Genomic DNA, 56,142 nt, shown 5'->3' with positions numbered 1-56,142 from the left:
CACCCTGCCCAGTTCGTCCGCCTCGTTCAGCCGCAGCAGCGACCGTGAGCGCAACACCGCCGTGTCGTTCCCGCACGGCATGTCGATCACCAACCGGCCGCCGGAGCCGGAGCCGGGGTTCACGCAGCCACGCCGTCCGCTCAGGTGGTAGCGGCGTTCCAGGAACGTGTCGTCGAAGTCGTCCAGTTCGCCGCCGACCGCCTGCCGCCACGTGTCGTCACCGGGGCGTTCCTCGGCGCGGACGGGGATCGAGCGCTGGCCGAACGCGTCCACGGCCCGCACGTCGGCCCGTCCGGAGCCCGTGATCTCGGGCGAACCGACGAGCCGGCCGAACACCTCGTAGCCGGCGACGCCGTCCACGGCAGCCCATTGGACTCTGCCGTCGCTGCTCCATACGGAGGACGGCGGGGCAGGCGCGGCCGGTTGAGACGGCAACGTGACGAACTCCGCCGCGTACCGGGTCAGCCGAACTGGCTCTGAGCTGGGCTTCTTACCACGGTCGTCGGACTCCCGCAGCACGAGGATCGCCGCGATGAGAACGGCGGCGGCACCTGACGCGGCGATCACTCGACGACGCGGAGTCATACGTCCACGCTATGACAGCCGTCCAAAGAGTGAACGAAGGTTACAGTCTGTGAAATTGCTTAAGTGAAACATAACGCCGCGTTGCGTTATGGTCACGAGCCCATTGGCATTGATGACTGCGGTCACAGTCATCGCCTAGGTTCCCGGCCATCCCTCAGCAGAGGGTGATGGAGCGGTGCGCGGAGAACTCGCGTCGCCGGGAGCAGGGAACTAGGAGGGACATCACGTGCGTAAGCACTCTGTGAAGTCCGCAGCGATCGTGGGCGCAACGCTGCTCGTTCTTGCAGCCTGCAGCTCGAACAAGACCGAAGGCGGCGGCAACAACGGGGGCAGCTGCGACACGTCGAAGGGCACTCTGACCGTCGGTGTTGTCGCCCCGCTGTCCGGGAACCTGTCCGCTCTCGGCATCGGCATCAAGCAGTCCGCCGAGCTCGCCGTGGACGAGGCGAACAAGAAGTGCACGGTCAAGGGTTACAAGCTCGCCGTGTCCGCGCAGGACGACGAGGCCAACCCCGCCAAGGGTGCCCAGGCCGCCACGAAGCTGTCGACCGACCCGACCGTCGTCGGTGTCGTCGGCACGCTGAACTCGTCGGTCGCCCAGACGGTGCAGCCGATCCTGAAGGAAAAGAAGATTCCTCAGGTGTCGCCCGCCAACACGAACCCGACGCTGACCAGGGGCAACGACTTCCTCAACGCCCCGAAGCGCGCGTTCGAGAACTACTTCCGAGTCTGCACGACCGACGACCTGCAGGGCCCGTACGCGGCCAACTACCTCGTCGAGAAGGCCGGCAAGAAGAAGATCGCCATCATCACCGACGGCAAGACCTACGGTGAGGGCCTCGCGGCCGAGCTGTCGAAGCAGGTCACCAAGAAGGGTGGCACGATCGTCGGCTCCGAGAAGGTCGGCGAGAAGGACACCGACTTCTCCGGCGTGATCGCCAAGATCAAGGCCACCAACCCGGAGGCCGTCTACTACGGCGGTGAGTACCCGGTCGCGGGTCCGCTGTCGAAGCAGATGAAGGACGCCGGCCTGAACGTCCCGCTCATGGGTGGCGACGGCATCTTCGACGGCAAGTTCATCGAGCTGGGCGGTAAGGAAGGCGACCTCGCCACCTCCGTCGGCGCCCCGACCGAGTCCCTGGCCACGGCCAAGGCCTTCGTCGACGCGTACAAGGCGAAGTTCGGCAAGGAGGACTACGCCGCCTACGGTGCGTTCTCCTACGACGCAGCCAACGCCCTGATCGGCGCGCTGGCCAAGACCGTCGACGGCGCTGCCTGGGACGACTCGAAGCGTGACGCGATGCTGACCAACGTCGGCTCGTACAGCGGCTCCGGCGCCACCGGTGAGGTCAAGTTCGACCAGTACGGCGACAGCACCAACAAGGTCCTGACCGTCTACTCGGTGACCTCCGGCAAGTGGAAGGACGTCGAGACCGGGACCTTCACCGGCTGACGACTACCCATTACTGATTGAAGCCACGGCGGGGGCGGGCGTTGTTTGCTCGCCCCCGCTGTTTACGGAGGTAGTCGTGTCAGTCCTGCTTCAGCAGCTGGTGAACGGGGTGATGCAGGGCGCGTTGATCGCCCTGATCGCCCTGGGGTACACGATGGTGTACGGCATCATCCAGCTGATCAACTTCGCCCACGGCGAGGTGTTCATGGTGGCCTCGTACGGAGGCCTCGCCACCTACACGTGGCTCCTTCCTGAAGACCTCAAGAAGGTTCCGTACGTGGCTCTGCCGCTGATGTTCGTCGGCGGCATCATCGTCGCCGTCGTCGTCGCGGTGATCATGGAGCGGTTCGCGTACCGGCCGTTGCGCAACGCGCCTCGGCTCGCACCGCTCATCACGGCACTCGGTGTGTCCGTGTTCCTGCAGGAGTTCGTGCGCAACGTCTACCCGAACGCGACGTCGAACCTGCCCTACCCCAAGGTCTTCCCCGAGGGTGCTCTGCAGCTCGGTGACGTCAACATCTCGTGGACGGGCCTGCTGCTGGTCCTGCTCTCGGTCGGTCTCGCCGTCATTTTGCAGACCTACATCAACCGGTCGCGGATGGGCCGGGCGATGCGCGCGACCGCGCAGGACCCCGACACCGCGAAGCTGATGGGCGTCAACCCCGACCGCGTGATCGTGCTGACGTTCGTCTTCGGCGCCGTGCTCGCGGGCGTCGCGGGCATCCTCTACGGCGGATACCTGAGCAACATCAACATCGACATGGGCTTCCAGACCGGCATCTTCGCCTTCACGGCGGCCGTGCTGGGTGGTGTCGGCAGCATCCGCGGCGCGGTCATCGGCGCGTTCATCATCGGTCTGATCAAGACCTTGGCCGGCCAGTACATGCCGGGTGGCACCCAGTACGACTACGTGTGGATCTTCGTCGTGCTGATCCTCGTGCTCGTCTTCCGCCCGCAGGGTCTGTTCGGCGAGCCGGAAAGGGTGCGCGCATGAGCGTCAACGGCACTTCTTCTCCAGAGCGTTCCGCACTCGCTCCGCTCGGCAAGCCGTTCGCGGTCGCCGGTGGCGTTCTCGCCATCGTCGCGGCCCTGCTGCCGTGGGTCACGTTCAGCCTCAACGACGGCAACTGGCCGGACAAGTCGACGCTGCAGTTCTTCGACGCGCCCTTCGAGCTCACCGGCTTCCGCTGGCACATGCTGCTGCTCGGTGTGCTCGTCCTCGTCGCGACGTTCGCGCCGATCCCGTCCAGCGGCCGCGTCATCCGGGCTCTGGGCTGGGGCATCGCGCTCGTCTCGTTCGTCAACGGTGCGTACATCACGGTCAAGGGTGGTGGCCTCGCCGCCATCACCGCGCTCGACGGCGCCGTCGCGTTCGGCAGCATCGCCGGCCTCGTCGGCGGTGTGTTGACGATCCTCGCGGCTTACGGCATCGGCTTCGAGCCGGTGGGCCAGTGGAAGGTCAAGCTCTCGACCCCGCTGGCGTACCTCGTGCTGCTGGCGTCGTTCGCGGCGGTGCTGTACGCCGTCGCCGCGCTGCTGACCACCGGTGGCGTCGGCGCCGCGAACCCGTACGCGGGTGCGATCTTCCTGTCGTTCCTCGGGTTCGCCGCCGGCGTGCTCGGTGCGTTGAGCGGTGTCGGGTTCATCAAGTGGCTGTCGGCGCTGTCCGAGCAGCACCGCGTGTTCAGCGTGATCGTGCTGGCGGCGTGCGCGCTGCTGCTGCCGTTCACCGACGCGGGCAACGAGTACTGGATGACGGTCGCGGCGAACATCGGCATCTACGCCGCCACCGCGATCGGCCTGAACATCGTCGTCGGTCTCGCGGGTCTGCTCGACCTCGGGTACGTGGCGTTCATGGGCATCGGTGCCCTGGTGGCGGCCAACTTCTCCGGTGCGGCCACCGCGCACTTCGGCATCACGCTGCCGTTCCCGGTCGCCGCGGTCATCTCCGCGATCGTGGCCGGCATCTTCGGTGCCATCGTCGGTTCGCCGACGTTGCGGGTCCGCGGTGACTACCTGGCGATCGTGACGCTCGCGTTCGGTGAGATCTTCACCCGCTCCGCGCAGAACAACATCGGCGGCATCACCAACGGCTCCAACGCGATTCCCGGCATCCCGCCGCTGTCGCTGTTCGGGGCGGAGTTCAACAAGTCGCTCACGATCGGCGCGGTGAAGCTGCCCGCCGGTGTCCTCTACTACGTCCTCATCGTGCTGCTCGTCGCGGCGACGATGGCGGTGTTCGCGAACCTCAAGTTCAGCCGCATCGGTCGCGCTTGGATCGCGATCCGCGAGGACGAGGACGCGGCCCGCGCCATGGGCATCCGCACCGGCAAGATGAAGATCCTCGCGTTCCTCATCGGCGCCACGCTCGCGGGTCTCGCGGGTGCGGTGTTCGCGCACAAGAACGGCACCGTGTCCTACGAGTCGTTCAAGTTCCTCGAGTCGGTCACGCTCCTCGCGGCGGTCATCCTCGGCGGCATGGGCTCCATCCCGGGCGCCGTGCTCGGTGCGGCCCTGCTGTTCGTGCTGCCCGAGAAGCTGCGCGACTTCGCGGACTACCGCCTCATGATCTTCGGCCTCGCGCTGATCCTGATCATGCGGTTCCGGCCGGTCGGCCTGATCCCCGATGCGCACAGGCGCGCCGAGATGATCGAGCGCGCCGACGAGAACGCCGAAGAGGCGCACCTGGAGGCGAAGAAGGCATGAGCACGCCTGTATTGGAAGCGCGTGACGTCTCCATGGTCTTCGGTGGCCTCAAGGCGTTGAAGGGCGTCACCCTGACGCTCGAGGAAGGCAAGATCGTCGGCCTGATCGGCCCGAACGGCGCGGGGAAGACCACGTTCTTCAACTGCCTCACGGGTCTCTACACGCCGACGACGGGTCAGGTGCTGCTCAAGGGCAACGTCCTGCCCGGCGACCCGGCCCAGGTGACGGACGCGGGCGTGGCCCGCACGTTCCAGAACATCCGCCTGTTCCCCAGCATGACCGTGCTGGAGAACGTCATGGTGGGCCGTCACGTCCGGATGAAGCAGGGCCCGCTGGCCTCGCTGTTCCACGGCCCCGCCTACCACCGCGGGGAGAACGCTGCCCGCGAACGGTCGCGGGAGCTGCTCGCGTTCGTCGGCCTGAACAACCTGGACGACGAGCTCTCGCGCAACCTCCCGTACGGCGACCAGCGCCGTCTGGAGATCGCGCGCGCGTTGGCGACGGACCCGGCGGTGCTGCTGCTGGACGAGCCCACGGCGGGAATGAACCCGCAGGAGACGGAAGCGACGCAGCAGCTGATCTTCCGCATCCGCGAGACGGGCGTGTCCGTCGTCGTCATCGAGCACGACATCAAGTTCATCTTCGGGCTGTGCGACTCGGTTTCCGTGCTCGTGCAGGGCGAGCTGCTCGTCGAGGGCAGCCCCGAGGTCGTTCGGGCGGACCCGCGGGTCGTCGAGGCCTACCTCGGCAAGCCGCCGGAGGAAGTCCAGCACGACATCGAGGCAGCGAAGGGGGAGCAGGCATGACCGCGCTGCTCGAAGTCCGCAACCTCTCGGTCGCCTACGGCGCGATCGAGGCCGTCCGCGACATCTCGTTCACCGTCGAGGCCGGCCACATCGTGTCGCTCATCGGCGCGAACGGTGCGGGCAAGACCACGACCCTGCGCACCATCTCGGGTCTGCTGCGTCCGGCGTCCGGCGAGATCCTGTTCCAGGGCAAGCCGATCCACGCCGACCCGGCGCACGCGATCCTCGGCGAGGGCATCGCCCACTGCCCCGAGGGCCGGCGGCTCTTCCCGCGGATGACCGTGGAGGAGAACCTGCAGCTCGGCGCCTACGTCCGCAAGGACGACGGCGTGCAGGCCGACATGGAGCGGGTCTACGAGCTGTTCCCCGTGCTGGGAGAGCGGCGGCACAACAAGGCCGGGCTGTTCTCCGGTGGTGAGCAGCAGATGCTGGCCATCGGGCGCGCGATGATGTCCAAGCCCCGCCTGCTGATGCTCGACGAGCCCTCGATGGGGCTGTCGCCGATCATGACGCAGCGGATCTTCGACACGATTCGCGAGCTGCAGTCGTTGGGCACCACCATTCTGCTGGTGGAGCAGAACGCGCTGGCGGCGCTGGCGTTGTCGGATCACGGGTACGTCATCGACCTCGGTCGTACCACTTTGGACGGTCCGGGTCACGACCTGCTGGCGGACCAGCGGGTTCGGGACGCGTACCTGGGCGAGGCGCACTGAGGTTTCGCTTGTGGGGGCGGGGCGGAGGGCTTTCCTTCGCCCCGCTTTCGTTTGCGTGGGGGCGGGGATGCTGGGTGTTCGGTGTGTTCGCGGATCTGGTGGGTGCTCGCGGACGAGCACTGCTACGGCCGCGACTTCGGGCATGCGGTGCGCGTTGGCGGGCTGGTGCTGCTGCGCCAAGCCCACGAGGGCGGGGCTCTCCGGCGTGGCGCGTGACTGTTCAAGCCGTCGCGCCAGATTGACGAGTCGATCGACCAGGCCGTCAGAAGCGAGCTCGACGTCGAACGCACACCGGCCAAGGTGTTGGGGGCGGGGCGGAGGGCTTTCCTCCGCCCCGCTTTCGTTTCAGCCCCGGTCGAAGTCGGCCAGGATGCGAGGCAGGGCGATCTTGGCCGCCTTGCCGTGGTTCACGTCCGCTCCCAGGTCGATGAGCGTGGACTTGGCGTGGTGCCCCTTGAGCTGCCGGTCGCAGTAGGCGGAGGTTTCCAGGAGCGTGTCCCGGTCGCCTGCCGACGAGTAGATCTTCACCGGAACTCGCGGGCGCCAGTCGCAGTAGCCGTCCGCTTCACGCAGCCTGGCGCGGAGGATCCCGGTGGGGTTGCGGAGGCGTTCGAAGTAGGTGTCGGTCAGCAGCTCGTGCATGGTGGCGGGCAGGTGCGGGAAGATGTCCTCGTTGCGGTGGTCGCCGTCGAACAGGGCTTCCACCGACGGGTCCTTGAAGACCTCGGCCGGGGTGTCGTAGAGGTGGAAGAGGCGGTTCCAGGCCACCGTCCAGTACGCCATGTACGCGACGCCGTTGGAGATCTCGCCGTTCAGGGCCTTGCCGACGATCAGGCTCGGTTTGAAGGGGCCGCCGATCGGGGCCAGCGCGCCCACCTCGAACTGGCGGTCGTGCTGCAGGGCCTCGCCCATGGCCATGGCCGCGTGGCCGCCCTGCGAGTGGCCGGTGATCATGATGCGCCGGTCGGGTTCGAGGCCTTTGCGCCTGGCGAACTGGCCGGTTGCCCTCAACGCGTCCACCGAGGCCGTGACGGTGGACGGGGCGTCCACATAGGGGTGGAATCCCGGGCCGGTGCCCAGGCCCAGGTAGTCGGGTGCGGTGGTGAGGTAGCCGGCGGAGGCGAACAGCAGGGCCGCCGCGCGGTCGTTGCCGTCCGCCACCGAGGCCGTGGAGCCCCGGTAGCCGGTCGTGCCGTGCAGCCAGGTGACCTGACGTGGCGCTCTGTTGCCGTTGCGCGGCAGGACGATCAGCGCACTGGCCGTGGTGGGTTTTCCGGTCGGGTCGATGGTGCGGTACGTGATGCGCTTCGCGTCCACACCGAATCGGACGCGCGAGGCGTCCAAGGCGTAGTCCCCCAGATATTTGACCAGCTGGTTGGTGTCCATCGTGGACACCGGGACGACGTCGAGGAGCTCGCCGCGGCCCGTGTGCGCCGACGCGGTGGCCGGGACAAGCGATAGCGCCACCACGCCGCACAGGACTGCTGCAGTCGATCGAGTCGAGAAGGTCATGGCACCACGATGTCGTGGTGATCTCGGGGTGTCAGTGGTGCAGACCGCAGAGTTGGGGTGGGGTAAACCTCACCAGCACTTGGCGGTTTCACGCACCCGGCGGCTTGGGACGCAGGAGGCACGTGAGGCGGGCGGTGCAGGTGCGCTTGCCGTCCTCGTCCGTCACGACGATCTCGTACGTCGTGGTGCTGCGGCCGAGGTGGATGGGGCGGGCCACGCCCGTCACGATGCCGTCCCGCGCCGCTCGGTGATGGGTGCAGGACAGTTCGAGTCCCACCGCGATGAGGCCGTGCTGTGCCGCGTGCATCGCGGACGCCACCGACCCCAGCTGCTCGGCGAGCACGGCGTTCGCGCCGCCGTGGAGCAGGCCGAACGGCTGGCGGTTGCCCTTCACCGGCATGGTGCCGATCATCTCTTGGACATCCCATTGGGTGAATTCGATGCCCATGCGGACGTGCAGCTGCTCGTCGGCGAACTCCACCGGCAGGTCGAAGGTCACGCGGGCTCCCAGGGCTCAAGCGAAACTGTCAGACCCCCACCCTAGACTCGGGCTCGTGACTCACTCAGACGTGAAGCGGCTCCTGCTCATCGACGGTCACTCGATGGCCTACCGAGCGTTCTACGCCCTGCCCGCCGAGAACTTCGTGACGAAGACGGGCCAGGTCACGAACGCCGTGTACGGGTTCACGTCCATGTTGATCAACATCCTGCGGGACGAGAAGCCCACGCACGTGGCGGTGGCCTTCGACGTGTCGCGCAAGACCTTCCGCTCCGAGCAGTACCCCGAGTACAAGGCGGGTCGCTCGAAGACGCCGGACGAGTTCCGCAGCCAGGTCTCCCTGATCCAGGACGTGCTCGCGACGCTGCGGATCGCCACGATGGAGAAGGAGAACTACGAGGCGGACGACATCATCGCGACCCTGACCACGCAGGCCGTGGCCCAGGGCTTCGAGGTGGAGATCGTCACCGGCGACCGCGACGCGTTCCAGCTGGTCAACGACCAGGTCACGGTGCTGTACCCGGTCAAGGGCGTCTCGGAGATGGGCCGGTTCAACCCCGCGTACGTCGAGGAGAAGCACGGCGTGCGGCCCGACCAGTACGCGGACTACGCGGCGGTGCGCGGCGACTCGTCGGACAACCTGCCGAACACGCCGGGCGTCGGGCCGAAGACGATCATCAAGCTGCTCAACCAGTTCGGCGGCCTGAACGAGCTCGTCGACCACATCGACGAGGTGCCGGGCAAGGTCGGCGAGGCGCTGCGCGGCAACCTGGCGAACATCATCATGAACCGCCAGCTCACGGAGCTCATCAAGGACGTCGAGCTGCCGTACACGATCGACGGTCTCGAGGCCCAGCAGTGGGACCGCGACGCCGTGCACCGGCTGTTCGACGAGCTGGAGTTCCGCGTCCTGCGCGACCGTCTCTTCCAGACGCTCACGACCGCCGAGCCCGAGGCCGAGGAGGGCTTCGAGGTCTCCGGCGGTGTGATCCCCGCGGGCACGCTGGCGAAGTGGCTGGACCAGAACGCGCGCAAGTCGCGGGTCGGCGTCGCGTTGCGCATCACGGCCAACGACCTCGAGGGCGTCGCGCTGTGCACGACGTCCGGTGAGGGCGGCTACGTCGCGGTCTCCGAGCTGAACGAGGCGGACGAGAACGCGCTCGCCGCGTGGCTGGCCGACGAGAAGGTGGCCAAGGCGGGCCACGACCTGAAGCTGCCGTTGCGGCAGGTGCGGGCGCGCGGGTGGAAGCTGCGCGGGCTGACGTCGGACACGGCGCTGGCCGCGTACCTGGTGCGTCCGGGCCAGCGCTCGTTCGCTCTGGACGACCTGGCGCTGCGGTACCTGAAGCGCGAGCTGCGCGCGGAGGAGTCGGGCGACGGCCAGCTGTCGTTGCTGTCGGACGAGTCCGAGGAGGAGCAGAAGGTCGCGACCAGCACGATCCTGCGCGCGCGTGCCGTCGCCGAGCTCGCGGACCGGCTGGACGAGGAGCTCGTGACGATCGGCGGCGCCGACCTGCTGGCGAACCTCGAGCTGCCGCTGATGAACGTCCTCGACGACGTGGAGGCCGTCGGCATCGCGATCGACGTCGAGCACCTGTCGTCGCTGGAGGCGCACTTCGCCGCGGGGGTGAAGGACGCGGCGCAGGAGGCCTACGCGGTCATCGGCAAGGAGATCAACCTCGGCAGCCCGAAGCAGCTGCAGACGGTCCTCTTCGACGAGCTGAAGATGCCGAAGACGAAGAAGACCAAGACCGGCTACACGACCGACGCCGACGCGTTGCAGAACCTGTTCGAGCAGACCGAGCACCCGTTCCTGCAGCACCTGCTCGCGCACCGCGACGTCACGCGCCTGAAGTCCACTGTGGACGGCCTGCTCAAGTCCGTCGCCGACGACGGCCGCATCCACACGACGTTCCACCAGACCATCGCCGCCACGGGCCGTCTGTCGTCGACCGACCCGAACCTGCAGAACATCCCGATCCGCACCGACGAGGGCCGCCGCATCCGCCAGGCCTTCGTCGTCGGCGACGGCTACGCGGAGCTGATGACCGCGGACTACAGCCAGATCGAGATGCGCATCATGGCCACGCTGTCCGGCGACGAGGGCCTGATCGCGGCGTTCAACAGCGGCGAGGACCTCCACACCTACGTGGCGTCGCAGGCGTTCTCGATCCCCACCTCCGAGGTGACGGGCGAGATGCGCCGCCGCATCAAAGCCATGTCCTACGGCCTCGCGTACGGCCTGTCGGTCTTCGGTCTGTCGCAGCAGCTGCGCATCCCGACCGAAGAGGCCCGCGAGCAGATGGAGGCCTACTTCTCCCGTTTCGGCGGCGTGCGCGACTACCTCAACGAGATCGTGAAGAAGGCCGGCAAGGACGGCTACACCGAGACCGTCCTGGGCCGCCGCCGCTACCTGCCGGACCTCACCTCCGACAACCGCCAGCGCCGCGAGATGGCCGAACGCATGGCCCTCAACGCGCCGATCCAGGGCAGCGCCGCCGACATCATCAAGGTGGCCATGCTGGGCGTCTACCGCGCCCTGGAGTCCTCGGGTCTGCGCTCGCGCATGCTCCTGCAGGTCCACGACGAACTGGTCCTGGAGATCGCGGACGGCGAGCGCGAGGCCGTGGAGGCCCTGGTCCGCGACCAGATGGGCAACGCCTACCCGCTCCGGGTGCCGCTGGAGGTCTCGGTGGGCGTGGGCCGCTCGTGGGACGACGCCGCGCACTAGTCGCTTGTCTGCCGCAGCCCGCCGCTCGAGCTCCGGCTCGGACGGCGGGCTGTTGTCGTCGTGGCCCTGGCGTCGCCGATGATCCCGGGCATTTCAGGGGGATTGGGGAGGGGCACGATTCTTCCTCCCACTGAAACTTATAACCCACAGGGGGACTTGCCGCAAGACCCGGGGCCACCCTCACAATTCGTGGCCTGAACAGGGGATTGAGGGGATTCGCCATGCGATTTCTGGTGTCCACGATCGGGTCACGGGGAGAGGCGCAGCCGGTCACCGCGCTGGCCGTGCAGCTGAAAGAGCTGGGCAACGACGTGAAGGTCGTCGCGCCTCCGGACTTCGAGGAGCTCGTGACCGGCAACGGGATCGACTTCACGCCGGTCGGCCAGAGCCTGCGCACGTTCTCGCCCGGCAAGCTGAAGCCCGAGGACCTGCCCAGGCTGGCCGAGGAGTCGGTGCGGGAGCAGTTCCGCGTCGTCGGCCAGGCGGCACAGGGGGCGGATGTCCTGGTGGCGGGCGGTGCACTGCAGCACGCCACGCGTTCGGTGGCAGAAAGCGTCAACGCGCATTACGTGTACGCGAGCTTCTGCGCGAACACATTGCCGTCACCGCATCACGCGCCGCCCGCGATGTTGGGCCGTGTTCCGGTGAACGGAACGCCCGAGGAAAACCTCGCGCAATGGGAGCAGCAGCGCATGCTGTTCGGCCACGCCCGCGAGAGCCTCAACGCCGAACGCGCCGAGCTCGGCCTGGACCCGGTCGGCGACATCCGCGACCACATCTTCAGCGACGCGCCGTGGCTCGCCGCGGACCCGTTGCTCGGGCCGTGGCCTGGTCCGGGAGAGCTCGTCACGACCGGCGCGTGGCTGACCGACGACCAACGTCCGCTGGCCGAAGACCTCGAAGCGTTCCTGGCCGGCGGCGAGCCACCGGTCTACTTCGGCCTGGGCAGCATGCACGGCGCCCAGGACACCGCGCACCAGGCCGTAGAGGCCGCCCACAAGCTGGGCAAACGTGTTGTGCTGCAACAAGGCTGGGCTGACCTGCAGCTAGCCGACGACGCACCGGACTGCATCGCGATCGGCGAGGTGAACCAGCAGGCGCTGTTCCGGCGCGTCGCCGTGGTCGTGCACCACGGCGGTGCGGGCACCACCACGACGGCCGCGGCGGCCTGCACGCCGCAGATCGTGCTGCCCCACATGTACGACCAGTACTACTGGGGCAGCCAGGTCGAGCGGCTCGACATCGGCCGATCCGCGAAGGCCGTGACCGCCGAGACGCTCGCCGAGGCGCTCGAACTGGCCGATGAAGCCGCCAAGGTGGGCGCACAGGTCCGCACGGACGGTGCGAGGGTCGCCGCCCAACGCCTGATGCGTGTGGGGCGCTGACCTCCTGAAAGAAACGAAGAAGCCTTGGACGCGGTGATGCCGTGGCTGTGCATCTGAGGTCGAGTGAACCGGCCCAAGTGAGACGTACGTGTGATGGGTGTCCGCATAAGGGGTGACCCACTCATGTCGTACCAGGTTGGGCTCGATCTCGGATCCGCAGGTACCACCGTCGCGACCGAACGGGGTGTCACGACCACCAGCCACGGCAGGCGCCGCCGGTGCGTGCCTGCCAGGGAGATCGCACAGATCCTCGACGACCTCGCGGCCAGGCACGGGGAAGCGCCGAGCCGCGTCGCCATGACGCACTCGCTGAGCTGGCCGCACGACTACCTCGAACAGCTGAGGCAGGACCTCATCGACCTGGGGCGCGCGGACGTCTTGTTCGTGCCTGCCCCACACGCCGCCGCGATAGCGTTCGACGACAACGTGCAGATGACCGAGCACAGCACGGTGGCGGTGTTCGACTTCGGTGCCACGGCGGCCGACATCACGTTGCTGCGCAAACAAGGCGTGTTCCTGCTGGCCGGACGGCCCGAGCGGGTCGAGATCGGCGGGTTCGACCTCGACGACCTGGTGGTGGAGCACGTCGTCGCCAAGATCGGGACGCACAGCCCGGAGCTGGTCCAGAGCTGCGTCGAGGCCAAGGAGCTCCTCGGCAGCTATCCCGAGGTCCGGATCCCGGTGATGGACAACGACGAGGTCCGCGAGATCCGGCTCAGCAGGCTGGAGTTCGAGGCGATCATCCGGCCGTCCGTCGAGCTGACCGTCGCGGCACTCGAACGCGTCGTCAGAACCGCCGGGCTGTGCGAGCCCGACGTGATCCTGCTCGTCGGCGGATCGGCGAGAATCCCCTTGGTGGCCAAGGAGGTCGCCGAACGGCTGCATATCCCGATCATGCGCGCCCCGGACGGTGCGGCGGCGATGGGCGCGTTCCTCGAAGCCAGGCAGCTGGAACCCGAACCGGTGGAAGTGCCGACCATGTGGGTGCCGGCGCCACGTGAGGAGACCAAGACCAAGCGGCACATCCCGACCACGCCGTTCATCGCGGCGGGGCTCCTCGCGCTCGTCCTCGGAGGCGGATGGGCCGCGCACGAGGCCATGAACCGCCCGAAGCCCCTGATGGAGACCACGAGCGTCGAGCTGGCGCCGCCCGGAATCGCTGTGCTGCCCAGGATCTAGAGCGCCCGGATCTCCTTCAACGTCCGGTCGATCTCCTCGGGCGTGTTGAGGATCGAGGTACCGATCCGCGCGTACGGGATGCGGTACGCGGCCGTGGTGACCTGGATGCGCTTCTGCGAAAGCCGCGCCACGACCTCGTCACCGGTCTTTCCGGGAACGTCGAAGCACACCAGGCCGGCGGACATCCCGGGATCGCGCGGCGTGTGGATCACGACGCCGGGGATCTCGGCGAGCCCGTCCTTGAACCTCGTCGCCAGCTCGGCGACACGAGCCGCCACGCGCGGCCGGCCGAGGCGTTGGTGGAACTCGACGGCCGCTCGCACCGCGTAGTAGTGCTCGAACGGGTGGAAGCCGCCCGGCCCGAGCGCCGCGGTCGCGCTGCGGTTGCTCAGGCTCGGCAGCAGCGGCACGATCTGGTCGCTCACCTGGGGATTCACCCACGCCATGCCGGTGCCGCGCGGCCCGAACAGCCACTTGTGCGTTCCTGCGACGAAAACGTCCGCGCCCAGGCGCGCCGCGTCGTCGTCGACGGCTGCCAGTCCGTGCACCCCGTCGACGACGAGGAGGCAGCGGTCGGCGACAGCACGCCCCTTGTTGGCCTCGGCCACGACCTGCGCGCACGCCCGCACTGGCATCTTCACGCCCGTGCTCGACTGCACCCACGTGATGCCGACGGCACGTGTTTGCGGTGTAAGAGCATTCCGCAACCGAGTGGCGACCTCGTCCTCGGTCACCTGGGCCGAGTCCGCGAAGAGCGTGCCGATCCTGACCTTCGCACCGACCCGCGCGGCCGCCAGCCGCGCCGCCTCCTGGTGCCACGAGTGATCCTGGTCGCTGAGCAGCAACTCCTGGTCCGCGCGCAACCGAAGGCCGCCGTAGACGATCGACAGCCCGATGGTCGTGTTGGGCACCAACGCGATGTCGTCCGCCGCGCCGCCGACGTACTTCCCGAGCGCGTCAGCCACCTCCTGCGCGTGCGACGGCATCAGGTCGTGCGAGTTGGCGTCGAGCTTGCGCTTGAAGTCGTCGACGGCGTCGCGCACCTCGCGCGGGTTCGACGCCAGGTAGAACAGCCCCAGGTTGATCAGCGTCGGGTCGAGCCGGAACTCGCGGCGCACGGCGCCCCAGTCCAGTCCCTGCGCGGCCGACGCGGCGGTCGGCGTGACGGCGAGAAGCCCGGCTCCCACGAGGAAATCACGACGATCCATGCCTCCCATAGAACCGGTCGCGGACGTTGTTGGACAGTGCTTCCTTCTCGGGCGCGAAAGGAACACCCGTGTTGAGCGCCTTGGCCCCGAGCGTGCACAGCTCGCCGAGCATGCTCACGCTGATCGACAGCTGCGTCGGTGCGTGTCCGCCGATCAGCAGGCCGAGTCCGAGCGACGCACCGAGCGACGTCACCCACACGAGCAAGGTCCACGGCGTGTACCGCTGCCACAGATGACCGTCCCGTTCGAACAGCTTGATCGTCGTGCCTCGCAGCGCACCGAACGCGAACCCGGCGGCGAGCGGCAGCAGGTAGATCAGGTGGAAGCCCTCCAGCGCCCGGATCCCGAAGAACAGCAGGAACGCGGGTGGCGCCAGCAGGTCCCTGGCGTTGAGCGGCTCGCCCCTGAACCGGCGCACCAGCACGTACAGCACACCGGCCGCTATCAGCGCATATGTCATCGAAATCCCCCTAAGTAGCATGACCCTGCTACTTAAACTAGCAGGGTCATGCTACAAAAGGGAGGTGTCACCGAGAGTCGTCGATCCCGTCGCCCGTCGCCAAGCTGTCGCCGAGGCCGTGTTCCGCGTGGTCGTGCGGGACGGCGTCGAACAGGCCTCGCTGCGCAACGTGGCACTCGAAGCAGGCCTGGCGATCGGCTCGATCCGCCATTACTTCGACAGCCACGACGACATGATCATCTTCGCGGTCGAGGCGCTGATCGGGTCGATCGACGAACGCGTGATGGCCCACGTGCACTCACTCGGCGACCGCACGGGAGACCTCCGCCGACCAGGAGAACGCGTGCTGTCCGAGGTACTGCCGCTCGACGACCGCAGGCGCGACGAAGCCGTGCTGTGGCTGGCTTTCGCGACCGCGGCACGCACCCGCCCGTCGCTGCGGCCGCACGCCGAACGGCTCTACGACGGGTTGCGTCAATTGTGCCACCGAGCTCTGACAGTGATGTCCGTGAGCGGCACGGTGGGTGCCATCGACGTCGACCTCGAGGCCGAACGACTGGCATCTCTGCTGAACGGCCTGACCGTGGACGGCGTGCTGCACCCGGACCGGATGACCCCGGATCTCACGGTGTCGTTGCTGCGCCGGCATCTCGACTCGTTGCGGTAGCTTCCACGACCCACGCCGGCAGCGTCGGCAGGCCCTCGACGCCGGTGACGGTGATCGAGTCCGAGTCGAACCGGGTGATCTCCCAGCCGGCGTCCTCGAGAGCGGTCCGCAGCTCCGGCGCGCTCACCTCGAACGGCCCGCCCTCGACCGCCAGTGATGTCAGGTTCAGCAAAGCCCCGTCCACCGCCGCGTTCCGCAACGACACCATCAACCCGGGCCGTTGCGACGGCGGCAGGCAGTGGAACAACGCGCTCGCCAGCACCGTGTCGAACTGTCCGGTGAACGACGCCGAGTCGCCGACCACCCACTCGACGCCGTCACCGCGGGTGCGAGCCGTCTCGATCGCGGTCGGCGCGATGTCGACGCCCGTGACCCGATGCCCGCGCGTAGCCAGGAACAGCGCGTTGCCGCCCGTGCCGCACCCGGCGTCCAGCACGTGCCCGCGGAACCGTCCGGCGGCCTCCCATGCCACGACGAGCGGCTGCGGCGCCCCGATGTCCCACGGCACGCCCGTGTGCGCCATCCCCTCGACCAGCTCGCCGCCCCGGTAGAAACCCTCGAAATCAACCATGTCGCCAGCTTGGTGACCGCAGGACCAATCCATCGGCCACAAGCAGGAATGCGGCGGAATCCGTCACCAACTATTGTTTTCCAGGTGGAATCCATCGACCTGAGACTGGCGCACGCCCTCCAGATCGACGGCCGCGCGCCGTTCGCGAAGATCGCCGACGTCCTGGAGATCTCCGAACACACCGCCGCCCGCCGCTACCAACGGCTCAAGGAGCACGGCATCAGGGTGAGGGGCGCGCTCAACCGGTTCCGCCCCGGCCACCACGCCTGGACGTTGAGACTCCGCTGCATCCCGGACGCCGGACCCGCGCTGGCACAGGCGCTCGCCCAACGCCCGGACACCTTCTGGGTGCACCTGATGTCCGGCGGCACCGAGATCTCCTGCCTCCAACAGGTGCGGACCCCGGACGAACTGCTGCTCGACCGCCTGCCCAGACGTCTCGTGGACGTGAGCGCGCACAACATCCTGAGGGGCTTCGCCTCGCCCGGCACGTGGCGCGGTATCGCCTGCCTCGAACCGGAAGAAGCGGCGGCGCTGCGACCGGAATTCGAACCGGACCAGCCCTCCGAGCTCACCCCGCTCGACGAGGCACTGATCAAAACGCTCGAAGCGGACGGCCGCGCCGGCTTCGCAGAGCTCGCCGCGAAAGCGAGGACGTCCGAGTCGACCGCCCGCAGACGGGTCGAGCACCTGCGCAGAAGCGGGATTCTGGAGCTTCAGTTGGACGGAGATCCATCACGATTCGGCTTTCCGACGCAGGCCAGGCTGTGGATGCGCGTGGAGCCGCGAAATCTGGCCGGGATCGGGGCAACCCTGGCCACCCACTCGGAGGTGTACTTCGCGGCTGCCACAACGGGACCGGCGAACCTGGTGGCCAGCGTGACGTGCCGGAGCGGTGGAGAGCTGTACGAGTATCTGACCGAACGCATCGGTGGTCTTGACGGTGTGCGCGAAACAGAGACCGCACCAGTTCTCCGCACTCTGAAACGTGTCGCGATGAGTGAAGATGGTGCATTCTCGTACCGCACCTGAGGTCATCTTGGGGGATGGGGGTGTGAGCGTGCGAGCGCTCGTACTGGGGCCGATCGAAGTCTGGGTCGGCGACAGGCAGGTGAGCCTCGGCGGACCGAAGCCGCGGACACTGCTTGCCGCCTTGCTGTTGCAACCGCGCCAGGTCGTACCGGTGGAGCGGTTGATCGACCTGATCTGGGACGAGTCGCCGCCGCAGACAGCGGGCGCGCTCGTGCACACCTACGTGTCGTCGCTGCGGCGTGCGGTCGGCAAGTCGCTGGTCACCAGGGCGCCGGGCTACCTGCTCGACGTGGACAGCGACGTCGAGCAGTTCAACAAGCACCTGACCACGGCACGGCAGGCGGAACGGGCCGACGACCCGGCCACCGCCATCACGCACTACCAGCACGGGCTCGCGTTGTGGCGCGGTCCGGCGTTGCACGGTGTCGAGTCGGCGTTCGCCCGCGGGCACGCGATGACGCTCGAGGAGTCCAGGCTCAGCGCCGAGGAGGGGCTCGGCCGCTGCGAGCTGGCGCAGAACCGGGTCGAGGACGCCATCGCGCGGCTGTCGTCGCTGGCCAACGCCCACCCGGCGCGTGAGGACACCCGTGAGTTGCTCATGCGCGCCTTCCACCGCGCCGGGCGGCAGGCGGACGCCTTGAACGTCTACCGGGACGCCCGCGAGTACCTGCTCGACGAACTGGGCATCGAGCCGGGCGAGAAGCTGCGGGACCTGCAGACGGCGATCCTCAACGGCACGCTGGAGGTCGCCCCGCACAGGACCGTGGTGGTGGCGCCGCCGGTCGTGACGACGCAGCAGGTCGTGCCGCACCACCTGCCGCCCGACATCAGCGACTTCACCGGCCGCGAGGAGGCGTTGAAGCAGGTCCTCGGCCTCACCGAGGGACAGCAGGAGCGCACCGCGACGCCGACCGTGGTCGTGTCCGGGTTCGGCGGCGCCGGCAAGTCCGCGCTGGCCGTGCACGCCGCGCACCTGTTGCGGAAGTCGTACCCGGACGGGCAGCTGTTCGCGGACCTGCGGGGCGCGGGACGGGACCTGGAGCCGCAGGAGGTGATCGGGCGGTTCCTCGGGCTGCTCGGCATCCCCGGCCAGGACCAGCCCGCCGCACCGGACGAGCGCGTCGAGCTGTACCGGCGCACGGTGTCCGACCGGCGCCTGGTGATCGTGCTCGACAACGCCCGGAGCGAGGCCCAGGTCCGGCCGCTGCTGCCGGGCAACGCGAACTGCTTCGTGATCATCACCAGCCGCAGCAGGCTCACCGGGCTGGAGGGCGCCGAGCCGATCGAGCTGGGGTTCTTCAACTCGGTGATCAGCGAGGAGATGCTCAGCCGGATCGTCGGCCGCGAGCGGATCGGCGCGGAACCCGAAGCGGCGCAACGGATCGCGGAACTGTGCGGCGGTGTGCCCCTGGCGTTGCGAGCGGCCGGGGCGAAGCTGCTGGCGCGGCCGCACTGGCCGTTGAAGACGCTCGCCAAGCGGTTGTCGGACGAACGAAGGCGGCTCGACGAGCTGGAGACGGGCGACCTCGCGATCCGGTCGTCGCTGAAGCTCAACTACTCCGAGCTGGATCCTCGGCACCGCAAGGCTTTCCACCTGCTGTCGCTGCTCGACCTGCCGGACTTCGGTGCGTGGATCGCGGCGCCGTTGCTGGACATCCCGCCGTATGACGCGGAAGACGTGGTCGAGCACCTCGTGGACCTGCGGCTCGTGGACGTCGCGGGGGTGGACCAGATCGGCCGGGTGCGCTACCGGTTCCACGACCTGGTGCAGCTCTTCGGTGCCGAGCAGGCCGCGGGGGAACCCGCGACGGAGGCCGTGACGCGCCTGCTGGAGACGTGGCTCGCGTTGGTGGAGACCGGCGTGAAGAAGCTGCCGCGCGTGACGCTGGGGCTGCGGCCGAAGCTGCAGACCGAGATCGAGCCGGACCCGCGGCTGGAGGAGGACGTCGAGGAGGATCCGACGGGCTGGCTGCACTCCGAGACCGCTGCGGTGGTGCGTGCCGTCGAACGTGCCCACGACCTCGGTGTCGACGAGCTCACCACGACCGTGATCACCTCGCTGCTCTCGTCGCCTTTCGCGGCACGCAACGAGTTCGGCAACTGGCAGCGCACGCACGAGGTCGCGCTGCGGTCGGCACGGGAACGCGGCAACCGGCGGGCGGAGGCCGTGTTGCTGGCAGGGCTCGGGCAGTTGCGGTACGAGCAGGACGACTTCGCGGCGGCGCTCACGAGCTTCCAGCAGGCGGCGGAGATCGCGGCCGAGATCGACGAACCCGAGACCCTCGCCGTCGCGTGCGTCGGCATGGGCACCGTCTACCGCGACCTGGCCGAGTTCGAACGGGCCCGCGAGCTGCTCGACAAGGCGATCGCTTTGGGGGACGACGGGGTGGTCGCGGCGGCCAGCTACGGCGTCGGCGCGATCCATCGCGATCACGGTGACCTGGCGGAGGCGACCGTGGCGTTCGAGCGGTGCGTGGAGCTCTACCAGGCGCAGGACGACAAGCGCGGCGAGGCGTTGGCGTTGCGTGCCTTGAGCTTGTGCCACCGGGCGGCGCGAGATTTCGCTCAGGCCGTTGTACTGAGCCGGGAAGCCGAACAGATCCTGCGGGAGGCCGGGGACGAGCTCGGTGCCACGTACGCGGCTCAGTCGCTGGCGAAGGCATCGCTGCGGGCGGGGGAACTGGAGGGCGTCGACGACCTTCTGGCCGAGTGCCTGGAGGTCTGCACACGTCAGCACGACCGGTTCGGCGTCGCACTGATCACCCGGACGCTCGGCGAGGTGGCGCTGGCTCAGGGCCGTGACGACGAAGCCGCTGCGCTGCTCGAGGACGCGCTGGGGCAGTGGACCGAGCTGGGGCTGCCGATCTGGCAGGCCCGCACGATGCGCGATCTCGCCGCCGCCACCGCGAACGAGGAGATGTGGTTGCAGGCCAAGGAGTTGTTCAGCCGGCTCGGCGCACGTGAGGCGGGCGAGCTGGACGGGCTGAGCGCCACCGAATGGCGCTCAGCCCTCTAGCAACTACGACAGGCGCGGGGCGTCCACCGCCCAGTACCAGTTGTTGCCGGCGTTGAAGAGGCGCCAGGACACGCGAGCCGTGCGGGCACCCGACGGGACGGCCACGTTCAGCGAGATCTGCTGGGCGAGGCCGTCCGCGTTGTGGGTCTTGACGATCTGCGCGGGACCGCCGTCGAACGACATGCTGACGGTGCCGGTCTGCGAACCCTCCTGCAGGTAGTGCGATCCGTACTCGAGACGAACGCTCGGCTTGCCCGCGACGTCGTAGGCGGGCGAGGTCATCGTCGAGTCGAACTTGCCGGTCGATGACGGTGAACCCTTGTCGTCCCACTCGTCGGGGTCCGCGACGGCGAAGACGCCACGCGCGCGCACATTCGCCTCACGCGACTGCGAAGGCGCGGTGCGGGTCCAGAAGTCGTCGGTGGTGAACGACCAGCCCTGCCACTCCGCTACACCCTGCGGCATCGACGACGCCGTGGTCACCGTCCAGCCCGCCGGACCCTGGTGCGTCCAGCCCAGAACACTCGAAGGCACACCGGTTTCGTCCTGCCGCGGCTTCAGCGTCACCGAGTCGAACGCGTCGACCGGCGCGCTGCCGAGCGCGTAGCCGTCCAGGGAAGCCGCGACGCCGAGGTGCTTCAAAGCAGAAGCGGCGACATCGACCAGCTTCGGTGCCACGGCCGGGCGAGCCGCTCCAGTGGAGATCACGAACGTCATCCGCTCCTCCGGCGAGTCACCGCCGTGCCCGCCCGCCGCCGTGTGGCCGTGGTCGGTGGTGAGCATGATCAGCCAGTCCTCGGACGCGTAGGACGCCCGCGACTCGACGGCGGCGACGAGACGGCCGATCTGCGCGTCGTTGGTGCGCATCGCGGCGGCGTACTGAGAGGAGTCGGCGCCGTTGTTGTGGCCCGCGATGTCGATCTGACCGAGGTAGACGAACGAGGCGTCCGCGGCGTTCGTGCGAAGGTGCTGCTCGGCGTCGGCCGTGATCTTCTCGTCCGAACCGGGGTAGCCCGCGGTGTCGCCGTCCAGCACGTACTTGCGGTCCTGCCCGCCCCGCAGGATCTGGTCGCTGATCGGCTTCCAGTCCACCGCCGCGTACGTCGACAGGGCGGGGTTCGCGGTGTTGGCCCGCTCCAGCCAGCTCGGGTACGACGCGACGGCGTTGCCGGAGAAGGAGTTGTCCTTGACCTTGTGCTTGTCCGGCCACACCCCGGTGAGGATCGTGGACCAGCCGGGGCCGCTGGAGGTCTGGGCCATGCCCGACCCGTACAGCGCGCTGCGGGCACCGTAACCGCGGTTCAGCAACGCGTGGATGTGGGGCGTGTCGGCGGCCAGCAGCTTGTCGTAGCGGGCGCCGTCGAGACCGATCACCAGCACCTTCGGCGTCTTCGCGGGTTCCGCGACGGCTGCGGGAGTGATCAGCAGCAGGGGCAGCAGTAACGCAAGAGCAGCTCTTGTCATGACAAGCACACTTGCGTTCTGCAACCGTCTTCAGCAACGGGTTGGATCTTTAGTTCACCCGGGCTTCGGCAGTTGTCAGTACAAGTTCACGAGCGCGCCGTCACCTGCACGTCCCGCGCGGTCAGTTCGGCGCCGCAGTCGGTGCACTCGACCTTCGCCCGCACGCCGCCGCCGCAGTCGCGGTGGTGCAGGTGGAACGACTCCTCCTCTTCGGGGGCCATCCACCTCTCGCCCCACGTGCGCAGCGCCATCAGCACGGGGTAGAGGTCGCGACCCTTGTCCGTGAGGCGGTACTCGTGCCGTGTGCGTCCGTCTTCCTGATAGGGCACGCGCTTGAGCACGCCCTCCTGCAGCAGCACGTTGAGGCGGTCTGTCAGCACGCTGCGCGAGATCTCCATCGTCGTCTGGAAGTCCTCGAACCGGCGCGTCCCCAGGAAGATCTGGCGGAGCAGCAGCAGCGTCCAGCGCTCGCCCAGCAGTGCCGCGGGGCGGCTCAGGGTGCAGGGCATGCTGGCGAAACTCGCGTACGACATGAACCCAGTTTATCCCTTGCGTTCGTTTTTCGAACTCAGCTACAGTTCGGATTCCGAACCCAGGGGGTCGATCCTCATGCGCGTCACCGAGCTCAACCGCGACACCGCTCCGGAAGCTGTCGACGCGGTGTTCGAAGGACTGTCTGCCCGAAGCCGCTACCTGCGGTTTCACTCCCCGACGCCCCGTCTGACCGCGTCCGCCCGCCGCGTGCTGACCGACGTGGACGGCGAGCGGCACGCGGCCGTGTGCGCCCGGATCGGCGGCGCCCCGATCGGCATCGCCCGGTTGATCAAGACCGGCGAGTGCGGTGCGGAGATCGCGGTCGCCGTCGTCGACCTGTGGCAACGCCGGGGGGTGGGCAGGCGTCTGCTGGAAGAGCTGACCACGATCGCGGCCCGCATCGGCGTCGCGCAGCTGCACGGCACGATGCTGCCGGACAACGCCGGCATGCTCGCCCTGGTGCGCAAGGTCCTGCCCGGCGTGCGTCTGACCAGGGAGATCGACACGATCGAGCTGAGCTACCCGCTCGCGTGGGTGACCGCGGAGATCACGGATGCTGATCTTATAGACAGCTTGCAGGGGATTTAGAGGTCGTCCTCCGACGATGGCCCTGTGACCACCGCACGTGCCGCCGGCCGCCTGATCAGCCGCTCCGAGATCGTGGAGCGCGCCTGTTCGTGGCTGCGCGACTCGGTTGCCTACAGCCAGACGAAGTTCCACCAGAACGAGCACGGCATCTACCGCGCCGACTGTTCGGGGTTCGTGTCGATGGCGTGGGGATTGCCCGGCGTACCGGAGGTCCGGCACGGCGGCTTGGACACGCGCGGCCTGGTCCTCGTGAGCAGCCTGATCCCGCCAGAGGAGCTCAAGGCGGGCGACGTGATCATCCGCGCGAACGGCACCAACCAGACCAGGCACGTCGTGATCTTCGCGGCGTGGGCCGAGGAACCCGGCCGGTACTGGGCGTACGAGCAGGCGGGTGGTCACCGCACCCGCCTGCGCTCAGTCCTCTACCCGTACGAGGCCGGGGCCGAGCAGTACGCGCCGCGCCGCTACGTCAGCGTTCGCGAACAGTGAACGAGTAGTCGCCGGTCTTGCCGCTCTCCGACCAGATGACGATCTGCGTCTTGCCGTTCTCGCCCTCGTGCTTGGGGTTCCAGCAGACGTAGTGCGGCGTGTAGGTCTTGGCCTCGTCCTCCGCGGACTCGGCGGAGAACCCGAGCTGGATGTCCTCGCACGGCTTGCCGTCCTCGATCTCCACACTGGACGCGTCGAACGTGTGGACGTCGACCCGGCCCGGCACGTCGAGCCTGCCCTTGACCTCGCCCGGCTTGGACTGGAACGCGTGCTTCTTCAGCGTCACCAGGCGGAAGCCGTACTTGCCGGGTGTGCCCTCGTGGCCGGAGACGACGAGCTTGTGCCTGCCGGGCGCGGTGACGCCGAACTGGTTCGGGCCGGGCAGGCCGTTGCCCTTCTGGTTCGCGCCGCTCTCCTCGGCGGTGGCGACCTTGAAGTCGACCTCGCCCTCGACGTCGACGAGCTCGAACTCCGCGGCGTCGCCCAGGTCGATGTCGTAGGTGTCCTGCTCGTCGGCGTTCGCGATGTCGCCGGAACGGGAGTCGCCGTCCTTCACGTCACCTGTCGCGTTGGCCTGCTTGTTCGGCTGCTCTTTCGGTACCGGGTTCTGGGCCGGCAGGTTCGCCGTGCTGCATCCCGCGAGTACTGCGACGAGCGCGGCGATGATCGTGATTCTCACTGTTCTCCCTCGTGCACGGTCCAGCCCGACCGGTTCGGGACCAGGACCCTCAAAGCGGTGCTCGTGTCCTCGAAGTGGCGCAGCAGCTCCGGCGTCAACGCGGAGACTTCGCTGGTCTCGCAGCGCAGATCGTGCGGCACGTGGCGATCGAAGAGCGACTGTTGTTCCACATAGGCCAGTGGACGGGCCTGATCGACCAAAGGCCTTGCCTTCACCCGCAACGGCCTGGCATAAGACGCCCCGATCACGGGGTCGCCCATGAACGCCGGGACCACCGCGAGCACCCGGCGCCCGACCAGATCGCCTGGAACGAACCGTTCCGGCGGTGCCGTGACGTAGGCGGCCAGCCCGGCGAACTCGCGCCCCCTCCGCGCGAGTTCGCCGAGCACCCCAGTGCGGCAGGCGCGTCCGCGAGCCGGTACAGCAGCACGCCGCCGTAGACCTTGCGGTCCACCGGGTGCAGCCGCAGCGTGACGCTCGTGATCACGCCCTCCGGCTCCTCGGTGGTGACCAGCCGTCCGTCCGCCGTGACGCACTCGGCGCGGACCAGGTTGTCCCTGGTCGTCCCGTGCAACGGCGTCAGCCAGCCCCGTGCCCTCCCCAGCACGGCGCCCACCACCGAGGTGTACGACAACCGCGGGCCCGGTGTGGCCAGCCCGTGTGCCTGCGTCGCGGCGTCCAGCTCCGCCCAGGTCGCCCCCGCCTGGACCTCGGCGGTCCGGCCGCGGATCGTGATCCCCTTCAACGCGGTCAGGTCCACCGCCAGCTCGCCGGCGCCCGGCCGCCTGCTCGTCGTGACACGGAGCCGTTGCCGCGCCGCGAACCGCACGGTCGCCGAGATGTCGTGTGGTGTGGCCACACGCACCTCGGTGACCCCGGCGCCCGGCGTCCGCACGGTCCCCCTGACCGCCGTGCACAACGTCGTGATGTCCATGGCCTGAAGCGTGGCGACCCGGCGTTTCACGGACGTCTCACCGGTGGGATGCTGACCTTGTGCCAACCCTCGCGGTACGCCTTCTCGGGCCCGTTGACGTGCGCGTTTCCGATGTCACGATCACGCTGGACAGGCCGCTGGAACGCGCGCTGGTCGCACGTCTGGCTCTGGCACGCGGTGTCGCCGTGTCCGACGAGCGCCTCGCCCGCGACCTCTGGGGCGATGTCGACCTGGCCCGGCCGCGCGAGCGTTTGCGGGTGCTGGCGTCACGGCTGCGGGCGAACCTCGGGGACGCCGCCACGGCCCTGTCCCGGACCGGCGCGGGGTACGTGCTCGACGCCTCGCCGTCCGATGTGGTCGCTGCCGAGGCCGCGCTGTCCGACGGCTCGCGAGAGGCCATCACCCAGGCTCTGGCGTTGTGGCGTGGCGACTCGTTGGCCGACTTGCGCGCGGTGCCGTTCGGTTTCGCCGAAGGGGAGCGCCTCGACGCTCTGCGCGTGGATCTGCGAGTCGCGTTGCTGGCCGTGTCGCTCGACGCCGGTGCGGGGATCGAGCTGCGGGCCGAGCTGGAGGAACTGGCCGGCGAGCACCCGTTGCACGAGCGGCTGAGCTGCATGCTGGCGCTGTCGTTGTACCGGGGTGGGCGGCAGGCCGACGCGCTGGCCGTGCTGTCGCGGTTGCGGACGCGGCTTTCGGACGAGCTGGGGGTGGATCCGGCTCCGGAGACCGTGTCGATGGAGCTGCAGATCCTGCGCCAGGAGGCACTCGGTGGCGCGCCGCGTCGCCGGCTGCCCGCCGCCGGCACGACCTTCCTGGGCCGGGACGCGGATCGGGCGGCGGTGGCCGAACGGTTGTCGGTGACCCGGCTCGTGACGCTGACCGGCGTCGCGGGGAGTGGCAAGACCCGGTTGGCGCTGGAGGTCGCGCGCGTTCTCGAACGGCCGGTGGTGTGGCTGGATCTCACGGCGGTGCGTGCCGAGGACGAGATCCTGCCCGCGCTGATCGCCGAGGCCGGTGAGGACTACCTGGCCGAGCTGGAAGGCGCGGTGCTCGTCGTCGACAACGCCGAGCACGTGCTGCCGGCCGCGTCCGCCGTGGTCTCGGAGTTGTTGTCCCACACGGGAAAGCTGTCGATTCTCGCCACCTCGCAACGTCCCCTGCTCGTCGAGGGCGAGGAGGTCCGGCACGTCGGGGCACTGCCTTCGGCGGCCGCCGCGCTGTTGTTCTGCGATCGCAGCGGTGCCGAACCTTCCGCCGAGGTCGACGCCATCTGTGCCGCCGTCGATCACCTGCCGCTGGGTGTCGAGCTGGCCGCCGGTCTCACGCGCACGTTGTCCGTCCCGCAGCTCGCCCGCCGTCTCGACGACCGGTTGCGGTTGCTCGTCGGCGGCCTGCGGGGGAGCCGTCAGCGCCACAGCAGCCTGCGCGCGGCTCTGGACTGGAGCCACGAACTGCTGGATGACGTCCAACAGGCCGTGCTGCGTCGTGCGGGCGTGTTCCTGGGCGGCTGGACTCTCGAGGCCGCGGAGGACGTCCTCGCGTTCGACGGCCTGGACGTCGCCGACGTCGCCGCCACGCTGACCGAGCTGGCCGATCGGAACCTGATCTCCGTGTCCGAGGGCCCGCGGTTCCGGATGCTCGAGACCGTCCGCCACTACGCCCTAGACAAGCTGCGTGCCGAGGACGAGGTCGTGCGCGCCCGGCACCTCGCGTGGTGCTCCGGTTTCGTGGCGGCGCGTGACGTGCGTGCGGATGCCGCGGCCGTGATGGGCGAGCTGTACGCCGAGTGGCCGAACCTGTTGTGCGCGCTGGAGTCCGCCGCCGGCACTCCGCGGGCCGGCGATGGTCTGCGCCTGGCCGTGGCGATGCAGGACGCCTGGATGGTGCGCGGCCTGGTCGTGCAGGCGGCCCGCGTCTACGAGGATCTGATCGACGCACCGGTGCCTGACGACGTCCGTGCGCTTGCTCTGTGCAACTACGGCTTCTTCTGCACGCAGATCGGTCGTCTGTCGCTGGCCACGTTGTTGCTCGACCGTGCCGCGCCTCTGGCCGTGGACGACGACATGCTGACGATCCGCGTTCTCTACTACCGGGCCATCACGGAGATTCAGCGTGGCCGCCCGGCCCAAGCCGTCTCGTGGGCGGAACGCGGCTACGCCGTTGCCGAACGCATCGAGCACACCACCTACATCTCGGCCTTGGGCTGTGCTCTCGCCATCGCGCAGATGTACGCGGGCGACCTTGACGGGTCGTTGCGCAACCACCTGGCCGCGAACGCCCTCGACCGCTCGCTCAGCGATGAACACGGCCTGGCCCGCGGTCTGGTGAACGAGAGCATGACGCTCTTGTCCGGCGGCGACTCCGCTGGAGCCCTGGCGCGTGCCGACGAGGCCGAGGCGCTGTCCGAACGGCTCGGGGACGCGATCGGCGCCACCCACGTGGGCATGATCAGGGCCAGGGCCGCTCTGCTGGCCGACCGGTTCGACGAGGCCGCCGACCGGCTGCGGACGGTGCTGGGCCACGCCGAGGCAGGAGCCGACACCGGTCTACTCCGAGTAGACCTCGCCTACGCGTTGGTGCGTCTGGGTGACCTGACCGAGGCCGCTGAGGAGCTGGCACTGGCCGCCTCGGTGAGCGATGAGCAGGACCTCACGTGGCTCGCTGTGCAACCGGTGTCGGCAATCTTGGCCGCGCAGGAAGGCGATCTCGCCCGCGCGGGCGAGATCGCGGCGGCCGCACGGGCGGAGTTCGCTGCCCGAGGGTTCGGCTGGCCCTTCACCGTTGACCGGCTGGAAGCCGTCGAAGGGGCTTGACCGGCCCGCTCACCACCGGCAACCGGTCCGCAACCGCGAGTTCAAGATCGTCACCCGACTGGGCAGTGCGGCGGAACTAGGGACGTTCGACTGGACCAAAACTTCACATCGTCTTGCTACGGTGGCCCGCATGAAGTCGTGGGGGATGTTGGCGGTCGCCGCGGCGGCGATCACGTTCGGCTCGACGCTGGCCATGCCTGACGTCGCGGTCGCTGCTGAGGGCGGGGTGGCCTGCGGAACGTACGCGGCCAACTCCAAGATCACCCGGAGCGAGATCCTGGCGCGCTCGCGCACGTGGATCAGCGCCCGCGTGCCCTACAGCCAGAGCGACTGCTTCGGCAACAAGTACGGCGCCTACCGGACCGACTGCTCGGGCTTCGTCTCCATGGCGTGGGGCCTGCGCATCTCCTACACGACCCACATCCTCGAGCAGGTCGCGCACCGCATCGACTGGGAGGACCTCCGTCCCGGCGACGCGCTCAACGACCGCGAGAACCACGTCGCGCTGTTCATCGGCTGGGCCGACGCGGCCAAGACGCGCCCGATCGTGCGGGAGCAGGCCGGTCCGGACGGCGCCCGCCCGGTTCAGCGGGTCTGGTCCGCGAGCACGGCCAAGCAGTACGTGCCGCTGCGCTACAACGGCGTGGTCGACGCCAACGGCAGCAGCAGCACCACGACCAGCGACACCCCGGTGACGGACAAGCCCGTCATCAACGCCGGCCCGCAGATCTCCAACACCGGCCAGCAGCAGCTGGAGATCTACGCGCGCGCCGCGGACGGCACGATCATCACGAACTTCCACAAGACGAGCCGCTGGAACGGCTGGCAGCAGCTCGGGCCGGAGCTCTTCGCCGGTGACCCGGTCGCGCTGATGAACCCGGAGACGAAGATCGTCGAGGTGTTCGCGCGCGGCTCGGACGACAAGATCTACCGCCGCGTCGACGGCAAGTGGGTCGCCTTGGGCGACACGGCCGTCGCCGGTGAGCCCGTGCTGTCGTGGAACGACAAGAGCAAGGCCGTCGAGGTCCTGGCCCGCGGCGCGGACGGCGTGCTGCTGCGCTTCACGGACAAGTGGGCGCCGCTGGGCGACCGCAAGATCGAGGGCAACCCGGCCGTCGCCGACAAGGACGTCTACGCGCGTTCGGCCGACGGCAAGCTCGTCAAGTGGGACGGCGAGAAGTGGCAGGACCAGGGCGACACGAAGATCGTGAGCGACCCGAGCGTCGCCGTCGACCAGGTCTTCGTGCGCACCGCGTCCGGCAGCGTCGAGCAGTACGCGGCGGGCGTGTGGAAGTCGCTGGGCGGCAAGGGCACCGGCGCGCCGTCGGCGGTGTTCAACTCGACCACCGGCTCGATCGACGTCGTGCAGCTGGGCGAGGGCGGCATCGTCGAACACGCCCGTGCCACCGCCAACGGCTTCACCACGTGGGCCAAGCTCGGCACCACCAAGATGTCCGAGGCGCCGAACGCGATGTACCACGCGCAGACCAAGACGATCGAGGTCTTCGCGCGGACCGACGACGGCAAGCTCGTTCGCCGCTTCTACAAGGAGAAGGCGGGCTGGAGCCAGTGGGCGCTGCTGAGCGACCGCGGCATCAGCTGACCTGACACACGCGAAAGGGCCGCGACTCGTCGGAGTCGCGGCCCTTTCGCGTGGCTGTCACGGCGTCAGCACTGGATCAGCAGGTCCTTGATGGCCGCCTCGCCCTTGGCCCGGTCGTCGGCCACCGCCGCCGAGGTCAGCGCCTTCGCCGCTTCCCTGCACTTCTGCGAGCTCACCGCGTCGGCCTCGGCCTTCTTCTGCGCGGCCTCCGCCTGCTTCTGCAGGTCTGCGGCGCGCGTGGCGTCTTCCCTGGTCTCCTTGACCTTCCTGGTGAGGTCGGAGATCTCGCGGTCCTTGCCCTCGATCTGCTTGGACAGCTCGACGGAGTGGTCCTTCTCCTGAACGAGAAGGATGCCGAACGCCCCGGCCGCGCCGAACAGCAGCACGAGGACCACCGAGAGCACGACGACGCCGGTCCGCTTCGGCTTCGGCGCGACAGGAGCCGGTACGAACGGCTGCTGCGGCGTCGGTGCGAACGCGGGTGGCGTGTACACCTCGAACTCCGGCCCGGCAGGCGGAACCTCGGTGGTCGCGGGTTGGTGCGCGTCGAAAACAGGATTGGTCATGATTCCCCCCCCAGAAAATTGCCCCCTGCGCCTATCATCGCCTGGCCGTCAAAGCCGTTACGTGAGGCGTCCCACAGCGTCGATCACCCGGTCGAAGAACCGGTCCACGTCCAGCCCGACGGCCACCCGCGCGTTCGGCTTCCTGCCCAGCCGCCCGTGCAGATCGACGACGGTCGCGCCGCGCGTGAGCGTTCCCGCGGTCTCGACACCCACGAACGCCTCGACGCACGTCACCAGCGTCGGGTCGATCACCCGTGCCACCGCCACCGGGTCGTGCAACGGCGGCGCCTCGAACCCGAACACCTCGCGGTAGGTCGCCGCGAAGAACGTCATCAGGTCGCCGCAGATCTGGCCGAGCGGCCCCAAAGCGTTCAGCCGCGCCACGACTGATGGCGTTACCAGGGCCTGGTGCGTCACGTTCAACCCGATCATCGTGACCGGCACGCCGCTGGAGAACACGATCTGCGCGGCCTCGGGATCGACGTAGATGTTGAACTCCGCGTACGGCGTCGTGTTGCCGCGCTCGGTCGACCCGCCCATCAACACGATCTCGCGCACCGCCGCCGTGCCGTAGCGCTGCAGGTACAAAGCCACGTTCGTCAACGCCCCGGTCGCGACCAAGGTGGCCGGCATGTTCGCGTGCATCACGTCGATCGCGTGATCCTCAACCACGCCAACGGCAATCGCACCGAACGCCGGTCCGTCCATTCCGGACTCGCCGTGGATGTCCTCGGCGACGTACAGCGGCCGCACCAACGGCCGTGCGCACCCGCGTGCGATCGGCACCGAAATTCCGGCAGCCGAGCAGATCCGTCGCGCATTTAGCGTGACCTTGTCCAACGTCTGGTTGGCAGCGACGGTCGTGATCGCGCGCAGGTCGATCTCGGGCGCTCCGGCGGCCAGCAGGATCGCGATCGCGTCGTCGTGGCCGGGGTCGCAGTCGAGCACAACAGGGGTCGGCATGGGCACTTCATACGGGCGGGCGCGGTTCATGTCCATGAAACAGCCGAAAACGTTTTCGCGGAACCCTTGACGAGGTCAGGGCCGGTGCGGCTAGCGTGTGGAAACCGTTTACCGGGGAGGTTGTGATGGCCCGCAGGCGCTATGCCGTGGTCGGCACGGGATCACGGGCCGAGCGGCACATCCACGCCATCGCGGTCGAGCACGCGGACACCTGTCAGCTCGTCGCGTTCGCCGACGTGAACCGCACCCGGATGGACGCCCACAACGACCGGCTCGCTGATCTGGGGGTCGAGCCGGTCCCCACGTATGCCGCTGAAGATTTTCTCCAGATGCTCGACGAGCAACAGGTCGACGTCGTCGTCGTGACCACTGTCGACCGCTACCACGACACGTACATCGTGGAGGCGCTGGACGCCGGCCGCGACGTCGTGACGGAGAAGCCGATGACGACGGACGTGCCGTCGGCGCGCAAGATCCTCGACGCGGTGCACCGCAACGACGGCAACGTCACCGTCACGTTCAACTACCGCTACAACCCCATCCACGAGAAGGTCCGCGAGCTGCTGGCGGACGGCGCTGTCGGTGAGATCGGGTCGGTGCACTTCGAGTGGCTGCTCGACACCCGGCACGGCGCCGACTACTTCCGCCGCTGGCACCGCGACAAGGCCAACTCCGGCGGCCTCATGGTGCACAAGGCCACCCACCACTTCGACCTGCTCAACTGGTGGGTGGGGTCGACTCCGGACACCGTGTACGCGCACGGCCGGTTGTTCTTCTACGGTGACGAGAACGGCAAGCGCCACGGCTACGCGCAAGACGAGCGGTTCGCGTTGAAGTTGGAGCAGAACGAGTGGTTGAAGAAGCTCTACGTCGACGCGCGACACGAGGACGGCTACCGGCGGGACCAGAACCCGTTCGAGCCCGGTGTGTCCATTGAGGACGACATGTCGGTGCTCGTCCGCTATGCCAGTGGCGCGAACCTGACCTACCACCTCACGGCCTACTCGCCGTGGGAGGGCTACCGGCTGATGGTCAACGGCAGCAAGGGACGTCTCGAGCTCGAGGTCTGCGAGAACTCCTGGGTGTCGAGCCAGAACCCGACCGTGCACGGCGTCAACGCCAACCCCGAGGACGGGTGGGCGAAGCTGTCGGTGCAACGGCTGTTCGAGGAACGCGAAGAGATCCCGCTGGAGTACGACAGGGACGGTCACGGTGGTGCCGACCAGCGCATGGTCGACGCGCTCTACGGACCTGAAGGACAACACGACCCGTTGGGACGCAAGGCAACGCACTACGACGGCACCCTCTCGCTGCTGACCGGTTTCGCCGCCAACCGCAGCTTCGAGACCGGGGAACCGGTCCGCGTCGTCGACGTCATCGACCTGCGATAGGGGAGATCTGGTGAAGGCGCACAAGGTTGTGGGCTTGCTGCTCGGTGCCGCGCTGGTGGTGTCGGGTTGCGGTGCCAAAGGCGGCGGCGACGGCCAGCAGGAGATCCGCTTCATCTGGTGGGGCAACGACGACCGCGCCAAGGTGACCAACGAGGCGGTGAAGCTGTTCGAGAGCCGCAACTCGAACATCAAGGTGTCGACGTCGTTCCAGAACTTCCAGAACTACTTCGAGAAGCTCTCCACCGAGATCGCGGGCGGCAACGCGCCGGACGTCATCCAGATGGACTACCGCTACCTCAACGAGTACGCGGGCCGCAACGTGCTGCTCGACCTCTCGCCGTACGTGGGCAAGGAGATCCGCACGGCTGACTGGGACCAGGGCTTCATCGGCAGCGGCAAGCTCAAGGGCAAGCAGGTCGCGCTGCCGTTGGCGCAGAACTCCACCACGATCGTCTACGACCCGAAGCTGTTCGAGGCGGCCGGCGCCAAGACGCCGGAGATCGGCTGGAGCTGGGCTGACTACAAGGAAGCCGCCGGCAAGATCCAGGCGAGCACCGGCGGCAAGATCGCTGGCTCCACGGACTTCGGCGGCACCGAGGACGTCTTCGAGACCTGGCTGCGGCAGCACGGCAAGGCCCTCTACAACGACGACGGCAAGCTCGGATACTCCAAGGACGACCTCAAGGCGTTCTGGCAGCTGTCCAAGGACTTCCGCGACTCGAACGCCACCACGCCCGCCGAACTGGTGACCACGCTGAACGCCGGCGCCGAGCAGACCCCCATGGGCAAGAAGCTCAGCGCGTCCGAGCACAGCTACGACAGCCTCTACGGCGGCTACAACACGGTGCGTCCGAACGAGCTCAAGCTCGGCCCGTATCCCAGTGACAGCAAGGAAGTCCTCGGCTCGTACCGCAAGCCGTCGCAGCTGATCAGCGCGTCGGCCCGCACCAAGAACAAGGACGCGGCGGTCAAGCTGATCGACTTCCTGTTGAACGACCCGGACGCGGGCAAGATCCTCGGCGCGAACCGCGGCCTGCCCGCGAACCTGAAGATCCGCGAGGCGGTGGCGCAGAACCTCAGCGGTGCCAACAAGGTGATCTTCGAGTACCAGAAGTCGGTTGACGCCAAGCTCGGCGATGCACCGGCGGCGCCGCCGAAGGGTGATGGCACGATCTACAAGTTGATGCAGCGCAAGCACGAGGAGGTCGTCTTCGGCAAGAAGACGATCGACCAGGCGTTGGAGGAGTTCTGGCGCGACGCTGAAGAAGCGTTGAAGTAGTGGTGCTCGCCGAGCGGGTCTCTCCCGCACCGGTGAAGTCGGTCGCCGAGGGCGCGCCCCCTCGGCGGCCGGGCAACTCGCAGGGCGTCGCGTACCTGTTCCTGGGGCCGTGGCTGCTCGGCGCGATCGGCCTCACCGTGGCGCCGATGGTCGTGTCGCTGTACCTGTCGTTCACCGACTACGACCTGTTCAACTCGCCGCAGTGGGTCGGCTTCGACAACTACGCGAAGCTCTTCGGTGACGACCCGCGCTACCTGGACTCCGTCGTCGTCACGCTGAAGTACGTCGTGTGGTCGGTGCCGCTGAAGCTCGTGCTCGCGCTGGCCGTCGCGTTGCTGCTGAACTCGTTGCGCGGCAAGGGACAAGCGTTCTTCCGGTCGGCCTTCTACGCGCCCTCGCTGCTGGGCGCGTCGGTCGGGCTCGCGCTGGCGTGGCGGGCGATCTTCGACACCTGGGTCGACACGCCGGACTACGCGTTGATCACCATCGTGCTGCTGTCGGCGTGGCAGTTCGGCGCGCCGATGGTCATCTTCCTGGCCGGGTTGCAGCAGATTCCACGCGACCTGTTCGACGCGGCGGCGGTCGACGGCGCGGGGTGGTGGCGCAGGCTGTGGTCGATCACGCTGCCGATGCTGTCGCCGGTGCTGTTCTTCAACCTCGTGCTGGAGACGATCCACGCGTTCCAGGCGTTCACGCAGGCGTTCGTGGTGAGCGGCGGTCGCGGTGGACCGGCCGACTCGACGTTGTTCTACACGCTCTACCTGTACGAGCGCGGGTTCACGGAGTTCCGCATGGGCTACGCGTCGGCGATGGCGTGGGTGCTGCTGGTGGCGATCGCGGTGATCACCGCAGTGCTGTTCCGGACCTCGCGGTACTGGGTGTTCTACGGAGACGAGCGATGAAGCGGGCTCTCGTGTTCGTGCTGTGCCTGGCCGCGCTGGCGCTGGTGCTGTACCCGATCGTGTGGTTGATCTCGGCGTCGCTGACCCCGGTCGAGGACCTGGTGTCGAACCTGCGCTCGCTGTTCCCAGGGCGCATCACCGCGGATGGGTATCAGGGCGCCTTGGAAGGCGCGGGCGGGGAGCCGTTCTGGACGTTCCTCGGCAACTCCACGATCGTGGCCAGTGGTGCGGTGATCGGCAACGTCGTGTCGTGCTCGCTCGCGGCCTACGCGTTCGCGCGGCTGAGGTTCCGTCTCTCCGGCCCGCTGTTCGCGTTCGCGCTGGTCACGATCATGCTGCCGGCACACGTCACGCTGATCCCGCAGTACGTGGTGTTCCAGCAGTTGGGCATGATCGACACGTTCGTGCCGCTGATCCTGCCGAAGCTGCTGGCGACCGACGCGTTCTTCGTGTTCCTGATGGTGCAGTTCATGCGCGGGATCCCGTACGAGCTGGACGAGGCGGCGAAGATCGACGGGTGCGGGCCGATCCGCAACTACCGGTACGTGGTGCTGCCGTTGTCCCGCCCGGCGATGGTCACGACCGCGATCTTCACGTTCATCTGGACCTGGAACGACTTCTTCTCGCAGCTGATCTACCTGTCGTCGACCGAGAACTACACGATCCCGATGGGGCTGCGGCTGTTCATCGACCAGACGTCGTCGTCCTCGTACGGGCCGATGTTCGCGATGTCGGTGTTGTCGCTCGTGCCGATCGGGCTGTTCTTCCTGGCGTTCCAGCGGTTCCTGGTCGCCGGCGTGGCCACGACGGGACTGAAGGGATGAACCGGCTGGAGGCGTTGGCGGACGCCCTGCTGGTGGGGCTGTTCGTGTTCGTCGCCTCGCTGCCGCTGGTGACCGCGTACTCGGCCTTCGGGGCGGGGTGCGCCGTCCTGAAGGGTGATCTTCCGGTCCGGCGGTTCTGGTCGCTGCTGCGCGTGCAGTGGGCGCCGGGCGTGGTGTTCGCGGTGCTGTGGGCGGTGCTGGTGGTGGACGTGCTGCTCGTGGTCACGGTGTTGCCGGCGCCCTGGTTCGTTCGGGTCGGGGTGCTGCTCGCGTCGGCGTCCATTGGAGCGCTTCTTCTTGATCAAGCACGTCTCGGATGGCGCGGCGCATTGAAATTCGAAGCACCTCGGCCGATGCTGATGGCCGCGTTGGTGGTCGCCGGTGTGCTGGTGTGGGCCCTGCCTCCGCTGGCGCTGGTGATCGCCGGACCCCTGGCGCTGGCTGCGGAGTCCACCCGAGAAGGGTGAGGACGATGCGTGTTGCGCTGGTCGGCGCGCGTGGGCACGGTGCGAGGCACGTGGAGAACCTGCTCCGGCTCGGTCACGACGGAACAGCGACGTTCGTGGGTGTCGTCGACGTCGCCGATGTCGACGTGCCGGTGCCCTCGTACCCGGATCTGCCGTCGCTGGCGGCCGAGCTCCACCCCGAGATCGTGGTGATCTCGTCGCCGCCGTCGACACACCGCGACCTCGTGCTGTCGGCGTTCGCTCTCGGCTGCGACGTGCTGGTGGAGAAGCCGGCACTGCTGTCGGTGGCGGACTTCGACGAGATCACGTCGGCCGCGGCCGAGCGCGGGCTGGTGTGCCAGGTCGGGTTCCAGTCGCAGGGGACCGGGTCGTACCGGCGGCTCTGCTCGTTGATCGGCTCCGGTGCGCTCGGGGACATCTCCGGCATCGGCGCCGCCGGGCGTTGGGTGCGCTCGGACGACTACTACTCGCGGGCGGCGTGGGCGGGGAGGCAGGGTGAGGACGGGACGCTGGTGAACCCGTTCGCGCACGCCCTGCAGAACGCGCTGTTGCTGGCCGACGTAGAAGAACGCACGGACATCGGTATCGAGCTGGAGCTCTTCCGGTGCCGCGACACGATCACTGCGGACGACACGGCCTGTGTGCGCGTCACGGCCGATGGCGCGCCACCTGTGGTGGTCGCCACAACGCTGTGTGCGTCGACATCGTTGCCACCCGTTGTGCTCGTGCACGGCTCGTTGGGACAGGCCGTGTGGTGGTACGACGACGACAGGCTGACCGTGAACGACCACCGCATGGCCGTGTCGCCGTCGGTGGACCTGCTGGAGAACCTCATCCGGCACCGGCAGACCGGCGGGCCCCTGGTCGCTCCGCTGGCGGCCGCGCGGGCGTTCACGTCGGTCGTCGAGGCGTGCGGCAAGGCGGACGTCCCGCTGGTGCCCGCGCGCCGCGTCACCGACCGGGTGGTGCTGGACGGCATCGACGAGGTCGTCGTGCGCGCGGCGGAGAAGATCGCGACTTTCACCGAGCTGGGCTGCGGTTTCGGGCGGTAGTCTGCCGCGCGGGTCCGCCAGTTGGTTCGGGGAGTAGTTGCGTTGGACACCTACATCGACTTGAGGGACGTCCGGCTGACCGGGTACGTCAGCCAGGGCCTCATCGCTCTGGTCGCGATCGCGTCCGTCTGGGGCACGATCGTCGACTGGCGCGGCGGCTCGTCCTCGTGGAGCTTCCTCGCGATCGTCTTAGTCGTGCCCGCGGCCGTGGCGTTCCTGCTGTGGTTCCGCAGCGCCACCCACAACGCCGAGGCGATCGCCCTGCACGGCGTGCGGATGATGCGGCAGATCTGGATGGCCAGCGACCCGGCCCAGCGCGAGGTGCCGTTCGACCAGCGCGTGGCCAGCCCGTTGATCAAGCCATGGCAGTACGCGTTCCTCGCGATGGTGCTGTGTGACGTATTCGAGTCTTTGATGCTCGACACACCCGTCTACCTGGTGTTTTCGACCCTGTCCACGCTGTGCGCGGTCGGCGCCGCCGGGCTCGCGTGCTTCCTGATCCTGCGGATCACGCTCATGCAGCAGCGGTTCGCGGTTCCCCAGCGAAAGCGGCGGTAGACACCGGCCAGAGTTTGGTAGACTCACTCCTCGGTTGCAGTTTTGTGTTCGTGTCATTTCACGCTCGCCAAACTTCAGTTGCGAGCGCTTCTCCTTCTTCGCGGATGGGGTAGGTCGGCTCACGACCAACCACGGAGCGGCCACAAAGTGTGGTCTGCTCTTCAGCATTGAAGGAGCAGTACATGGCAAACGGCACCGTCAAGTGGTTCAACGCCGAAAAGGGCTTCGGCTTCATCGCCCCCGAGGACGGCGGCGCTGACGTCTTCGTCCACTACTCGGCCCTCAACGGCGGCGGCTACCGCAGCCTCGAGGAGAACCAGAAGGTCTCGTTCGACGTCACGCAGGGCCAGAAGGGCCCGCAGGCGACGAACGTCACCGCTCTCTGACGTTGTTTCACATCGCAGGGCCTCCGGACTTCCGGGGGCCCTGCGGTCATTTCCGCTGACCGCGGAGGGGCCTCGCCGGGACTGTGAGCGCCGGCTGGTGGGTGCGCCGGCCGGGTGCCCGAGGGCGCCAGTGACCGCCGCCGCGCAGCTACCGCCACACTGCTGCTGCCGCTACCGCTGTGCCGCCGCCACGGTCGTGCTGCCGCCCCGCCACCGCCCCGCCATCGCCGTGTCACCGCTGCTGCCCGTGCTGCCGTCACCGCCGTGTCACCCCGTCACCGCCCGTGCTGCCGTCACCGCCGTGCTGCTGCCTCCTCCACCGCCGCCACCGCGCCACCACCACGAGCGGTAGCGACCCCACCGCCGCCGTCTCGCCACGCCGCCGCTACCGCTCGTGCTGCTGCCAGCTCGTGCTGCTGCCACCGCGCCACCACCACCGCGCCACCGTGCCGCCGCCGCGCGACCACCACCGCCGTGCCGCCGCCACCTGCCGCCGCCGGCACCGTGCCGCCACGACCCACTACACCCGCTGCCGTTTCGCCACGCCGCCGCTCGTGCTGCCGCCTCCGCCGCCGCGCCGCCGCACCACCACCACGCTGCATGGGTTGGCGACATGGGCGGCTCCCACCTCAGCCCGGCGGAACATGTTGTGATCATTGGCTTTTCGCTAGCCTGACCCGATGCCGTTGCTCGGACCAGCTGATCCGCTGCCGCACGTGCCCCGGCGCATCCTCGTCGCCGGCAACGCCGGATCCGGCAAGTCGACGCTCTGCCTGCGCATCTCGCAGCAGCGCGACCTGCGGCGAGTGGAGCTGGACAGCCTCTACTGGGGTCCGCGGTGGACGCCTCGCCCCGAGTTCCGCGCCGAGGTGGCGGCGTTCGCGCAGGAGGACCACTGGGTCACCGAGTTCCAGTACAAGGAGGTGCGCCGCGACCTGCTCGCCCGCGCGGACACGGTGGTGTGGCTCGATCACCCGTTCGCGACGGTCATGGGACGGCTCGTCGGCCGGACGATCAGACGTCGCGCGGCAGGCGTGGAGTTGTGGAACGGTAACCAGGAACCGTCGCTGTGGTCGGTGTTCACGGACTCCGAGCACATCCTGCGGTGGGGATGGAAGACCTTCCGGCGCAACCGGGGAAGGGTGCTCGCCCTGGTCGACGAGGTCGTGGTCGTGCGGTTGTGCGGGCAGGGGCAGGTGGAGCGGTGGCTGGCCGGGCCGCTGGCCTCGGTCGGGGAGGAGCGTGCTCGGTGAGGACGGCGCTGGTGCTCGGCGGGACCGGGATGTTGGCCGGATGCGCGCAACGGCTGGTCGAACGCGGGTGGCAGGTCTTCCTGCCGTCGCGGACCCAGCCCCTGATGGCCGACGACGGTCCCGGACGGGCGGCGCGGGCGTCGCTGCCGCGCGGGCATCGGCCGACGTGGGTCAGGGCCGACTGGGCCAAGCCTGCCGAGCTGGCGAACGAGGTCGAGTACGAGCTGCAGGGCCGGCCGGTGAACCTGCTGGTCGCGTGGGTGCACGACAACTATCGCGCGGGCGTCTTGCGGGCCGTGCAGTCTCTTCTGGCCGAGGGCGCGCCGGTGGTGGAGGTGCACACATCCGTGCCGGTGCCGGACCCGGTGCTGCCGAACCCGACGCAGCAGGTGTTGCTCGGTCACTTCGCACACGACGCCGCGCAGCGCACGAGCCGTGCCGTGCTGGAGGCCGTCGAACGGGCGTTGGAAGGGCGGGCGCCCTCGCTGCACCACGAGGACGCCCGCTGACCGCTACTTGACGACCTTCGTGCGGCCGATCTCGGCCTGCACCTTGATGCCCGCGGCCACGTCCACGAGCTGGCGGACCACCACGTCCTCGTTGCGGATGTCGGCGATCTTCTGCTTGGTCTTGGTGGTGAACTCGAACTTCGGGACCTTCGGCGAGTCGATCTCGGCGACCTTCTGGAAGTCCTTGCTGAAGTCCACGACCACCGTCGTGCCGTCGAGGACCTGCAGTTGGTAGTCCTCGGGCTTGGCGGACGCGAAGCCCTTCTTGAACTGGCCGGTGACCTTGATGCCGTCGGTCGTCTCCTCGAAGTCGAGGCTGCCGTCGGCGGGGGAGAACAAGGCTTCCTTGAAGTCGGCGCTGGCCGTGACGGGCTCGGTGGCGAGCGCGGGGGTCGTCGTGAGGGCGGCGAACGCGAGGAGCGCGACGAGGGCACTTAGCGGTTTCGACATGCCTTCGTTCGTACCGGCGGCCATTTAGCCCCGCACGACCAAACACATCGCTCGATCGGGCGTTGAGGTTGTACGCTGCGCGCCAGCGTCGGGGGGACGTGCGCATTTCCTGGGGGGAAATCGTGAGTGTGGGGCCTGTGCGCGGCGTGGGGCTCGTGGTGGCCGTCTTGGTCGGCTGCGCGGCGGCGGCCGAGGTCGTCGCCGCGGCGTGGACGAGCAGGGCCCGGCCATGGCGCCCGGAACTCCTGCTGATCATCGCGTGGTACCTGTGCTACCTCGCCTCGTACCTGACCCCGGCCGTCCCCCTGTCCACGATCTCCGCGGCGCTGGGCGTCGCGGCGGCCGTGTTCACCGCGCGGATGATCCGGAAGCAGAACCTCGTGCAGAAAATCGAACCAAGTCACCTGGGGGAATCATGAACACCGAACCGTTCAGACCTGTCCGCGGCATCGGCATCGCCGCGTCCGTCCTCATCGGACTGCAAGCCCTCCTCGCCATCGCGGACGCGATCGCCTCGCAGCAGACCGCCGACGTCGTGCAGGCGTACGCCGACGGCAACGCCACGATGGAGGACGCACGCGCGGTCGACACCTTCGCGCTGTGGGTGGCCATTCCGACCATGCTCGTGACCATCGCATCCGGCGTGACGTTCATCGTGTGGATCTACCGGTCGCGGCGCAACGCCGAGCGCGTCACCTACGGCGTGGAGCACCGCCACGGGCGTGGCTGGGTCATCGGGTCGTGGATCACGCCGATCGTGGGCTGGTGGTACCCGTTGCAGATCGTCCAGGACATCTGGCGCTCGTTCGACCCGGCTCAGCAGGACCGTCCGCTGCAGGCTCGCGACAAGAACGGCTTCCTCGCCGGCTGGTGGACGGCGTTCCTGCTGATGTCGTGGGGCGATAGGGCGGTCACGCGGCTCGTGCTGCGCGACACCGACCTGGCCACCATCGCCATCTGGACGTGGGTGACGACGGTGGTGACGGTCATCGCCGCCGCGTTCGCCGTCGTGCTGATCAAGCGCCTGACCGACCTGCAGGACCAGACCCGGCCGCAGGAGTTCAGCGGGCCGGTCCAAGTCCACGTACCAGGTGCATGACCGAGTCCCGCACCTCCGCCCGTGACCGCTCCGGCTGGAACACCTGCCAGTCCAGGGCGATCACGAGCAGCGTTCCGAACAACGCCGCCGACGCGGTGCCGACCTCGACCCCGTCGGGGAGCCGGCCCGCGTCGGACAGGCGCTTCATGTGACCGCGCACGATCGACACGATGTCGTCGCGCAGCAACGAGAGAGTGCCGTGCCACTGGCCCGGCGTGCGCCACAGTTCGGAGACCAGCAGCTGGCCGAACGCCGGGTACTCGGCCCAGAAGCCGAGCATCTCGTCGACCAGGGCCTCCAGCGAGTCGTCGGCGCTCTCGGCGGACCGCAGCCGGCCGGCGAGGATCTCGACACCGTGCCGCAGCAGGGCTTCTACCAGGGCGTCCTTCGAGGCGAAGTTGTAGTAGATCGTGCCCTTGGCGACACCTGCCTCCGCAGCGATCTCGTCGACCGTCACCGACGCGGCGCCCCGTTCGCCGACCAGCTTCAGCGCCGCGTCGAAGAGCTTCTGCTTGGTCGCGGTCGTCCGGGCGCTCACAGGACGAGCTCCGGCTTCAGCTTGGACGCTGTCCACACCCGCTGCTTGTAGGCCGCCACGGACGACAAGGCTAGGGCCCCGACGAGCCACGCGAGAAGGATCAAAGCGTCATGTCCGACGATGCCGAGGTCGCCGCCGTACATCAGATGACGCAGACCGTCGACCGCGTAGCCCATCGGCAGGCCGTAGTGCAGCGGGTACAGCGGCACCGGGATCGTCTGCCACGGGAACGTGCCGCCCGCGCTGACCAGCTGCAGGATCAGCAGGATCAGCCCCAGGAACTTGCCCACGGCACCGAACGCGGCATTCAGCGCGTGCAGGATCGCCACGAACGTCAGCGACATCAGCACGAGGAACCCGAACGTGCCGAAGGGGTTCGACGGCTCGATGTCGACCACGAACCGCACCACCGAGAACATCACGAGCACCTGCACGACGCCCAGCACCGCACCCGGCAGCCAGCCGCCCAACGCCACCCGCAGCCCGGACTGACCAGCGGCCAGCGCACGGCGTGACAACGGGCGCAGCAGCAGGAAGAGCACGAACGCGCCGATCCACGTCGCCAGGCCCAGGAAGAACGGAGCCAGTCCGGCGCCGTAAGTGGCCGCCTTGGTCTGGGACAGGCCCTTCACCGCCACCGGGTCACCGATCGCCTGGGCGATGGCCGCGCGCGTCGGGTCGTCGGCGTTCGGGATCTTGTTCACGCCACCGGACAGGCCGTTGCTCAGCTCCGCCGCACCGGTCGCGAGCTTCGTCGCACCGTCCTTGAGCTGAGGTGTGCCCGTCGCGGCCTTCTGCAGACCGTCGCGGAGTTGCGCGTTGCCGTCGGCGAGCTTCGTCGCGCCGTCGTCGAGCTTGCCGACGCCGGTGACGAGGCCGGGCATCTTGGACGAGAGCTGCTCGGCGCCGTCGGCCACCTGGTCCGCGCCGTTCGCGAGCTTGCGCAGGTCACCCGCGGCGCCCTGCACCTTGCCGTTCGCGTCGTCGACCGGCTTGCGGACCTGGGTGAGCGTGCTCATCACCTGCTGCACCTGGGCCTCGGTGAAACCCAAGGCGCGCAGGTGGTTCGCCACGTCGCCGTTCGCCTGGTCGAGCACCCCGACGAGCGCCTGGGCCTTCTTCGCGTACTCCTCGGCCTGGGTCGCGGCGGTCTCGTTGCCGTTCGCGACCTGGCGCGCGCCGTCGGCGATCTTCTGGGCGCCGGCGGGCAGCTGTGCGGTCTGCGAGCGGAGTTCGTGCGTGCCGTCCCGCAGCTGCGCGGCCCCGTTGGCAGCCGTCACCGCACCGGCGGAGAGCTGCTGGACACCGCTGTCGAGCTCACCGATCTTGTCGCGCAGGGTGGCGCTGCCGTCCGCGAGCTGCTTGGCACCGTCGGCGGCCTTGGTCGTCTCCTCGCGGATCGTGGAGAAGCCCAGCAGCAGCTTGTCGGCGGCCTCGGTGGAGACCTTCGCGGTGACGGCGCGGCGCACCTCGGCGACGACCTGGTTCGCGATCGTGCTGCCCAGGTAGTTGTTGGCGTCGTTGGTGGTCAGCGTCAGCACGCCCTGGCGCGGCTTGTTCTGCTCGGCGGACGTGAGCGCCTCGGAGAAGTCCTCCGGCAGCGTCAGCCCGAAGATGTACTTGCCCTTGCGCACGCCCTCGTCGGCGTCGGCGGGGTCGTCCACGACCTGCCACTTGAACTTGTTGCCCTTGAGCAGCTCGTCCGCGACGTCCTTGCCGGCGTTGAGGTCCTTGGCGCCCTTGTCCTTCACGACCAGCGCGGCCGGGACGTTGTGGAGGTTCGCGTACGGGTCCTTGTTGGCGTAGAGGTACAGCGAGGCATAGAGCAGCGGCACCAGAGCCAGCGCGAGGACCGCGAGCCGGGGCAGCGTGCCGGACGTGATCCGGCGAAGTTCGTTGAAGGCCATGCGAAGGGCGCTCATGCGGGGATCTCCATCTTGGTGTCGTTGTTGTCCTCACCAAGGCGCGCGTGCGGGATGTCGAGGATGTGGGCGGAGGAGTTCGTGCAGAGGGCGACCACGGACCGTTCGGGGGTCACGTAGTCCTGCGCCAAGGCGAACCACTCGCGCGGGTTGGGGTGGTAGCGGTCCGGGCAGTCGAGGATCAGCGTCGTGACGCCCGGACGTTCGGCGGCCAGTTCGAGCATCACCGCGCACCGCGTGTGCGCCGGGACGTGCTCGAAGCGCTTGGACGCGTGCTCGTCGGCGGCGTGCTCGACCAACCAGTCGTGCACCGCCTTCTTGCCGGAGCGCATGCCGTTCATCGCGAGCTCCTCGCCGACGACGGCGGACAGGGTCAGCGAGTCCTCCGGCTCGTTCACCTCGGGGGCGTCGACCAGCACGACCTGCTTGCGCAGGATCTTCGGGTCCGGCGACACCGTGCCGGTGGAGGGCTTCATGCGGCCGGAGAGCAGCAGGGCCAGTGCGGTGTGACCGGTGCCGGGCTCGCCCGCGACCAGCGTGAGCTCGCCGGGCTTCACGGTCAGCGAAGTCGGGCGGAGCAGAGGACCATGTCCCCCGTTGACGCCTGCGCGACTTGCGTGGATCTCCACGTCTTTACCTTCCGTTTAGACTGACCGGTCAGTACAAATTCTTGCGCAGACTTCTGCTGTCGGCAAGTCGGACATAAGTCACCTAAGGGCTGAGGCGGGGCGTACTTCCCAGACGGTCCACAGCGGGCGGTAGCCCTGGCGGGGCCAGAAGACGCTGCTCAACGGGTTCGGCGGGTTGTAGTAGAGGTACGTGCCGACCGCGCCCATCCGGTGAAGCTCCTGGTGGGCGTAGGCGACGAGCTGCTGGCCGATGCCGGTGCCGCGGGCTCCCGGCACCACCGAGAGGCAGTTCACATAACCCCATCGGCCGCGGGGCAGTCTCATGGCGGCCATCGTGCCGGGTTCGGACGACACGATCGCGCACTCGGCGAGGGCGACCGCGATGCCGTCGCGTTCGGCGATCCAGATGGGGCTCGCGTTGGCGAGGCGTTCGGCGAGTGCGCGCCGCTTCACCGCCGCGGCTTCCGGGCGGACGATCGTCGAGCCGACGAACGACGAGTACTCCAGCTCGGCGAGGGACAGCTCCAGCACGCTGTCCAGGTCGTGAGGGGTGGCGCGGCGGATCGTGAGCGTGCGCGGGACTCGGGGCTGGGGAGTCCTCAGCCGCACCGCGAGCACCGACAGCGGCACCATGCCGTGGTCGAGGAACGCGCGCGCGGCCTTCGTGTCGCGGCTCGGCCAGTGCACCACGCACGCGCTGTCCTCGTCGTGGACCTCCTGCGTGTCCAGGTGCCGGCGGAACCGGGTGAGCAGCGCGTCCATGCCCTGCGCGGTGCCGACCAGCGGCAGCAGCTCCCACACCTGAGCCGTCGACCACAGGCGGATCGTGGAGTGCTCCTCGAACGTCTTGTGGCTGATGACCCCGGCCACGCGCGTGCCGTCCGCGAGCGCCGCCGTGATGACGTGGCCGTCGGTGGGTGGTTCGACGGCCGGCGGGAGTAACGGGTCCAGTGAGGTGAAACGAGCCGACTGGGCCGCCACTAGTCCGCGTGCCGAGGTCATGGCCGTTGAGGTTACGACGTCAGGCGCGTCCGGAAGATCGCGGTGCCGGGGAAGAGCTTGCCCCGCAGCGGGCTCCACTGGCCCCAGATGCGCGTGTGCCCCTTCGGCCACTCCGGCTCGACGAGGTCCTCGAGGGTGAAGCCGGTGCTCGTGAGCGCCCTGACGTAGTCGCCGAGCGTGCGGTGGTGCTCGACGTACACGGCGTGGCCCTCGCCGTCGACCTCTACATAGGGGGTGCGGTCGAAGTACGACTGCGTGACGGTGAGGCCCATCGGGCCGGGGTCGTCCGGGAAGATCCACCGCATCGGGTGGTTCACCGCGAACACCCAGGGCGATCCGGGCCTGAGCACGCGGGCGACCTCGCTGAAGATCTCCCGGACGTCCGCCACGAACGGGACGGCGCCGAACGCCGAGCAGGCGGCGTCGAAGGAGTCGTCCCTGAACGGCAACTGGTCGGCACTGGCCTGGACGAGCGGGACCTGGATGCCTGTCCTGTCGTTGTTCTCGCGGGCGTGCCGGAGCATGCCCTCGGAGATGTCGAGAGCCGTGACGTTCGCACCGTTGTTCTTGAGCCAGCGTGCGCACGGAGCGCTGCCGCAGCCCACCTCCAAGATGCTCTGACCTGCTGTGTCGCCGAGGAACCCGGTCTCCTCCTCGCGCAGGCCCTCAGGGCACCAGACGAAGTCCGCCGCACCCAGGAAGTCTCCGTGCGTCTCGTGGTAGTCGTCGGCGTCGGCGTCCCACCAGATGCGGTTCGCCGCACGTGACTCGGAGGCGTCCGCTCCGCGCTTGACGATGCCGGCCGTGCCGAGCGCTTGCTCCGCGCTCGCGTGCTGGTTGGACACACTGCTCCTTCACATGGGGGCTGGTTTGCTCACAGCTCTCGCGGCCGCGTACGATAACGCCCGCGTAGTGGGTTAGTGCTGCCCATGATCCAGAATGGTCGGGGATTCCAGGTTGCTGCGATGCTGCGCGCGCACCACTACCACTCATTAATGCCAATCCGTACCGGAGCCACCTACCTAATGTCCACCGACACCACCACCGCCCCCGTTGCCGCTGCGCCCAAGCAGGTCGCGATCAACGACATCGGGACGGAGGAGGACTTCCTCGCTGCTATCGACAAGACGATCAAGTACTTCAACGATGGCGACATCGTCGAAGGCACGATCGTCAAGGTCGACCGGGACGAGGTCCTGCTCGACATCGGCTACAAGACCGAGGGCGTCATCCCCTCGCGCGAACTGTCGATCAAGCACGACGTCGACCCCAACGAGGTTGTCAAGGTTGGTGACGAGGTCGAGGCACTTGTTCTCCAGAAGGAGGACAAGGAAGGCCGCCTGATCCTCTCCAAGAAGCGCGCCCAGTACGAGCGCGCGTGGGGCACCATCGAGGCCCTCAAGGAGAAGGACGAGCCGGTCAAGGGCACCGTCATCGAGGTCGTCAAGGGTGGTCTCATCCTCGACATCGGCCTCCGCGGCTTCCTTCCTGCCTCCCTTGTCGAGATGCGTCGCGTCCGCGACCTCCAGCCCTACGTCGGGCGTGAGCTCGAGGCGAAGATCATCGAGCTGGACAAGAACCGCAACAACGTGGTCCTGTCCCGCCGCGCGTGGCTCGAGCAGACCCAGTCCGAGGTCCGCAGCGAGTTCCTCAACCAGCTGCAGAAGGGCCAGGTCCGCAAGGGCGTCGTGTCCTCGATCGTCAACTTCGGTGCCTTCGTGGACCTGGGTGGCGTCGACGGTCTCGTCCACGTCTCGGAGCTGTCCTGGAAGCACATCGACCACCCGTCCGAGGTTGTCGAGGTCGGCCAGGAAGTCACCGTCGAGGTCCTCGACGTCGACATGGAGCGCGAGCGCGTCTCCCTGTCGCTGAAGGCCACGCAGGAAGACCCGTGGCGCCAGTTCGCCCGCACCCACGCGATCGGCCAGATCGTGCCGGGCAAGGTCACGAAGCTGGTTCCGTTCGGTGCGTTCGTCCGCGTGGACGAGGGCATCGAGGGCCTGGTCCACATCTCCGAGCTGGCCGAGCGCCACGTGGAGATCCCGGAGCAGGTCGTCCAGGTCGGCGACGACGTCATGGTCAAGGTCATCGACATCGACCTCGACCGCCGTCGCATCTCGCTGTCGCTCAAGCAGGCCAACGAGGGCTTCACGGTCGACACCGAGTTCGACCCGACCCAGTACGGCATGGCCGCCGAGTACGACGACCAGGGCAACTACATCTACCCCGAGGGCTTCGACCCGGAGACCCAGGAGTGGCAGGACGGCTTCGACAAGCAGCGTGAGGAGTGGGAGCGCCAGTACGCCGAGGCGCACACTCGTTACGAGGCCCACATGAAGCAGATCCGCAAGGCCGCCGAGGCCGAGGAAGAGGCAACGGCCGAGGGTGCGGGCAACTACACCTCCGGTGGCGACGCTCCTTCCGCTTCGGTCGGCGCGCCGGCTCAGTCCGGTGGCACGCTGGCCTCCGACGAGCAGCTCGCGGCGCTCCGCGAGAAGCTGTCGGGCGGCATGTGATCGCTCGCGGCTACTCGTAGCTGACTGACGAAGGCCCTCGCACCTCGGTGCGGGGGCCTTCGCCGTTTCTTGTCGGGGGTGCTGAGTAGGTTGAGATGTAGGGGTTCCCGAGTCGGGGGGACGCCTGCGGCAGCGTGGGGTCCCGGCACAAGCCACGCGTGAGCGAGCCGCACCAGGGCTTGGAGGTCAGACGGGCGAAATCGTGTGACGGCACGGTGCCGAAGCTGCGGCGGATGCTGTCCGTGCGGCACCGGGGCCGCGCGCTGCCGGCGCGTCTGGCGTTGCGACACCTCACCGAGGACGACAGCCGCATGGTCGCTGCGGCGGCCCGACGTCACCTAGCGGTGGGCCCATGTCGCGGCGCAGGGAAGCGGGACTGCTTCGACCTGCGAGCCAACGCAAACGGTCCGCCAATGCAGGGACAGCCCGTCCCTGAACGGCGAGCGGTGCGTTCACCGCTTCTGCCGGTGCGTGCAACCTCCCTCCCGCCGCCCACCGGTACGCGATCATGTCCCCATGGGGACCACATCCGAGCGCTATCCATCGGCCGAGCCACACGACTCAGGCATGCTCGAGGTAGGCGACGGCCATTCCCTGTACTGGGAGGTCTCGGGCAACCCCGACGGCAAGCCGGCCGTCGTGCTGCACGGCGGTCCCGGATCAGGGAGCTCGCCGAGAACGCGGGGCCTGTTCGACCCGGCCCGCTATCTCGTGGTCCAGTTCGACCAGCGCAACGCCGGCCGCAGCACCCCGTCGGCGAGCGACCCGGTCGTCGACCTGTCGGCGAACACCACCCAGCACCTCGTCGCCGACATCGAGGCGCTGCGGGTCCACCTGGGAATCGAGCGCTGGCTCGTGGAGGGTGGCTCCTGGGGCGTCACACTGGCTCTGGCCTACGCGCAGACGTATCCGGAGCGGGTGACCGAGTTGGTGCTCGCGGCCGTGACCGACGGCGACCGCCGCGACACCGACTGGATCACTCGGGACATGGGCCGCATCTTCCCGCGCGAGTGGGAACGGTTCCGCGACGGCGTGCCCGCAGCCGAACGCGACGGCGACCTGTCGGCCGCCTACAGCCGGCTGCTGCACGATCCCGACCCCGAGGTTCGCGCCAGGGCGGCACAAGGGTGGTGCGACTGGGAGGACACGCACATGTCGCTGGCCCCCGACGCCGCACCGTTCCTGTCGGTCGAGGACCCGGCGTTCCAGCTGGCCTTCGCCCGCCTCGTGACCCACTACTGGTCCCACGGCTGCTTTCTGGAGGAGCGGCAGCTGTTGCGCGACATCGAGCGACTGCACGGGATTCCCGCCGTGTTGATCCACGGGCGTTACGACGTCAGCGGTCCACTCGGCACGGCCTGGGCACTGCGCCGCGCGTGGCCCGGCAGCGAGCTCGTGGTTCTCGACGACACCGGTCACGGCGGTGGCAGCATGGCCGCGGCGATCATCGCCGCCACCGACCGCTTCGCCCGCGACCTGGACGAGTGACTGCCCGTCCGGATGGCCCCGCGTTCACTCTGTGGTGGAGGGCTTGGGGCGTTGTGTAGGTTGACAAACCTATGCGTGGGAACAAATTCTTCGTGGTGTTGAGCGCGGCGGCGTTGGCGGTCTGCGCGGCCTGTTCTGGCGCGGTGCCGCAGACTCAGGCGCCGCCGCCGCAGATCCCGAAGATCACCCCACCGACTACGCCGTCGCGGATTCCGCTGATGGTGGACCGGCCGTTGCCGGACGACTGCGAGCTCGTGGTGCCGGTCGAGGTCATGAACGCGACGCTCGGGCAGGAGCTGCCCGGGGAGCCTCGGATCATCATCGGCATCAAGGAGCCCGGGATCGGGCGGACCGGGAAGATCGACTGCTACTACGGGATTCCCGAGAAGAAGAACCTGCCGGACGCCAAGATCATCATTGGGCTGTCGACGTACACGGACGAACTGACCGCGCGGACGCGGGTCGGCGAGAGCGTCGAGGCCGAGCGGCAGGACGGGGCGAAGATCACCGAGGTCGACGTCGGCAGGCAGAAGGGGACGTTGATCGAGGGCAAGGAAGAGCAGCTGCTGATCGGGTCGCTCGGCAAGTCGACGTTCGTGGTGCGCAACCGCAACAACTTCATCCCGCAGGCCAAGCTGATGGCGGTGCTGCCGGTACTCGCCCAGCAGTGCATGACGCCGCCGGTCTAGCCTGTGCGGCATGCTCAGGGTGGGGTTGACCGGGGGAATCGGGTCCGGCAAGTCGACGGTCGCGAGGCTGCTCGCCGCCAACGGTGCGGTGGTCATCGACGCGGACCAGCTCGCGCGTGAGGTGCTCGAGCCCGGTACCGACGGGCTCAAGGAGGTCGTCAAGGCGTTCGGTCCGGACGTGGTGAACGACGACGGTTCGCTGAACCGGGCGGCGCTGGCGGCCAAGGCGTTCGCGACCGAAGAGGCACGGCAGACGCTCAACGGGATCACGCATCCGCGCATCGGGGCGTTGACCGCGCAACGGATGAGCGAGGCGCCTGAGGACGCGATCGTCGTGCACGACATCCCGTTGCTGGTGGAGCGGGACATCGCGGCGGCGTACCACCTGGTGATCGTGGTGCACGCGGACGCCGAGACGCGGCTGGGCCGGCTGGTCGGCAGCCGGGGGATGGACCGGCAGGACGCCCTGAACCGGATTGCCGCGCAGGCCACGGACGAGCAGCGCCGGGCCGTCGCGGACGTGTGGCTGGACAACAGCGGTGAGGTTCCGGACGTCACCGGGCTGTGGGACCGGCTGGTGGGGTTCGAGAAGAACGTGCGGACGCAGTCGTACGCGTCCGGGTCGCCGATCGTGGTGCCGTACGACGGGCGGTGGCCCGCTCAGGCCAAGCGGGTGGCGCGGCGGATCAGCCTGGCGGCCGGTGGGCGGCACGTCGAGCACATCGGGTCGACCGCGGTGCCGGGACTGGCGGCCAAGGACGTGCTGGACTTCCAGCTCGCGGTCGAGGACATGGAGACCGCCGACTCGTTGCGGGAGACGTTGGCACAGGCCGGTTTCCCGTACGTGGGGCCGTACGAGGACACACCGCGCGGCGACGGGGACTGGAGCAAGCGGCTGCACGCCGGGGCCGATCCGGGGCGGCGGGTGAACCTGCACCTGCGCGTGGAGGGTGCGCCCAACTGGCGGTGGGCGGTCGACTTCCGGGACTGGCTGCGGCACGACGCGCGGGCGCGTGAGGAGTACGCGGAACTGAAGCTCGAGCTGTCGCAACGGTTTGCGGCCGACTCCGGGGCCTTCGCCTACGGTGAGGCGAAGGAGCCGTGGATGGAGGCGGCCGTCGCGCGCGTCGAGGCTTACAGGGGCGGCCAGGCGTCGTAGATGCCGTGCCACGTCAGCCAGCTCGTGAGGTTGTGGTTGACGTTGCTGAGCTCTTCGAGGGTGCGGTGGATCGTGCGCAGGGCCTGGTCGGCGTCGCCGGGGCGCAGGACTCGGCCCGCCACGGCGGCGGCGAACTCCTCGCTGCGCACGATGCGGGCCGTGGTGCCGCCCGGAACTGCCAGGCCCAGCAACAGGTCCGTGGTCTGCCAGTGGCGGTGGTCGCGCTCCACCCGCACGGCGGACAGGACGCTCGGGCCGCTGCGGGCGTGCCGGGAGCGGGCGCGGTAGGTCGTGAGGCGCACGCCCAGTTCGGGCATGAGCCAGGTGACCTCGGCGTCCGAGAAGGGGTCTTCCGGCGTGGGATGTTCGATCCTCAGACCCCAACGTTCGACATTGCACGAACTGAGAGTTCGTGAGCCACCGGACGAATAGGTCCGCACGCCCGAAATGGTGTCGACGACATCGACCAGCTGAGGTGTAGTGACCGCTCCCACGACGCCGAGGGTAGTCAAATAAGTGCTCGCAGTTACACGCCGGGTCGATTTGTTACGTCACGGTCAGATGACGACCACACTCTGTGTATCAACGCCAGGAGGTGGGACAACCCGAAGAGGTGAGCCACCTGACCACATCGTGACCGTGCGCTGAAATTCCTGACACCGCTGAGTAGGTGGTTTCCAGGGCCCATTGCGCGCGTTCCGGAGTGATCAACTTGTGCTGAACTGCGGCGATCAACTCGTCCGTGTCCAGCACCGTCACGCTGTGACCCGTTCGGACGATCAGATCGAGGTACAGATCCGTCGTTTTCCAGACGCTGCCGATCGCGTTGATCTCCACGACGTCCACGTAGAAGTCGAAGTCGAGCTGGTGACCGGGGTGCCAGGACTGGCGGGTGACCCGGATGTTGAGCTTGGGCAGGAACCAGCTCTCGAAGTGGCTGATCTTCGGGTGACCCGCGAGCGGCCGGAACATGTAGAGGCCCGTCGGGGTGAGGCGGTACTCGTCGACGCTTCTCAACAGTCCCTTGGGATCTGTGTTGCTCTTGGCGTCCAGGTCGAAGTACTCGATCTTCGGCGGATGGATGTGTGCCACGTCCGCGATACTGCCATCGTTCGGCCGTCCGGCCACTTAGGATGCCGCGCATGTTCGGGATCATCCGCCCCTGCCGCAACAGAATGGGCGCTGAGCTGCAGTCCGCGTGGCTCGCCCACCTGTGCGGGATGTGCCTGTCGTTGCGCGACGAGCACGGTCACCTGTCGCGGCTCGTGACCAACTACGACGGGCTCCTGATCTCGGCGATGGTCGAGGCGCAGAGCGGTCTCTCGAGGCGGTCTGCGGGACCGTGTGCGTTGCGCGGGATGAAGTCCGCGGACGTGGCCGTCGGGTCCGGTGCGCGGCTGGCGGCGTCGGTGTCGCTCGTGCTGGCGTCGTTGAAGATCGACGACCACGTGGACGACGGCGACGGGCTCGCCGGGAAGGTCGGCTGGGCGGGACGTGCGGTGGCGCGGCGCTGGGCCGCCAAGGGGCTCGGGACGGCTTCCGATCTCGGGTTCGACGGCTCGGTGATGATCGACTCGGTGAGGCGGCAGCCGCTCGTCGAGGCCGCTGCGGGGCTGGGCAGCTCGGTGCTCGCGGTCACCGAGCCGACGGAGGCCGCGACCGGGTTCGCCTTCGCGCAGACGGCGTTGCTCGTGGGCAGGCCGGCGAACGCCGAACCGTTGCGCGAGGCGGGACGCATGTTCGGACGCGTAGCGCACCTGATCGACGCCGTGGAGGACCTCGAGGCCGACCGCGGGGCGAATGCGTGGAACCCGTTGCTCGCCACGGGGACTTCGGTCCTCGAAGCTCATCGGCTGTGCCTGGACGCGGCGACGGGGGTCCGGCTGGCGCTGGACGAGGCCGAGTTCACCGACGGGCGGCTCGTGCACAAGCTGCTGGTGCACGAGCTGGACGAGTCGATCAACCGGGTGTTCGGCGAAGACCGGCACGACGACGGCAGGCGCACCCCGGTGGATCCCGGCAGCGGGCCGTGGGCGTACCCGAGGCTGACCTACGAGCCGCGGCCGCGCGGGTTCCTGGAGGGCTGCGGCGCGTTCCTCTACATGTGCGGGACCTGCCAGTTCTGCTGCCGGGACCCGTACCCCGGCCCGTGGAGCGACAAGTGGCGGAGCTCGTGCGACTGCGACTGCGACTGCGGCAGCTGCTTCGAGTGCTGCAGCTGCGACTGCTGTTGCTGCCCGTGCGATTAGGCCTCTGACCAGGCCCGATCTGAAATTGTCAGACCCTCGGCGTAACGTGCTTGCCGTGGCTTTCGCAACCGAGCTCCCGCCAGAGGAGAGCACCGTCAAGGCGCACTCCGAGCACCGTCCCGTCGGCGACATCGAACGCACCGACGGGCAGTTCCGCGTGGTCAGCGACTACCAGCCGGCCGGTGACCAGCCCGCGGCCATCGCCGACCTCGAACGCCGCGTGCGCAGCGGCGAGCGCGACGTGGTGCTGCTCGGCGCCACCGGTACCGGCAAGTCGGCCACCACGGCCTGGCTGGTCGAACGGCTGCAGCGCCCCACGCTGGTCATGGCGCCGAACAAGACCCTGGCCGCCCAGTTGGCGAACGAGCTGAAGGAGCTCTTCCCGCACAACGCGGTGGAGTACTTCGTCAGCTACTACGACTACTACCAGCCAGAGGCGTACATCCCGCAGACGGACACGTACATCGAGAAGGACTCCTCGATCAACGAGGACGTCGAGCGTCTCCGCCACTCGGCCACGATGTCGCTGCTCACGCGCCGCGACGTCATCGTGGTCGCCTCGGTGTCGTGCATCTACGGCCTGGGCACGCCGCAGTCGTACCTCGACCGCTCGATCCCGCTGGAGACCGGCGTGGAGGTCGACCGCGACGCGTTCCTGCGCCTGCTGGTCGATGTCCAGTACACCCGCAACGACATGTCGTTCACCCGCGGCTCGTTCCGCGTGCGAGGCGACACGGTCGAGATCATCCCGTCCTACGAGGAGCTCGCCGTCCGCGTCGAGTTCTTCGGCGACGAGATCGACAAGCTCTACTACCTCCACCCGCTGACCGGCGAGGTGGTGAAGGAGGTCTCCGAGCTCCGGATCTTCCCGGCGACGCACTACGTCGCGGGCCCGGAGCGGATGGAGCGCGCGATCCGCGACATCGAGGCGGAGCTCGAGACGACGCTCGCCCAGATGGAGCGCCAGGGCAAGCTGCTGGAGGCCCAGCGCCTGCGCATGCGCACCCAGTACGACCTGGAGATGATGCGGCAGGTCGGCTTCTGCAACGGCATCGAGAACTACTCCCGCCACATCGACGGCCGCGGCGCGGGCACGGCGCCGGCGACGCTGCTCGACTACTTCCCCGACGACTTCCTGATGGTCATCGACGAGTCGCACGTGACGGTGCCCCAGATCGGCGGCATGTACGAGGGCGACGCCTCCCGCAAGCGCAACCTCGTCGAGCACGGCTTCCGCCTGCCCTCGGCCTTGGACAACCGCCCGCTGACGTGGGAGGAGTTCGCCGACCGCATCGGCCAGGTCGTCTACCTGTCGGCCACGCCCGGCCCGTACGAGATGGGGCAGGCCGGCGGCGAGTTCGTCGAGCAGGTGATCCGCCCGACCGGCCTGGTCGACCCCGAGGTGGTCGTGAAGCCGACCGAGGGCCAGATCGACGACCTGGTGCACTCGATCCGGGAGCGCGCGGAGCGGGACGAGCGTGTCCTGGTCACGACGCTGACGAAGAAGATGGCCGAGGACCTGACGGACTACCTGCTGGAGCTGGGGATCCGGGTCCGGTACCTGCACTCCGAGGTCGACACGTTGCGCCGCGTCGAGTTGCTCCGTCAGTTGCGCCTCGGTGATTTCGACGTGTTGATCGGCATCAACCTGCTGAGGGAGGGCCTCGACCTTCCCGAGGTGTCGCTGGTGGCGATCCTCGATGCCGACAAGGAGGGGTTCCTGCGGTCCGGGACGTCGTTGGTGCAGACGATCGGCCGTGCCGCTCGTAACGTGTCGGGTGAGGTCCACATGTACGCGGACCGGATCACGGACTCGATGCGGCACGCTATCGAGGAGACCAACCGCCGGCGCGAGAAGCAGGTCGCCTACAACACCGAGCGCGGGATTGACCCGCAGCCGTTGCGGAAGAAGATCACCGACATCCTGGAGGCGGTGTACTCCGAGATCGAGGACGAGGTTCCGGTCGGGGGGTCTGGGCGCAACCAGTCTCGGGGGAAGCGGGCCACCGGTGAGGGTGGACGGTCTTCCGGGGTGGTGGCTTCGCATGAGCGTGCCGGGATGGCTCGGTCGGAGCTGGCGGATCTGGTGCAGTCGTTGACTGATCAGATGATGAATGCGGCTCGGGATCTGCAGTTCGAGTTGGCGGCTCGGTTGAGGGATGAGATTCAGGATTTGAAGAAGGAACTGCGGGGGATGGACGCGGCTGGGGTCAAGTGAGGGGTGGGCTCTGTGGGTGGTCGCGTTGCGTTTTAGGGACGCGGCCTTGCGGGTGGTCACCTTGCGTTGGGCGAGTTACGTTGCGATGCGCGGCTTTGCGGGTGGTCACCCTGCTCTGGGCGAGTCACGTTTAGGGCGCGGGGCTCCGCCCCGGACCCCGCCAATCTGATCAAAGACCAGCCAGCGCCGCTTGCGGGTTGATGGCACGCCCGTTGCGTTCGGCGGCTGCGCGTTGCGTTGGTGGTGTGGTTCGGGTGGGGTGGTCCCATCACCAGCCGAGCCGGAGCGAGCCACACCAGAGGGGTCAGGTCAAGCCGACGAAAAGCGTGTCGGCTTGACCGACGCCGCCAGGTGCTCGGCGAGCCGCTGCACGTACGCCGCGTCCGCCTGGGCGTACGAGAGGAGG

The 56,142-nt window shown here is 68.5% G+C and carries 56 protein-coding genes (1 of these 56 only partly in view); 34 read left to right on the top strand and 22 right to left on the bottom strand.

Annotation, left to right across the window (positions count from 1 at the left end):
- Window positions 1–585: the beginning of a hypothetical protein gene (locus ABZ345_RS28470; RefSeq protein ID WP_359855052.1), read on the bottom strand. It extends 1,053 nt beyond the left edge of the window; only the first 585 of its 1,638 coding nucleotides appear in the window; its start codon is at window positions 583–585; the stop codon falls past the left edge of the window.
- A gap of 226 nt (window positions 586–811) precedes the next feature.
- Between ABZ345_RS28470 and ABZ345_RS28465 the strand changes: the two genes are divergently transcribed.
- The 6 genes from ABZ345_RS28465 (at window position 812) to ABZ345_RS28440 (ending at window position 6,479) form a co-directional block, all read left to right on the top strand.
- Window positions 812–2,038 (top strand): branched-chain amino acid ABC transporter substrate-binding protein, encoded by a 1,227-nt coding sequence (locus ABZ345_RS28465; protein ID WP_359855049.1) that lies wholly within the window; start codon window positions 812–814, stop codon window positions 2,036–2,038.
- A 76-nt stretch (window positions 2,039–2,114) separates the two neighbouring features.
- A complete protein-coding gene (locus ABZ345_RS28460) occupies window positions 2,115–3,032 on the top strand; it encodes a branched-chain amino acid ABC transporter permease (RefSeq protein ID WP_359855046.1) in 918 nt (305 codons plus the stop codon).
- The gene (locus tag ABZ345_RS28455) at window positions 3,029–4,744 is read left to right on the top strand and encodes a hypothetical protein (protein WP_359855043.1); all 1,716 of its coding nucleotides are present in this window, start codon (window positions 3,029–3,031) and stop codon (window positions 4,742–4,744) included. Before ABZ345_RS28460 ends, ABZ345_RS28455 begins: the two co-directional genes overlap by 4 nt.
- Window positions 4,741–5,550 (top strand): ABC transporter ATP-binding protein, encoded by an 810-nt coding sequence (locus ABZ345_RS28450; RefSeq protein ID WP_359855041.1) that lies wholly within the window; start codon window positions 4,741–4,743, stop codon window positions 5,548–5,550. The genes ABZ345_RS28455 and ABZ345_RS28450 overlap by 4 nt, the downstream gene beginning before the upstream one ends.
- Complete coding sequence (locus ABZ345_RS28445; RefSeq protein WP_359855038.1) at window positions 5,547–6,263, top strand: ABC transporter ATP-binding protein; 717 nt, start codon at window positions 5,547–5,549, stop codon at window positions 6,261–6,263. Before ABZ345_RS28450 ends, ABZ345_RS28445 begins: the two co-directional genes overlap by 4 nt.
- An 81-nt stretch (window positions 6,264–6,344) precedes the next feature.
- On the top strand, window positions 6,345–6,479 hold the full coding sequence (locus ABZ345_RS28440; RefSeq protein ID WP_359855035.1) for a hypothetical protein: 135 nt from the start codon (window positions 6,345–6,347) through the stop codon (window positions 6,477–6,479).
- A gap of 129 nt (window positions 6,480–6,608) precedes the next feature.
- Here the strand turns inward: ABZ345_RS28440 and ABZ345_RS28435 are convergent, their stop codons facing one another.
- Window positions 6,609–7,775, bottom strand: a complete 1,167-nt coding sequence (locus ABZ345_RS28435; protein ID WP_359855032.1) for a lipase family protein — start codon at window positions 7,773–7,775, stop codon at window positions 6,609–6,611.
- A gap of 88 nt (window positions 7,776–7,863) precedes the next feature.
- On the bottom strand, window positions 7,864–8,223 hold the full coding sequence (locus ABZ345_RS28430; protein WP_359855278.1) for a hotdog fold thioesterase: 360 nt from the start codon (window positions 8,221–8,223) through the stop codon (window positions 7,864–7,866).
- 106 nt (window positions 8,224–8,329) lie between these two features.
- Here ABZ345_RS28430 and polA point away from each other — a divergent pair, with 106 nt between their 5' ends.
- The 3 genes from polA to ABZ345_RS28415 all read left to right on the top strand — a co-directional run bounded on the left by polA (window position 8,330) and on the right by ABZ345_RS28415 (window position 13,569).
- Window positions 8,330–11,005 (top strand): DNA polymerase I, encoded by a 2,676-nt coding sequence (gene polA / locus ABZ345_RS28425; protein ID WP_359855028.1) that lies wholly within the window; start codon window positions 8,330–8,332, stop codon window positions 11,003–11,005.
- 221 nt (window positions 11,006–11,226) lie between these two features.
- Complete coding sequence (locus tag ABZ345_RS28420; RefSeq protein ID WP_359855026.1) at window positions 11,227–12,390, top strand: glycosyltransferase; 1,164 nt, start codon at window positions 11,227–11,229, stop codon at window positions 12,388–12,390.
- A gap of 123 nt (window positions 12,391–12,513) precedes the next feature.
- A complete protein-coding gene (locus tag ABZ345_RS28415; protein ID WP_359855023.1) occupies window positions 12,514–13,569 on the top strand; it encodes an Hsp70 family protein in 1,056 nt (351 codons plus the stop codon).
- Here ABZ345_RS28415 and ABZ345_RS28410 read toward each other — a convergent pair.
- Both ABZ345_RS28410 and ABZ345_RS28405 read right to left on the bottom strand, forming a co-directional pair.
- On the bottom strand, window positions 13,566–14,777 hold the full coding sequence (locus tag ABZ345_RS28410) for an aminotransferase class V-fold PLP-dependent enzyme (protein WP_359855020.1): 1,212 nt from the start codon (window positions 14,775–14,777) through the stop codon (window positions 13,566–13,568). The genes ABZ345_RS28415 and ABZ345_RS28410 overlap by 4 nt on opposite strands.
- Window positions 14,764–15,237: a DUF1453 domain-containing protein gene (locus ABZ345_RS28405; RefSeq protein WP_359855017.1), complete on the bottom strand. Its 474-nt coding sequence runs from the start codon at window positions 15,235–15,237 to the stop codon at window positions 14,764–14,766. Before ABZ345_RS28405 ends, ABZ345_RS28410 begins: the two co-directional genes overlap by 14 nt.
- A 64-nt stretch (window positions 15,238–15,301) precedes the next feature.
- Between ABZ345_RS28405 and ABZ345_RS28400 the strand changes: the two genes are divergently transcribed.
- A complete protein-coding gene (locus ABZ345_RS28400) occupies window positions 15,302–15,904 on the top strand; it encodes a TetR family transcriptional regulator C-terminal domain-containing protein (RefSeq protein ID WP_359855014.1) in 603 nt (200 codons plus the stop codon).
- On the opposite strand, the gene ABZ345_RS28395 is transcribed toward ABZ345_RS28400, so the two are convergent.
- Window positions 15,861–16,475 (bottom strand): methyltransferase domain-containing protein, encoded by a 615-nt coding sequence (locus ABZ345_RS28395; RefSeq protein ID WP_359855012.1) that lies wholly within the window; start codon window positions 16,473–16,475, stop codon window positions 15,861–15,863. The genes ABZ345_RS28400 and ABZ345_RS28395 overlap by 44 nt on opposite strands.
- An 84-nt stretch (window positions 16,476–16,559) precedes the next feature.
- Here ABZ345_RS28395 and ABZ345_RS28390 point away from each other — a divergent pair, with 84 nt between their 5' ends.
- Window positions 16,560–17,507: an Lrp/AsnC family transcriptional regulator gene (locus ABZ345_RS28390; RefSeq protein WP_359855009.1), complete on the top strand. Its 948-nt coding sequence runs from the start codon at window positions 16,560–16,562 to the stop codon at window positions 17,505–17,507.
- 28 nt (window positions 17,508–17,535) lie between these two features.
- A complete protein-coding gene (locus ABZ345_RS28385; RefSeq protein WP_359855006.1) occupies window positions 17,536–20,523 on the top strand; it encodes a BTAD domain-containing putative transcriptional regulator in 2,988 nt (995 codons plus the stop codon).
- 3 nt (window positions 20,524–20,526) lie between these two features.
- On the opposite strand, the gene ABZ345_RS28380 is transcribed toward ABZ345_RS28385, so the two are convergent.
- Entirely contained in the window at window positions 20,527–21,987 is a 1,461-nt protein-coding gene (locus tag ABZ345_RS28380; protein ID WP_359855003.1) for an alkaline phosphatase family protein, read from the bottom strand.
- Window positions 21,988–22,073: 86 nt separating this feature from the next.
- On the bottom strand, window positions 22,074–22,520 hold the full coding sequence (locus ABZ345_RS28375) for a helix-turn-helix domain-containing protein (protein WP_359855000.1): 447 nt from the start codon (window positions 22,518–22,520) through the stop codon (window positions 22,074–22,076).
- Between the two features lie 76 nt (window positions 22,521–22,596).
- Here ABZ345_RS28375 and ABZ345_RS28370 point away from each other — a divergent pair, with 76 nt between their 5' ends.
- Together ABZ345_RS28370 and ABZ345_RS28365 are read left to right on the top strand one after the other, a co-directional pair.
- Window positions 22,597–23,109 (top strand): GNAT family N-acetyltransferase, encoded by a 513-nt coding sequence (locus tag ABZ345_RS28370; RefSeq protein WP_359854997.1) that lies wholly within the window; start codon window positions 22,597–22,599, stop codon window positions 23,107–23,109.
- Between the two features lie 24 nt (window positions 23,110–23,133).
- The gene (locus ABZ345_RS28365; RefSeq protein ID WP_359854994.1) at window positions 23,134–23,598 is read left to right on the top strand and encodes a hypothetical protein; all 465 of its coding nucleotides are present in this window, start codon (window positions 23,134–23,136) and stop codon (window positions 23,596–23,598) included.
- On the opposite strand, the gene ABZ345_RS28360 is transcribed toward ABZ345_RS28365, so the two are convergent.
- Genes ABZ345_RS28360 through ABZ345_RS28350 form a run of 3 tightly spaced genes read right to left on the bottom strand, consistent with a single transcriptional unit; the run spans window position 23,579 to window position 25,211 of the window.
- On the bottom strand, window positions 23,579–24,277 hold the full coding sequence (locus ABZ345_RS28360) for a hypothetical protein (protein WP_359854991.1): 699 nt from the start codon (window positions 24,275–24,277) through the stop codon (window positions 23,579–23,581). The two genes, ABZ345_RS28365 and ABZ345_RS28360, sit on opposite strands and share 20 nt — an antisense overlap.
- Complete coding sequence (locus ABZ345_RS28355) at window positions 24,274–24,537, bottom strand: hypothetical protein (RefSeq protein WP_359854988.1); 264 nt, start codon at window positions 24,535–24,537, stop codon at window positions 24,274–24,276. Before ABZ345_RS28355 ends, ABZ345_RS28360 begins: the two co-directional genes overlap by 4 nt.
- The gene (locus ABZ345_RS28350; protein ID WP_359854986.1) at window positions 24,522–25,211 is read right to left on the bottom strand and encodes an FAD-dependent oxidoreductase; all 690 of its coding nucleotides are present in this window, start codon (window positions 25,209–25,211) and stop codon (window positions 24,522–24,524) included. The genes ABZ345_RS28355 and ABZ345_RS28350 overlap by 16 nt, the downstream gene beginning before the upstream one ends.
- Before the next feature lie 59 nt (window positions 25,212–25,270).
- Here ABZ345_RS28350 and ABZ345_RS28345 point away from each other — a divergent pair, with 59 nt between their 5' ends.
- Both ABZ345_RS28345 and ABZ345_RS28340 read left to right on the top strand, forming a co-directional pair.
- Window positions 25,271–28,024, top strand: a complete 2,754-nt coding sequence (locus ABZ345_RS28345; RefSeq protein ID WP_359854984.1) for a BTAD domain-containing putative transcriptional regulator — start codon at window positions 25,271–25,273, stop codon at window positions 28,022–28,024.
- 130 nt (window positions 28,025–28,154) lie between these two features.
- The gene (locus ABZ345_RS28340) at window positions 28,155–29,627 is read left to right on the top strand and encodes a hypothetical protein (RefSeq protein WP_359854981.1); all 1,473 of its coding nucleotides are present in this window, start codon (window positions 28,155–28,157) and stop codon (window positions 29,625–29,627) included.
- A gap of 65 nt (window positions 29,628–29,692) precedes the next feature.
- Here ABZ345_RS28340 and ABZ345_RS28335 read toward each other — a convergent pair whose 3' ends face one another.
- Window positions 29,693–30,193 carry a hypothetical protein gene (locus tag ABZ345_RS28335; RefSeq protein WP_359854978.1) on the bottom strand — a complete coding sequence of 167 codons (501 nt, stop codon included), beginning with the start codon at window positions 30,191–30,193 and terminating at the stop codon, window positions 29,693–29,695.
- Window positions 30,194–30,250: 57 nt separating this feature from the next.
- Complete coding sequence (locus tag ABZ345_RS28330; protein ID WP_359854976.1) at window positions 30,251–31,156, bottom strand: nucleoside hydrolase; 906 nt, start codon at window positions 31,154–31,156, stop codon at window positions 30,251–30,253.
- A gap of 125 nt (window positions 31,157–31,281) precedes the next feature.
- Between ABZ345_RS28330 and ABZ345_RS28325 the strand changes: the two genes are divergently transcribed.
- The 8 genes from ABZ345_RS28325 to ABZ345_RS28290 all read left to right on the top strand — a co-directional run bounded on the left by ABZ345_RS28325 (window position 31,282) and on the right by ABZ345_RS28290 (window position 38,015).
- Window positions 31,282–32,547, top strand: coding sequence for a Gfo/Idh/MocA family oxidoreductase (locus ABZ345_RS28325; protein WP_359854973.1), 1,266 nt, complete (start codon window positions 31,282–31,284; stop codon window positions 32,545–32,547).
- Between the two features lie 10 nt (window positions 32,548–32,557).
- Complete coding sequence (locus ABZ345_RS28320; protein ID WP_359854970.1) at window positions 32,558–33,826, top strand: extracellular solute-binding protein; 1,269 nt, start codon at window positions 32,558–32,560, stop codon at window positions 33,824–33,826.
- Between the two features lie 32 nt (window positions 33,827–33,858).
- Window positions 33,859–34,728, top strand: coding sequence for a sugar ABC transporter permease (locus ABZ345_RS28315; RefSeq protein ID WP_359855275.1), 870 nt, complete (start codon window positions 33,859–33,861; stop codon window positions 34,726–34,728).
- Entirely contained in the window at window positions 34,725–35,552 is an 828-nt protein-coding gene (locus ABZ345_RS28310; RefSeq protein ID WP_359854967.1) for a carbohydrate ABC transporter permease, read from the top strand. Before ABZ345_RS28315 ends, ABZ345_RS28310 begins: the two co-directional genes overlap by 4 nt.
- Window positions 35,549–36,019, top strand: a complete 471-nt coding sequence (locus tag ABZ345_RS28305; protein WP_359854965.1) for a hypothetical protein — start codon at window positions 35,549–35,551, stop codon at window positions 36,017–36,019. Before ABZ345_RS28310 ends, ABZ345_RS28305 begins: the two co-directional genes overlap by 4 nt.
- 5 nt (window positions 36,020–36,024) lie before the next feature.
- Complete coding sequence (locus ABZ345_RS28300) at window positions 36,025–37,071, top strand: Gfo/Idh/MocA family oxidoreductase (RefSeq protein ID WP_359854962.1); 1,047 nt, start codon at window positions 36,025–36,027, stop codon at window positions 37,069–37,071.
- Window positions 37,072–37,113: 42 nt separating this feature from the next.
- Window positions 37,114–37,629 (top strand): hypothetical protein, encoded by a 516-nt coding sequence (locus tag ABZ345_RS28295; protein ID WP_359854959.1) that lies wholly within the window; start codon window positions 37,114–37,116, stop codon window positions 37,627–37,629.
- A 182-nt stretch (window positions 37,630–37,811) separates the two neighbouring features.
- Window positions 37,812–38,015 carry a cold-shock protein gene (locus tag ABZ345_RS28290; protein WP_086665400.1) on the top strand — a complete coding sequence of 68 codons (204 nt, stop codon included), beginning with the start codon at window positions 37,812–37,814 and terminating at the stop codon, window positions 38,013–38,015.
- Between the two features lie 293 nt (window positions 38,016–38,308).
- Here the strand turns inward: ABZ345_RS28290 and ABZ345_RS28285 are convergent, their stop codons facing one another.
- Window positions 38,309–38,536: a hypothetical protein gene (locus tag ABZ345_RS28285; protein ID WP_359854956.1), complete on the bottom strand. Its 228-nt coding sequence runs from the start codon at window positions 38,534–38,536 to the stop codon at window positions 38,309–38,311.
- Between the two features lie 159 nt (window positions 38,537–38,695).
- On the opposite strand from ABZ345_RS28285, the gene ABZ345_RS28280 reads away from it, so the two are divergent.
- Window positions 38,696–39,268: an AAA family ATPase gene (locus tag ABZ345_RS28280; RefSeq protein WP_359854954.1), complete on the top strand. Its 573-nt coding sequence runs from the start codon at window positions 38,696–38,698 to the stop codon at window positions 39,266–39,268.
- Window positions 39,265–39,777, top strand: a complete 513-nt coding sequence (locus ABZ345_RS28275; protein ID WP_359854951.1) for a hypothetical protein — start codon at window positions 39,265–39,267, stop codon at window positions 39,775–39,777. The genes ABZ345_RS28280 and ABZ345_RS28275 overlap by 4 nt, the downstream gene beginning before the upstream one ends.
- 3 nt (window positions 39,778–39,780) lie before the next feature.
- Here ABZ345_RS28275 and ABZ345_RS28270 read toward each other — a convergent pair whose 3' ends face one another.
- A complete protein-coding gene (locus ABZ345_RS28270; RefSeq protein WP_359854948.1) occupies window positions 39,781–40,227 on the bottom strand; it encodes a hypothetical protein in 447 nt (148 codons plus the stop codon).
- A 122-nt stretch (window positions 40,228–40,349) separates the two neighbouring features.
- Between ABZ345_RS28270 and ABZ345_RS28265 the strand changes: the two genes are divergently transcribed.
- Both ABZ345_RS28265 and ABZ345_RS28260 read left to right on the top strand, forming a co-directional pair.
- Window positions 40,350–40,646, top strand: a complete 297-nt coding sequence (locus ABZ345_RS28265; RefSeq protein ID WP_359854945.1) for a hypothetical protein — start codon at window positions 40,350–40,352, stop codon at window positions 40,644–40,646.
- Complete coding sequence (locus ABZ345_RS28260) at window positions 40,643–41,326, top strand: DUF4328 domain-containing protein (RefSeq protein ID WP_359854943.1); 684 nt, start codon at window positions 40,643–40,645, stop codon at window positions 41,324–41,326. The genes ABZ345_RS28265 and ABZ345_RS28260 overlap by 4 nt, the downstream gene beginning before the upstream one ends.
- Here ABZ345_RS28260 and ABZ345_RS28255 read toward each other — a convergent pair.
- The 5 genes from ABZ345_RS28255 to ABZ345_RS28235 all read right to left on the bottom strand — a co-directional run bounded on the left by ABZ345_RS28255 (window position 41,289) and on the right by ABZ345_RS28235 (window position 46,262).
- Complete coding sequence (locus ABZ345_RS28255; protein WP_359854941.1) at window positions 41,289–41,864, bottom strand: TetR/AcrR family transcriptional regulator; 576 nt, start codon at window positions 41,862–41,864, stop codon at window positions 41,289–41,291. The two genes, ABZ345_RS28260 and ABZ345_RS28255, sit on opposite strands and share 38 nt — an antisense overlap.
- The gene (locus ABZ345_RS28250) at window positions 41,861–43,786 is read right to left on the bottom strand and encodes a YhgE/Pip domain-containing protein (protein WP_359854938.1); all 1,926 of its coding nucleotides are present in this window, start codon (window positions 43,784–43,786) and stop codon (window positions 41,861–41,863) included. Before ABZ345_RS28250 ends, ABZ345_RS28255 begins: the two co-directional genes overlap by 4 nt.
- A complete protein-coding gene (locus tag ABZ345_RS28245) occupies window positions 43,783–44,415 on the bottom strand; it encodes an ATP-binding cassette domain-containing protein (RefSeq protein WP_359854937.1) in 633 nt (210 codons plus the stop codon). The genes ABZ345_RS28250 and ABZ345_RS28245 overlap by 4 nt, the downstream gene beginning before the upstream one ends.
- A gap of 78 nt (window positions 44,416–44,493) precedes the next feature.
- Complete coding sequence (locus ABZ345_RS28240) at window positions 44,494–45,417, bottom strand: GNAT family N-acetyltransferase (RefSeq protein ID WP_359854934.1); 924 nt, start codon at window positions 45,415–45,417, stop codon at window positions 44,494–44,496.
- Window positions 45,418–45,428: 11 nt separating this feature from the next.
- The gene (locus ABZ345_RS28235; RefSeq protein ID WP_359854931.1) at window positions 45,429–46,262 is read right to left on the bottom strand and encodes a class I SAM-dependent methyltransferase; all 834 of its coding nucleotides are present in this window, start codon (window positions 46,260–46,262) and stop codon (window positions 45,429–45,431) included.
- A gap of 180 nt (window positions 46,263–46,442) precedes the next feature.
- Here ABZ345_RS28235 and rpsA point away from each other — a divergent pair, with 180 nt between their 5' ends.
- From rpsA to coaE, 4 genes are all read left to right on the top strand, one after another.
- Window positions 46,443–47,933 (top strand): 30S ribosomal protein S1, encoded by a 1,491-nt coding sequence (gene rpsA, locus ABZ345_RS28230; RefSeq protein ID WP_167974456.1) that lies wholly within the window; start codon window positions 46,443–46,445, stop codon window positions 47,931–47,933.
- Window positions 47,934–48,449: 516 nt separating this feature from the next.
- Window positions 48,450–49,421 carry a prolyl aminopeptidase gene (gene pip / locus ABZ345_RS28225; protein WP_359854928.1) on the top strand — a complete coding sequence of 324 codons (972 nt, stop codon included), beginning with the start codon at window positions 48,450–48,452 and terminating at the stop codon, window positions 49,419–49,421.
- A gap of 71 nt (window positions 49,422–49,492) precedes the next feature.
- Window positions 49,493–50,110, top strand: a complete 618-nt coding sequence (locus ABZ345_RS28220; protein ID WP_359854925.1) for a hypothetical protein — start codon at window positions 49,493–49,495, stop codon at window positions 50,108–50,110.
- A gap of 10 nt (window positions 50,111–50,120) precedes the next feature.
- Entirely contained in the window at window positions 50,121–51,269 is a 1,149-nt protein-coding gene (gene coaE, locus ABZ345_RS28215; protein WP_359854922.1) for a dephospho-CoA kinase, read from the top strand.
- Here the strand turns inward: coaE and ABZ345_RS28210 are convergent.
- Window positions 51,245–51,763: a hypothetical protein gene (locus ABZ345_RS28210; RefSeq protein WP_359854919.1), complete on the bottom strand. Its 519-nt coding sequence runs from the start codon at window positions 51,761–51,763 to the stop codon at window positions 51,245–51,247. The two genes, coaE and ABZ345_RS28210, sit on opposite strands and share 25 nt — an antisense overlap.
- A gap of 88 nt (window positions 51,764–51,851) precedes the next feature.
- A complete protein-coding gene (locus tag ABZ345_RS28205) occupies window positions 51,852–52,361 on the bottom strand; it encodes a DUF402 domain-containing protein (RefSeq protein WP_359854916.1) in 510 nt (169 codons plus the stop codon).
- Between the two features lie 50 nt (window positions 52,362–52,411).
- On the opposite strand from ABZ345_RS28205, the gene ABZ345_RS28200 reads away from it, so the two are divergent.
- Together ABZ345_RS28200 and uvrB are read left to right on the top strand one after the other, a co-directional pair.
- On the top strand, window positions 52,412–53,518 hold the full coding sequence (locus ABZ345_RS28200; protein WP_359854913.1) for a DUF5685 family protein: 1,107 nt from the start codon (window positions 52,412–52,414) through the stop codon (window positions 53,516–53,518).
- Window positions 53,519–53,573: 55 nt separating this feature from the next.
- Entirely contained in the window at window positions 53,574–55,736 is a 2,163-nt protein-coding gene (gene uvrB, locus ABZ345_RS28195; protein ID WP_359854910.1) for an excinuclease ABC subunit UvrB, read from the top strand.
- The last annotated feature ends 406 nt before the right edge of the window (window positions 55,737–56,142 follow it).

This window comes from Lentzea sp. NPDC005914 (genome assembly GCF_040629405.1).
In the GTDB taxonomy this organism is placed as follows: domain Bacteria; phylum Actinomycetota; class Actinomycetes; order Mycobacteriales; family Pseudonocardiaceae; genus Lentzea.
The sequence above is the reverse complement of the archived record's forward strand: the minus strand, read 5'-3'. Positions and strand labels throughout refer to the sequence as shown.

Excerpts from the sequence above, each read along its gene's own strand:
- ABZ345_RS28455 (WP_359855043.1), top strand. The coding sequence starts at position 3,029 with ATGAGCGTCAACGGCACTTCTTCTCCAGAGCGTTCCGCACTCGCTCCG.
- ABZ345_RS28450 (WP_359855041.1), top strand. The coding sequence starts at position 4,741 with ATGAGCACGCCTGTATTGGAAGCGCGTGACGTCTCCATGGTCTTCGGT.
- ABZ345_RS28445 (WP_359855038.1), top strand. The coding sequence starts at position 5,547 with ATGACCGCGCTGCTCGAAGTCCGCAACCTCTCGGTCGCCTACGGCGCG.
- ABZ345_RS28435 (WP_359855032.1), bottom strand. The coding sequence starts at position 7,775 with ATGACCTTCTCGACTCGATCGACTGCAGCAGTCCTGTGCGGCGTGGTG.
- ABZ345_RS28430 (WP_359855278.1), bottom strand. The coding sequence starts at position 8,223 with ATGGGCATCGAATTCACCCAATGGGATGTCCAAGAGATGATCGGCACC.
- ABZ345_RS28420 (WP_359855026.1), top strand. The coding sequence starts at position 11,227 with ATGCGATTTCTGGTGTCCACGATCGGGTCACGGGGAGAGGCGCAGCCG.
- ABZ345_RS28415 (WP_359855023.1), top strand. The coding sequence starts at position 12,514 with ATGTCGTACCAGGTTGGGCTCGATCTCGGATCCGCAGGTACCACCGTC.
- ABZ345_RS28410 (WP_359855020.1), bottom strand. The coding sequence starts at position 14,777 with ATGGATCGTCGTGATTTCCTCGTGGGAGCCGGGCTTCTCGCCGTCACG.
- ABZ345_RS28405 (WP_359855017.1), bottom strand. The coding sequence starts at position 15,237 with ATGACATATGCGCTGATAGCGGCCGGTGTGCTGTACGTGCTGGTGCGC.
- ABZ345_RS28395 (WP_359855012.1), bottom strand. The coding sequence starts at position 16,475 with ATGGTTGATTTCGAGGGTTTCTACCGGGGCGGCGAGCTGGTCGAGGGG.
- ABZ345_RS28380 (WP_359855003.1), bottom strand. The coding sequence starts at position 21,987 with ATGACAAGAGCTGCTCTTGCGTTACTGCTGCCCCTGCTGCTGATCACT.
- ABZ345_RS28375 (WP_359855000.1), bottom strand. The coding sequence starts at position 22,520 with ATGTCGTACGCGAGTTTCGCCAGCATGCCCTGCACCCTGAGCCGCCCC.
- ABZ345_RS28370 (WP_359854997.1), top strand. The coding sequence starts at position 22,597 with ATGCGCGTCACCGAGCTCAACCGCGACACCGCTCCGGAAGCTGTCGAC.
- ABZ345_RS28355 (WP_359854988.1), bottom strand. The coding sequence starts at position 24,537 with ATGGGCGACCCCGTGATCGGGGCGTCTTATGCCAGGCCGTTGCGGGTG.
- ABZ345_RS28350 (WP_359854986.1), bottom strand. The coding sequence starts at position 25,211 with ATGGACATCACGACGTTGTGCACGGCGGTCAGGGGGACCGTGCGGACG.
- ABZ345_RS28340 (WP_359854981.1), top strand. The coding sequence starts at position 28,155 with ATGAAGTCGTGGGGGATGTTGGCGGTCGCCGCGGCGGCGATCACGTTC.
- ABZ345_RS28335 (WP_359854978.1), bottom strand. The coding sequence starts at position 30,193 with ATGACCAATCCTGTTTTCGACGCGCACCAACCCGCGACCACCGAGGTT.
- ABZ345_RS28330 (WP_359854976.1), bottom strand. The coding sequence starts at position 31,156 with ATGCCGACCCCTGTTGTGCTCGACTGCGACCCCGGCCACGACGACGCG.
- ABZ345_RS28325 (WP_359854973.1), top strand. The coding sequence starts at position 31,282 with ATGGCCCGCAGGCGCTATGCCGTGGTCGGCACGGGATCACGGGCCGAG.
- ABZ345_RS28310 (WP_359854967.1), top strand. The coding sequence starts at position 34,725 with ATGAAGCGGGCTCTCGTGTTCGTGCTGTGCCTGGCCGCGCTGGCGCTG.
- ABZ345_RS28305 (WP_359854965.1), top strand. The coding sequence starts at position 35,549 with ATGAACCGGCTGGAGGCGTTGGCGGACGCCCTGCTGGTGGGGCTGTTC.
- ABZ345_RS28300 (WP_359854962.1), top strand. The coding sequence starts at position 36,025 with ATGCGTGTTGCGCTGGTCGGCGCGCGTGGGCACGGTGCGAGGCACGTG.
- ABZ345_RS28290 (WP_086665400.1), top strand. The coding sequence starts at position 37,812 with ATGGCAAACGGCACCGTCAAGTGGTTCAACGCCGAAAAGGGCTTCGGC.
- ABZ345_RS28280 (WP_359854954.1), top strand. The coding sequence starts at position 38,696 with ATGCCGTTGCTCGGACCAGCTGATCCGCTGCCGCACGTGCCCCGGCGC.
- ABZ345_RS28270 (WP_359854948.1), bottom strand. The coding sequence starts at position 40,227 with ATGTCGAAACCGCTAAGTGCCCTCGTCGCGCTCCTCGCGTTCGCCGCC.
- ABZ345_RS28260 (WP_359854943.1), top strand. The coding sequence starts at position 40,643 with ATGAACACCGAACCGTTCAGACCTGTCCGCGGCATCGGCATCGCCGCG.
- ABZ345_RS28250 (WP_359854938.1), bottom strand. The coding sequence starts at position 43,786 with ATGAGCGCCCTTCGCATGGCCTTCAACGAACTTCGCCGGATCACGTCC.
- ABZ345_RS28240 (WP_359854934.1), bottom strand. The coding sequence starts at position 45,417 with ATGACCTCGGCACGCGGACTAGTGGCGGCCCAGTCGGCTCGTTTCACC.
- rpsA (WP_167974456.1), top strand. The coding sequence starts at position 46,443 with ATGTCCACCGACACCACCACCGCCCCCGTTGCCGCTGCGCCCAAGCAG.
- pip (WP_359854928.1), top strand. The coding sequence starts at position 48,450 with ATGGGGACCACATCCGAGCGCTATCCATCGGCCGAGCCACACGACTCA.
- ABZ345_RS28220 (WP_359854925.1), top strand. The coding sequence starts at position 49,493 with ATGCGTGGGAACAAATTCTTCGTGGTGTTGAGCGCGGCGGCGTTGGCG.
- coaE (WP_359854922.1), top strand. The coding sequence starts at position 50,121 with ATGCTCAGGGTGGGGTTGACCGGGGGAATCGGGTCCGGCAAGTCGACG.
- ABZ345_RS28200 (WP_359854913.1), top strand. The coding sequence starts at position 52,412 with ATGTTCGGGATCATCCGCCCCTGCCGCAACAGAATGGGCGCTGAGCTG.